The sequence below is a fragment of the Rufibacter ruber genome (genome assembly GCF_014138425.1).
GTDB lineage: Bacteria > Bacteroidota > Bacteroidia > Cytophagales > Hymenobacteraceae > Nibribacter > Nibribacter ruber_C.
The window spans coordinates 1-57,671 of the sequence record NZ_JACJIQ010000020.1; the positions used below are offsets into that span (position 1 = coordinate 1).

Here is a 57,671-nt window from a genome sequence, read left to right on the forward strand (position 1 = left end):
GGCTGGAGGCCGACAGAATGGGCTTCCTGCTCGACGCCGTCACCCAGAAGAAGTTTGAGGTGCAGCGCGAGACCGTGAAAAACGAGCGCGGGCAGAGCGTAGACAACCAACCCTACGGCAAAGCCCGCGAAACCATCTACCGCACCCTCTATCCCTATGGCCACCCCTATTCCTGGGATGTGATCGGTTACCTGGAAGACCTGAACCGCGTAGACGTGAACGACCTGAAGAACTTCTTCCTGCGCTGGTACGGCCCCAACAACGCCACCCTCACCGTGGGCGGCGACGTGACGCCTGCCCAGGTGGTGAAGCTGGCCGAGAAGTACTTCGGCCCCATCCCGAAGGGGCCGGAGGTGAAGAACATGAAGCTGCCCGCCCCGGTGCTGACCCAGGACAGATACGTGTCTTACGAAGACAACATCCGGTTCCCGCTGCTGCAGATGGTGTTCCCTACCGTGCCCAATTATCACCCAGATGAAGTGCCGTTAGACCTGCTGTCAGAGATTATTGGCGGCGGCAAAACGTCTATCCTGTACCAGAACCTGACCAAAGCGCAGAAAGCGGTACAAGCCAGCGCCGGTCACCCATGTACAGAACTGGCCGGTGAGTTTACCTTGACGGTGTTGCCATTGCCAGGCCACACGTTGGCAGACATGGAGAAGGAGCTGCGTAACGCATTGCTGGAGTTTGAGAAAAAAGGCGTGTCTGATGATGACCTGGAGAAGTTCAAGTCTTCTTATGAGGCCAGCATCATCAACAGCTTGTCCAGTGTTTCTGGCAAGACATCAACCCTGGCCTCTTACCAGACTTTTACCGGCAACCCCAATTACCTGGCTAAACAGCTGCAGGCGCACCGTGCGGTGACCAAGCAGGACGTGATGCGGGTCTACAACCAGTACATCAAAGGCAAGAAAGCCGTAATCCTGAGCGTGGTGCCTACCGGAAAACCAGAGATGGTGGCCAAGGCCGACAACTACAAAGTGGACAAGGCAGGTTACAAGGCCCCGGCAGACCAGTACGCTGGCCTGAAGTATGTAAAAGCCAAAGACACCTTTGACCGCAGCAAGAAACCAGCCGCCGGCGCCAACCCCACCATCACCGTTCCGCCGTTCTGGAAGCAGAACCTGGCCAACGGCATCAAGGTGATTGGTACCAAAAACGATGAAGTGCCTACCGTGACCTTGCTGTTTTCTTTACAAGGTGGTCACAAGCTGGAGGCGCACGACCCGTCTAAAGCCGGTATCGCGTCACTCATGGCTTCTATGCTGAATGAAGATTCTGAGAAATTCACCGCAGAAGAAATTAGCACCAAACTGGAGAAACTGGGTTCCTCCATCTCCTTCGGCAGTGGCTCAGACAACATGACCGTGCAGGTGCAGTCACAGGTGAAGAACCTGGATGCTACGCTAGCCCTGCTGGAGGAGCGCATGATGCACCCGCGCTTCTCCCAGGATGACTTTGACCGCCTGAAAAAGCAGCGCCTGGAGGCCATCAAAAACCAGAGCACCCAGCCTACCGTGATTGCCAACAACGTGTACAACAAAATGCTGTACGGCGAAGGCCACATCCAAGCCATTCCGGTCATTGGAACTGCTAAAACCGTTGAAAGCATCACGCTTGATGATGTGAAGCAATTCTACAAAAACTACTTCTCGCCAAGCGTGACCAACCTGGTGATTGTGGGCGACGTGGAGCAGAACCAGATCATGCCCAAGCTGGCGTTCCTGAACAACTGGCAGCCAAAGGCGGTCACCATGCCAACCGAGGCCAAGATGGCTACCATTGACAAGACCAAACTGTTCATTGTAGACAAGGAGAAAGCCGCCCAGTCTGAAATCAGAATAGGGTATATGGCCATGCCGTATGACGCCACCGGCGAATACTACAAGGCCAACCTCATGAACTACGTGCTGGGCGGGGCCTTCAACAGCCGCATCAACCTAAACCTGCGCGAAGAGAAAGGCTACACGTATGGCGCCGGGTCTTACTTCGCCGGCAATGAGAGCGCAGGCCCATACACCGCTTACGCCGGAGTACGCTCTAACGTCTCTGACAGTGCCGTAGTAGAGTTCATGAAGGAGATCAAGCGCTTCCGCGAGGAAGGCATCACCGACGAGGAGCTGGCCTTCATGAAGAGCGCCATTGGCCAGTCAGACGCCCGTAAATATGAGACGTCATTCCAGAAAGCCATGTTCCTGAACAACATGCTGCGTTATAACCTGGAGCCAGACTACGTAGCCAAGCAGAACGAAATCCTCAAAAACATCACCAAGGAGGAGATCAACGCCCTGGCCAAAAAACACCTGCAGGTGGAGAAAATGAGCATCATGCTGGTGGGCGACAAAGCCTCTATCAAGCCGGGCCTGGAGAAACTGGGCTACGAGGTGGTGGAGCTGGACCCGGACGGTGCCCCAATCGTGGCCAAGGTGGAGGCCCCGGCCATCACCGCCGAGCCGAAGAAGGAGGACCCCAAGAAAGGCAAGAAGGCCAAGAAAGAGGGACGCATCTTCTAGTTCTTCTGCAATACCAGACACTGCTCCGGCAGTGACCTGCTTTGGAGGCGTTTCCGGGAAAAGAGCCCGGAAACGCCTCTTTTTTTTCGTGCTCCCCAGGTCTTCCAAGTGCCTTTATGCCTCAGGTCAGCTTGTGGTCAGGGGAAGTGCTCCGCAGATTCTTCTGTCTGCTGCTGCCCTGGCTGTGGCGAGGTATGTTTGCTGTTCCCCTGGCGGTGACGGTTAACGACGGAGTGCGTAGTCTGTAGTTACTGTTGGCTAGCTGCTGCAGGGGCAATGCGTAGTCTGCTGTTCCCCTAGCTGCGGCAGGAATGTGAAGTTCGCTGTTCCCCTGGCTTTGGCGTTTGATGCGTTGGTTTAGTAGCTGCGTTGTTTCACCTCTTCTGCTAAGCGCTCACGGCCGCGGGGCCCCGTCCTGGGGGTGAGCACTGCTGTTAAAACTAGGCCCTCCGGCCTTGCCGCCGGAGCGGCACCGTAGTAACAGAGGCGCTCACCGCCAGGACTGGTTTGGGTTCCTCTCCTGCTACTTCCTTACTTGCTCTCTGTTTCAGTAGGTAACCACTGCTGATCCGCTAGCCTGTGGCGAGCCCGTGCTGCGCACATCAGCCAGGGGCAGAAGTGTTGATTAACCTAGGTGCCACTAGCAGAAGTGTTGATTGTTCATTGTTCATTGTTGTTTGTTTACTTATTGCTGCTTGTTTGTCACAATCTCTGGTTCAAGTTTCCAACTTGGACCTATAATGGCGGAAGCTTTCAGCTTCCATGGGGCGGCAGCCTCACATTACTTCTGCCTTCTATAGCTCCCTCTTCTGCCCCTCTATGGCGCGGAAGTTACTTCCGTGCCTTCTAAACTCCAGCTGATACTCACGCGCTGGCGCGGGCCTCCAAACGCGTGCCTACAGCTGACGGGCGGTCTCTGGCTGCCCTCGCGGCGCGGCAGCGAAACCAGACATTGCTGCTTCTTTCGTGTTGAATTGCCTAAAGAAAAGAGGAAGAACTCAAGACTCAGGACTCAGAACTCTCTCCCCTACTCCCCCTTTTGAAGGGGGTGAAGGGGGATGTTTACTCAGGAGGACACGCATGCCTGATACTCCCCTCCCGGGAGGGGCAGGGGTGGGTTCCATACGCCTGCCACCGCTGTACCGCCTGCCCCGAGACCCTAAACGCGGTCCAAGGGCCTGCGGGCGTCTGTGCCAAAAGCCGTTTCCGGCCTGTTTTTCTTAAAACAACCCCAAACCAGCAACGGGTTTGCCAGAGCATGGAGTAAAAGAATACGGTGTCTGAACATAAACCAATCTGATATTCTTTCGTTCTAAGGCATATTAAAACATACCAAAACACCTATATAGTCACCTAACCCCTACTGCTATGAAAGCACTTCCGTTCCTTAAGAAAACGGCCGTGGCCATTACCCTGGCCGCCGCCTTTGCCGCCTGCGACAAAGCCCCCAAGGGAGACCAGGCCACCATTACAGACCAGCAGGACGCAGCCACGGCGGCGGGGCAGTCTTTTATGGTAGACACCGCTGACTCAAAAATCAGGTTCACGGGAAATGGCGTGGGCAAAAACCACCCGGGTACCTTTAAGCTGTCATCAGGCACGGTGGCGGTGGCGAACAACCAGATCACGGGCGGGCAATTCACCATCAACATTCAATCAATGGACATGGAGGAAGAAGGGGAAATGATTGATACCAAGCTGCGCCCGCACCTGATGAGCGGCGACTTCTTTGACGCTGAAAAGTTTGGGACCGCTAAATTCGAGATCACCAAAGTGGAGCCCTACCAACCCACCAGCGGCGACACCTCTTTGGTGGAAGGCGCCAACTTTAATGTAAGCGGCAACCTTACCCTCAAAGGCGAAACCAAGAACATCACGTTCCCGGCCCGCATTGAGCTCAATGAGAATTCTATGGAGGCCGAAGCCAACTTTGACATTGACCGCCGCCAGTGGAAAATGAACTACGGCAATGATAAAACCTTGGGAGACAAGTTCATCTCTGAGACCGTAAACATTGAACTGGACCTGAAGGCCACCAAACCCAACGGCACCGGAGCAGCCCAGTAACACAACTCCTGCACTAACTACATAGCCCGAAGACACGTGTGTTTTCGGGCTATTTTTCTAAAAACAGGGCAAAAACAGGAACGGCGTCCCTCGCTCTCACTACCGGCTCAGCTAGTTTCTGGCTGCAGCCTGCCCTACCTCCCGTACCGCCTTTTCTACCGTCAGCCACGCAGGCGAAGTGGGGGCCACCAGATCAAAATGACCGGCAAAAGGCAAAAGCACGGTTTGCACCCTATAGTTTTTGTTAGACGAGTAAGCGGCCAATTGCTCTGCCTGCTGTACCGGCACAATAGGGTCTAAAGCGCCTTGCAGTAACCGCACCGGCACCTTCACCGGGATACGCCCCAAAGGTGAGCCGTCTGCGTACCGTTCTGGCACCGCTGATGGCAAACCACCCATCAATTTCTCCACGGCGGCGTTACAGCTGCCTTTCTCCTGGCTATACCCCACTAAATCAGTAATTCCCGCCAAAGAGACAACTCCTGTAATCTTCAAAGGGTTCTGGGCGTACAGCGGGCTGCTCTTGGGTAGTTTCTGCCGGGTGGCTGCCCAGAGCGCCAAATGCCCGCCGGCAGAATGCCCCAGCACCACCACCTGCTTCTTATTCAAAGGATAGTTTTTTGCCAGCGCAGGTACATAGTCTATGGCTTTGCCCACGTCAAGAAACGTTCCGGGCCAACCGCCGCCCAGATTACCCACCCGCCTGAACTCCACGTTCCAGGTGGCATACCCTGCCTTGGTCAGAGCTGCGCTCAGGTGGTTCATGTACGCGTAGTTGTATTGTGACAGCCAGCACCCGCCATGAATGACCACCACTACCGGAAAAGGTCCTTGGCCCGTAGCAGGCACCCGCAGCTCCCCAAACTGAAGGGAGTCTGGCCCATACTGGATTTTAACCCCTGTTGTTGGTGCAGGCAGTTGCATAAGGTCTTGCCAGGACACCAGGGGCGGTGGGCTCTGGGCATGCACGGGAAGAATCTTTAGGCACAGAACCAGCAGCAGCACGTAAAAACAGTTTTTCATAGAAGACGAAGGTACACATTCTTCCTGGCAAGATGATCTGTCTGGCACCAGGCACCACAATGGTTCGCCTCCCTCCTGCATAGCCAAAATACCAGGATTCCGGTATTTGCCTCACCCCCCATTTGTCTGACCTTTACACCAGCAGGCACCGCCACCTGCTGCTACTTCTCCGGCCCGGGAACCAGAAAATAGCCACAGGTTTTTTTCTTTTTACCCACACTGCTGCCGGCTTTTTTGACCTTAGAGCATGTTTGAATTTTTCTTTTGCGCTGCAAACGGGTATCAAAAGAACCTGACGTTGCTTTTTTCTCGCACCATAGTGGGGCGTATGCTGCTCAAAAAACGCTATAGAAGAACCTTTCGCTCCCCGTTTTCGCTTGCAAAATCAAAATGCAAACAAGCTTTTAAACTGTTTATACAATATACTATTCCACCTTTGATTTCTTCATTCACCTGGGGCCCGGGAAAGACGTTCCCGGGCCTTCTTTTTAGAGATGGCTTTAACAGCATGCTGTATCCTCACGCCCCACCAGTCCACAGCGAATGCCAGGCCTTCTCACCAAAGCCCTGACCAGAACACTCTTGGTATTCAACCCCTTGCCAACTGCACTCTATTAGAATACTCAGATATAGGTATTTCCCTTTTTACACCATTGCTGTTCCTTTACGGCAAAACTAAACAGAACTGACATGAAAAAATTCAACTCCCTCTTCCTGATGCTGGTGATGGCTTTCTCCAGTGTAACTTTAACGGCTTGCTTTGATGATGATGACGATAAAAAGGACTGTGCTGAAGACCTTAGAGCAGCCTTAGAATTTGCAACAACCAAAGCCCAGGCTATGGCCACAAACCCAAGTAGAGCAACCTGTGATGCCTATAAGAAATCACTAAATGACTATAAAAAGTTAGCCGAGGAATGTGGGAATTCACAACATAAACAAAGTGCTGATGCCCTTATCAACCAGGCTAATGTTACCTGTGATGGCTTGTAGTGAAAATATTCCACCCCAATAATGTAAGTAAGTGAGCAGTAAACTTATCAGTAACTCCTAACCCAAAAGAGCCCGGAAACTGCGTTTCCGGGCTCTTTTTCTGAAATCAGGACAAAACCAGGCGCTAGTCCATCAGCTTTTTGTATCTGATTCTTTTCGGCTCCACGTCACCCAGGCGTTTCTTCTTGGCTTCTTCATAGTCTGAGAAGTTCCCTTCAAACCAAACCACTTGGGAGTCGCCTTCAAAGGCCAGGATGTGCGTGGCGATGCGGTCCAGGAACCAGCGATCATGGCTGATGACCACGGCGCAACCGGCAAAGTTTTCCAGCGCGTCTTCCAGGGCTCTGATCGCGTTTACGTCCAGGTCGTTGGTAGGCTCATCCAGCAGCAGGAGGTTGGCGCCTTGCTTCAGGGTCATGGCCAGGTGCACGCGGTTGCGCTCCCCGCCAGACAGCACGCCCACTTTCTTCTCCTGGTCACCACCCGTGAAGTTGAACTTGCTCACGTACGCGCGGGAGTTTATCTGCCTACCGGCCAACAGCATGGTTTCAGTACCGCCGGAGATGGTTTCAAACACAGACTTGTTGGGGTCCAGGCTTTCATGCTGCTGGTCAACGTAGGCCGTTTCTACGGTTGGGCCCACCGTGATGGTGCCCGTGTCTGGTGTTTCACGGCCGGTGATCAATCTGAACAAGGTAGATTTACCGGCCCCGTTCGGGCCAATGATCCCCACAATACCGGCGGGTGGCAGGTTGAAGCTCAGGTTCTCAAACAACAGCTTATCACCAAAGGCTTTGCTCAGGTTTTCGGCCTCAATGACCACGTTCCCCAACCGCGGACCGTCTGGGATGAAGAGCTCCAGTTTCTGCTCTTTCTCTTTGGCCTCCTCAGAAGCCATTTTCTCGTAATTGCCTAAACGGGCTTTAGACTTGGCCTGGCGGGCTTTGGGGCTCATGCGAGCCCACTCCAACTCACGCTGCAGGGTTTTCTGGCGCTTGCTCTCGGTTTTCTCTTCTTTGGCCAGACGCTCAGCCTTCTGCTCCAGCCAGCTGGAGTAATTGCCTTTCCAGGGAATGCCTTCGCCGCGGTCCAGCTCCAGAATCCAGCCGGCCACGTTGTCCAGGAAGTAACGGTCGTGGGTGACGGCAATCACGGTGCCTTTGTACTGCTGCAGGTGTTGCTCCAGCCACAAAACAGACTCAGCGTCTAAGTGGTTGGTAGGCTCATCTAGCAGCAGCACGTCTGGCTCCTGCAACAAGAGCCGGCAGAGGGCCACGCGGCGTTTCTCACCGCCAGACAGGTTGCCAATCACGGCATCGGCGGGCGGGGTGCGCAGGGCGTCCATGGCGCGTTCCAGCTTGCTGTCCAGGTCCCAGGCACCCAGGTGGTCCAGTTTCTCCTGCACTTCGCCCTGGCGGGCCATGAGTTTGTCAAAGTCGGCGTTCTCATCTGCGAAGGCCTCGTTGATTTCCTCAAACTCCTTTAAAAGGGCTACGGTTTCGGCGGCGCCCTCCTGCACAATCTCCATTACGGTTTTGGCTGGGTCCAGCTGCGGCTCCTGCTCCAGGTAGCCTACGCTGTAACCCGGTGAGAACGCCACATCGCCCTGGTATTGCTTGTCAACACCGGCAATTACTTTTAACAGAGATGATTTACCGGAGCCGTTGAGCCCCAGCACCCCAATCTTGGCGCCGTAGAAGAAAGAGAGGTAAATATTCTTGAGTACTTGTTTCTGCGGCGGGTAAATCTTGCTTACCCCCGCCATGGAGAAAATGATGGTTTCGTTGCTCATGTAGGTGCAGTATGATTAGTTCAGGTTCAACAGTACTGGCTTGGGAACGTTTTGGAGCTGTTTTGGGAAAAACAGCCCGGAAACAGGCACATAACTTTGCAATGTAAAATTGAGTAATAAGCACGGGGGGAGTTGTTGCCCGGTGCAGCACCCGTGGGTACTGCACTTGCCTCAGCCGCCCAAAAGGCCGCGCCCTGCTTCAAAACAAATGTTTGCTTTTGCCGCCTGTTTGCCAAGCTCTGCAAATATCGTAAAATTTGGCGGCCGTGAGTTATGAAAATTGGCGGCAATTCATAAACTTGTACCAAAATAGACTTTAATTTTTTTCAGTAAATATCCAGTAGATGGAAACCAAAGATTTGTCTGAGGAGGCTCATAAGTACGGCTACATTGAGGGGAACCAGGTGTGGTTGAAGCCCTTTATGCACTTTCCTGCACGTCAGGTAGGCGAAGTGAAAGAGGTGCCAGAAGAGAGTTTGCAGTACTTTGCCCACCGTTTTGAGAACTTCCGCCAAAAGGTAAATACCCTACTGGAAAAGATAGAAACCTCAGAAAACAAAGGTTCTTTCCTGATGAAGGTGCTGCACCTCAAGGAGCAGATTGAGAAATATGACGCCATTGGCGATTTTGAGTCGCTGCACCACCGCCTTTCTGCCGCTGAGGCTGACATAAAGGAAGCCATTGCCAAGAACCGTGACAAGAACCTGGCCACCAAGATCACCCTCATTCAGCAGGCCGAGACCCTGAAGGAAAGCATTGACTGGCCAGAGACCACTGAGAAGCTGAAAGAACTGCGCCAGACCTGGATCAAAACCGGCCCCGTTGACAAGTCACTGACAGATGAGCTGGAAGAGCGTTTCAAAACGGCGGTAGAGGAATTCTTCACCCGTAAGAAGGCCTTCTTCCAGGACAAAAAGGACATGCTCACCCGCACCATTGACAAATACCGGGCCCTTATTCAGCAGTCTGAGTCTTTGAAGAACTCTGAGGAGTGGGAAGAGACCAGCAAGAAGCTCAAAGACCTGCAGAACCAGTGGAAGGAAATTGGCGGCACCCTGCCCCGCAAGCTGTCCAATGACCTCTGGAACAGTTTCAGGGCGGCCAACAACCATTTCTTTGAGCGCCTCAAAAAACACATCAACAGCCAGAAAACCGAGTCAAAGGAAAAGTACCTGGAGGAAAACCTGGAGAAGAAACGCTCGCTGGTGGCCCAGGCCAACGCCCTGTTAGATGAACCGGTGCAGCAGGCGGTTACCCAGGCCAAAGAACTGCAGGCCGCCTGGAAGAAAGTGGGTCCGGTACGCCAGGAGGAATCTGACGCCGTGTGGGAAAGCTTTCTGGTAGCCTGTGACAAGATCTTTGAACTGAGCAGCCTGGAACACTACATGCGCAAACGCCCCCTGCCAGAAGGCAAAGACACGGCCAATGACCAGCTGCACGCCCGCATTAACGCCCTGCGTGATTTCATGAAGCATGACAAGCAGGAACTGGAGGTGCTGGAGACCAACCTGGGCCGCCTGAACCCCAACCCGGGCAATGAGGCGTTCCGGAGCATGCTGGAAGGCAAAATCAAGAACTTCAACCGTAAACTCAAAACCAAACAGGAGTTGATTGAGCTGCTGCGCAAAAAGTACGGCGTAGAGAGCAACAAAACAGCCTAAGTCATTCGTAAGCCGTTAGTGTCAACGCACTACACTAACGGCTTACGCTATGAAAAAATACTTTCTACCATTTGTTTTCCTCCTTCCCCTCCTGGCTCAGTCCCAGAACGTGAAAGGCCCCTACCTGGGGGTCACCACTCAGTTCCAGAACACCTGGATCATCAATGACGAGCAGTATGATGATGTGAACTACAAACACAAGTTCACCACCAAATGGGCCCCCTTTGGCATTACCGCCGGCTACAAGTTCAATGAAAACCACAACCTGCAGATAGAGCTCATGAGGTCTAAGCAGGGCGAGAACTTTGATTTGGTAGACAAAGACGGCAACAAGACGGGTGAGAAGGAAATTGACCTGGTGTACTGGAACATCCCGCTGCTGTTCAAATACACCACCGCCGGCAAGCTGCGGTTTAATTTTCAGGTGGGCCCCCAGCTGGGCATTCTCCAGAAGGGAACAGAAACCAACCGCCTGGAGAAAGCCGGCACCTACACCCGTAAAGGCGTAGAGTACACCATTCCGGCCAGCCGGGTGGGCACGCACCTGCTGGCCAGCACCCAGGAGTCTGACCGGCAGAAAAATGCAGAGGTGGGCGAATTCAATAAATATGACGCGGGTATTCTCTTGGGCGCGGGCCTGGAGTATGACCTGACACCCCACCTTTTCCTCACCACCAACCTCAGGTACAGTTACAACTTTGTCAACATCAGAAAAGAAGAGCACCTGGAGAGCAGCTATGACCCAGACACCTACACCCTGCGCCAAAACATGGTGGTAGGCCTACAGGTGGGGCTCAATTTCCTGTTCAACACCGGCGACGGCCGCTCCTCTGCCCGCCACCAATAAAAAATACGCGGTCTGCGCAAACATTTTACCTTTGTCTTCGTTGTGTTGAAACAATGCAAAAGGGCACGCCTGAAATACCCGTTTGATTTGTCAAACAATATTTTATTTTTGCAGACCATTACACCTTTTGCAACCTATTGTAACGCTATATTTTTTTAAGGAGAATTACTATGTATTGGACACTAGAACTTGCCTCTTACCTGGAAGATGCCCCTTGGCCAGCAACCAAGGATGAGCTTATTGACTACTCTATCCGTTCTGGCGCCCCTATGGAGGTAGTAGAAAACCTGCAGGACCTGGAGGATGATGGCCAACCATATGAGAACATTGAAGAAGTTTGGCCGGACTATCCTACCAAAGAAGACTTCATGTTCAATGAAGACGAATACTAGCCTTAAGTAAGAATTGGGAATTAGGAATTAAGAATGGCCTCATTGATAATTCTTAATTTTGAATTCATCATTCTCAATTAAGAACGTTGGCTGTTTTAGAAATAAAAGATTTGGTTGCGGGGTACGGTGAACGCCTACTGCTCCGCAACCTTTCTTTTTTTGTACCAGCGCCCACCTTTATTGCCATCATTGGGCATAACGGCAGCGGCAAGTCTACCTTTCTGAAAGCTTTGACAGGGCAAATCCCCTCACAGGGGCAGGTGCTCGTGCAAGGCCAGCCCCTGCCCCATCGCCCTGGCGCCCTGGCGCGCGCCTTCTCCTACCTTCCGCAGAAGAACAATGTGGCCTTTCCGGTCACGGTGCTGGAACTGGTGGTGATGGGGCTCTTCAGATCAAAACGGCTTCTGGACCACTACACCGCCCAGGACTACAGCCGCGCCGAGGACGTGTTAAGCCGCCTGGGAGTGCACCACCTGCGCCACCGCACGTTCACAGATCTTTCTGGCGGGGAGCAGCAACTGGTGTGGCTGGCCCAGCTCATGCTGCAGGACAGCCCTGTCGCCCTGCTGGATGAACCTACCCAGCAGTTGGATGTGTACCACAAGAAACGGGTATTTGATTTAATGGCCTCCTGGGTGCAGCAAGAGCAGAAGACGGTGCTGTGCATTACGCATGACCTCCTGAACCTACTGCCGCTGCAAGGCTGCCTGCTCAACCTTTCACAGCCCCACCCCCAACTGGAGGCGCTTTCCCCTGAAACGGTTCTCAGTCACCAGAAATTCCTGGAGGAGAAGCCTCAGCACTAGCAGCCATGCCTGGCTTTGCGTTTCTGGCCTGTTTTTCTGAAAACAGCCCTAAAACAACCATAGCCTGGGGGCCGAAATGCTATTTCCCTTTTTCCTGTACCAGAAACGCCTCTGCCAGCACCAGGTCTTCTGGGGTGGTGAGCTTGATGTTTCTGTAGCTGCCTTGTACCAGCTGCACCTTATGCCCAAACCGCTCCACCACTGAGGCGTCATCTGTGAACTGCGCCACCTCAGGCTGGGCATACGCCCGCCTAAGCAACGGCAACCTGAAACACTGCGGCGTCTGCACCAGCCGGTATGCGGTACGGTCTACAGCTTTGGAGCTGCCCCCGCGCACCCTTCTAATAGAGTCTTTCAGCTCAACCGCCACCACAGACGCCCCCTGCCTGGAAGCCGTCTCATACGCCGTCTCCAGCATGGCCTTGTCAACAAAGGGCCTCACACCGTCATGCACGGCCACCACCCCTTCTTCGGCGTGCGCCAGCGCCGCCAACCCGTTCCTCACTGACTGGAATCTGGTCTGCCCTCCTGCCACTACCTGGTGCGGCACCTGAAAACCATGCTGCGCGCACAGCTGTTGCCAGGTACCCATCTCCTGCTCCGGCAGTACCACTACCAGCACCAGGGCGGGGTCATAGTTGAAAAACCGTCTAATGGTATGCAGCAGCACCGGCTCACCGCCCATGGGAAGAAACTGCTTGGGTTGGGAGGTTTGCATTCGGCTCCCGGAGCCCCCGGCAACAATGATGGCGTATTTCTGAAACATGGGCATAGGCGGTACAAGTTGGCAGCCCTAAGTTACGTTTTTGACCTGTTTTTGGAAAAATAAGCCAAAAACACATGTAGAGTGAAATTCCTGGGCTCTACACTTCACTAAACCTAGAACCTGTCTTCAAGTTTGTTTTTCATACGGCAAAGGCCCCTGGTAACAACGCGTGGTGCCTTTACACTTTTTGCCTTCACAGCGCTGCCATTAGGGTCTAAAAGAACCTCGCTCTCCCTGAATGAGCTGACCACCCCTTAACAGGCGGTAACTGGCACAAGAGCAGCATGACGCCAACCGCAGTTCATGGCCCTATTTCTCTTTTGAACTGCCGCAGGATAAGCTGAACCTGCGCGTACCTGAGAGGCTGCTTGCATTTGTCTTTTACGCGGCTAAAGGCTATAAAACGCACCTGCGTTCACATCTCACCCGCCCTGCTACCGGCTCAAAAAAATGCTTCTACAGAATCTTTCAGAGGCACTTTTTGCCAGTAAAACCAAAATGTAAACAGGCTGCCCAGAAGCAAACGAGGTAGTTGTTTAGAGTTTTCTCCTTTTGTTCCTGGCGCAAAGCGCCTGCCATGCCGTTTAATAAGATAGCAAGGTTCTGTTTCTGGGCTGTTTTTGTGAAAGCAGGCCCAAAACGTGGGCACAAACGGTCGCTTGCGCCATCCAAAAGCCTCTAAATGCTGAAAACTCTAACCAGCAGGGAGGCTTCCTCTCTCAGTGGCTTCCTCTTTACAGGGTTATGTAGGCACCTGCAGGGTAAAAGTGGTTCCCTGCCCCACCTGGCTGGCAACCGACAGGTTTCCGCCCATGGCTTTGGCCTGAGAGTGGGCAATGTACAGCCCCAGCCCTTTGCTGTCTTTGTGCTGGTGAAACCGCTGGTACAGGCCAAAGATGCGGTCACCGTAGCGCTCCAGGTTGATTCCCTGCCCGTTGTCTGAGAAATGCAGCAGAATCTTGTCTGGCCGGGCCTCTGTCTTTACTTCTATCTCTAATCTTCTGCCTGGGGCCCGGTACCGCAAGGCATTGGTAAGCAGGTTAAGCAGAATACTGTGCAGGTAGCCCGGGTTGAAGGAAAGCTCCTGCGCCTGGGAGAAGTCTACGGTAATGTGCGGGTTTGCCTCCTGCAGCTGCCCGTCTACAGAACCCACCACTTCCTGGAACGCCTCTTCCAGCCGCACCACCTCTTTCTTTACCTGCCGGTTCTCTTTCATCATCAGCACCTCCATGAGGTCATTGACAATGGTGTTCATCTGGCGGGTTGACTCCCCTAACTTCTGGATCAGGAGTCTGTTTCTGCCTTCAGGCACAGAGTTCAGGTCAATCAGGTCAGCAATGCCTGTGAGGTTGGCAAGCGGCGCCCGCAGGTTATGGGAGATAATGTAAGAGAACTGCTTTAAACCGGCGTTGCTGCTGGTCAGCTCTGAGATAAGCTGCTCCCGCTCTGCTTCCAGGTTCTTTTGGGCGGTGATGTCCCGCTGAATAGAGATCCAGTGGGTAAGCGTTTGTTTCTTATCAAAGATAGGAATGACTGCCAGGTGGGTCCAGAACTTCTCCCCGCCCTGCCGGTAGTTGATCATCTCCACCTCACCGGCGCACTGCCGCTGCAGAATCTGTTCCAGCTCTGCCAAGGCGGCCGTACTTGTCTCTGGCCCGCTCAGCACCAGGACATCTCTGCCGAGCACCTCCATAGCGCCATAACCGGTCATTTGCAGAAAAGCCTCATTGCAGAAAATAGTCTGCAACTGCTGTGGCTGGCGGGGGGTTACTTCACTGATGGCAATGGCGTCATGGGCGTTGATGATCACAGACTCCAGCAACCGCAACTGCTGCTCTTCCTGCTTTTGCCGGGTGATGTCTGTGAGGAGGGCAAACACATGCTCCACCTTGCCAGTCTCATCTACCTGGGGTTGCACCTGCAGCCGCAGCCAGTATTTCTGCCCGCTTTTGGAGTATTGCACCAGCTCACACTCCAGCGGCTCCAGCCTGGCCAACTGTTCATCTATGTAGGAGATGGTCTCCTGATCAGTTTCTGCGCCGTTCATGAAAGAGCCCGGGGTGCGCCCCTCCACCTCCTGCAGGGTATATCCCATCAGTCTGGTAAACGCATCATTCACCCACTGCACTTGTATGGCCGGGCACATGATGAGCACACCATTAATGGTCTCTTTGGCAATGACAGATAACTTCTTCAGCTCTTCCTCTGCCTGTTTGCTCACTGTTACATCCTGAATGGCACCTACCATGCGAATGGCCTTTTTCTGCTCATCCCGCACAATGTAACCCCGCTCACTTACGTACAGGCAATTGCCGTCTTCCCTTACCAGCCGGTACTCTGCCTGCCAGGAACTCCTGGATTCGTCCTGCAGCGCCTGGTTCAGGGAAGCGATCAGTTCGGCCTGGTCTTCCTGATGCAGCATCTGCGTCCAGTAGGCCAGGGCAGAATTCTGCCGGTTTCGCGTCACCCCAAACACTTTCTCAAACCCGGTTCCCCAATACAGGGTGTCAGAGGCCAGGTCCCAATCATAAATGGCATCATGGGTGGCTGAGGTGGCCAGCCGGTAGCGTTCATTGACTAGCTTCAGGGCAGATTCGGCCAGCTTGTTTTCTACAATGAGCTGCAGCACGTGTTTGATGCTCTCCAGCGTTTGCTCCTCTTGCGGCGTTGGCTTTTTTGCTTCCTGGTAGAAGACCGCCACGGCACCCAACACTTTCTGGCTGGCCCCCACCAATGGGAAGAACCAGCAGGCGTGCAGGTTGTAAGAAAGCAGCAGAGGGAAGTATTTCTTCCAACGGGGATCTGTTTTTACCTCTGTGCTGACCACTTTCTGCCCCAGATAGGCTATTGAGCCGCATGCCTCGGCATTCAGCTCAATAGAAATACCGTTGATGCGGGCCATAAAGCCCGCGGGCAGGCTGGGGGCGGCCACAGGGTACAGTTTCTGCCCTTCCCGCCGAAGGCAGGCACAGAACATACCCGGGTGCAGGCGTTCAATCCCCGCCAGATAAAAGGAAACGGTAGACTCCAGCGTGCTGCCCGGCAAGGCATTCTGCTCCAGAACCTGCTTTCCCAGCTGTTCCAGTTCTACCTTGTGGCTACAGGGCGCCGCCTGTTTTCTGGCCTCTTGCAAGGCCGTCTGGGCTTTCTGCAGCTCCTCCTGCAATGCCTTCACCTGTTCTTCCAGCTGCCGTATCTTCTGACCGGCCGACTGGGAGCCTTCCGGCGGAGAAACCATGCCGGCAACCGGGGTTGCTGGGGCGGACAAATTCTCTTTCATGCCTCAGTTGCAATTCAAACCAATGCGTTTTGCCATCATTCTTTCACTACGTCACCTCACGTCTCCAACCAGCTACTGGCACCATTGACAGATGCCTCACATAATTGATTTTTCAGGAGCAGATGAGAGCCTTCCACTTTTCTACGCCCCGGTTTTCAAAAGCTAAATATACTGCAATTCTTTAAACCAACTCCCTCTTAGACAAGCATTTCAACCTGACCCTGCACATTCTGTTACAGCTAGCAGATTTTACTCCCCCTGGCAGTCACCGCCCAACAGGGAACAAAGGTGCGGTTCACCTACCCCTGGCATGGGGCTTCTGTTTTTGGCCTGTTTTGGTGAAAACAGGCCAAAAACAGAAGCCCCTCCGGCATAGACCGGCGGGGCTTCTACAACGGCCTTTTCAGGCTTAGATTAGAGAATCAACATCACGTCACCGTAGCTGAAGAACTTGTATTTCTCTTTAATGGCGGTCTGGTAGGCCTCCATGATCAGGTCATAGCCTCCAAACGCCGCCGCCATCATCAACAAGGTTGACTCCGGCATGTGGAAGTTGGTCAGCAGGCTGTTGGCAATTTTGAAGTCATACGGCGGAAAGATAAACCGGTCTGTCCAGCCTTCATTGGGCTTTAAGCGGCTGTTGGCAGAAACAGAAGACTCCAGGGCACGCATGGTGGTGGTGCCAATAGAGCAAACCCGCTTCTTGTTGTCCAGGGCCTTGTTCACATACCTAGTGGTTTCTTCAGGCACAAAGAACTGCTCAGAGTCCATTTTGTGCTTGGTCAGGTCTTCTACGTCTACCGGTCTGAACGTACCCAGGCCTACGTGCAGGGTGATAGGCGCCACATCTACGCCTTTCAGCTCCAGACGCTTTAAAACTTCCCTGGTGAAGTGCAGGCCCGCGGTGGGTGCCGCTACGGCCCCCGTCACCTCAGCATACACGGTCTGGTACCGTTCCTGGTCATCTGGCTCAGGCTCACGCTTGATGTATTTGGGCAGCGGGGTCTCCCCCAGGTCATGAATGGTCTTGTAGAAATCTTCATCAGACCCGTCAAACAGGAACTTGATAGTACGGCCGCGCGAAGTGGTGTTGTCAATCACCTCTGCCACCAGGTCACTTTCACCAAAGTACAGCTTGTTGCCAACGCGTATCTTCCGGGCCGGGTCTACCAGCACGTCCCACAGGTGAATGCGCTTGTCCAGCTCACGCAGCAGGAACACCTCAATCTTGGCACCGGTTTTCTCTTTGTTGCCGTACAGACGGGCCGGAAAAACTTTGGTGTTGTTGGTCACCATCACATCGCCCTCGTCAAAATAGGTGATGATGTCTTTGAAGACTTTGTGCTCTATCTTGCCGCTGTCACGGTGAATCACCATTAAACGGGCTTCATCACGGTTTGGGGCCGGGTGTGAGGCCACTAACTCAGTAGGCAGGTCAAACTTGAACTCTGATAATTTCATTTTTAATATTACGGTATTAAAATAGTAGCAAAAAAAATAGAGGGCAAAGGTAGGCACTTTGCGCTAAATTCTTTTACATTTAGCCTAAATAAGTCTCCCTTCGCGCCCCGGCTTTACAGAAAACCCGCGGCGCGGCGGGGCTTCTGTGCGCTTACCCGCTCACTACAAATAACTTAGAAGTAACAATTTAATAAACGGGAAATTGCCCCGTTTCACTATAAATAGCTTTATCTTTCTTACATGATCTACCTTCGGCTGGTTTTTGAAAGTTTCCGTTTTGCGTGGCAGGCCCTGCGGTCTAACCTCCTGCGCACGATTCTTTCTTTGCTGGGGGTGACCATTGGCATCTTTGCCATCATCTCGGTGTTTACCATTGTAGACTCTCTGGAGAAGAGCATCAGGCAGAGCATGAGCTTTGTGGGCGAACGCATTGTGTACATCCAGAAGTGGCCCTGGATCTTTGAGGGGGGCAATGATATTCCCTGGTGGAAATACATGCAACGCCCCTCTGCCACGGTGCGGGAATACAACTTCCTGAACCAGAACCTGGAGAATGATGAAGGGGTGGCCCTGGTGGCCCGCCGCGGCAGCAACACCTTCAAGCACGGCAGCAACAGCATGAGTGGCATTATGCTGCAGGGGGTGACCCAGGATTTCAACAAAGTGGCCGAGGTCCCCATTGAAGAAGGCCGTTACTTTACCCAGCAGGAGACAGACGGCTCCCGCAACGTGATCATCATTGGCGCTGAAGTTGCCCAGAACCTTTTCCCCAACGGCAGCGCCCTGGGGGGCGACATCAGAATCCAGGGGCAGAAGTTCACCGTGATTGGGATTATGGAGAAACAGGGGGCCGGTCTTTTTGAAGGCATGCCCACCAATGACAAGAACGCCTACACCACGTTTGGGGCCTTCGGCAAGATGTTCGCCAGCGGGCAGCGGGGCATTGAGCCTAACATCATGATCAAAGGCCGGGCAGACGATGAGGGGCTCCAGAACCTGGAGTACGAGGTACGCGGCAAGATGCGCACCATTAGGGGCCTCAAACCGTATGAGGAGGACAACTTTGCCGTAAACCGTTCAGAGATGATGGCAGACGCCATTGGCAAAATGTTCTCTATCATTGGGCTGGCCGGCTGGGTGATTGGCGGCTTCTCTATTCTGGTGGGGGGCTTTGGCATTGCCAACATCATGTTCGTCTCTGTGAAGGAACGCACCAATATCATAGGTATTCAGAAATCTTTGGGTGCCAAAAACTTTTTCATCCTGTTCCAGTTCCTCTTTGAGTCTGTGTTCCTGAGCCTGATAGGCGGCGGGGTAGGCATCTTGCTCGTTTCCCTCATCACCCTCATTCCCATGGGTACCCTGGAGATTTTTCTCTCTGCCGGTAACATTCTCCTGGGCTTGGGCGTATCGGTGGTGATTGGCGTGCTCTCAGGGATCATCCCGGCGGTAATTGCTTCCCATTTAGACCCCGTGATTGCCATCAGGTCAAAATAACCAAGCCTGTTCTTATTTACCCTAACTCTTTTCCAGCGCTACCTCTTGAAACGCCCCCTTAGGGTCTGTTTCCCAGAGGTAGGCTTACTACATGACTGATATATGACGAAGTTGAGAAAAACCAGCAAGACCCAGCTACAAGACGAGTCTAGCAACGCCGGCAGCGGCACCATTATTACACAGCCTGAGGCCAACGAACACAAAGCGCAATCACTGGCCGAGGCCAAGCAAATAGCCAAACAGGAGGCCCCCGTACTCAGTGACGATGACAAACGCATTCGCGAAGCCTTCACAGACAAAGACTGGAATGAAATCAAGATAGCCGACTCCTGGCAGATCTTTAAAGTGATGGCAGAATTTGTGGAGGGCTTTGAGAAAATGGCTAAAATTGGCCCCTGCGTGTCTATCTTCGGGTCTGCCCGCACCAAAGAAGACAACCCTTACTATAAAATGGCCGAGGAGATAGCCGCCAAACTGGTACGCCACGGGTACGGAGTGATCACGGGCGGTGGCCCGGGTATCATGGAAGCCGGTAACAAAGGCGCGCACTCAGAAGGCGGGCGCTCTGTGGGCCTGAACATTCACCTGCCGTTTGAGCAGTTCAACAACATCTACATTGACCCAGACAAACTCATCAACTTTGACTACTTCTTTGTGCGCAAAGTGATGTTTGTGAAATACGCCCAGGGCTTTATTGGCATGCCCGGCGGCTTTGGTACGCTTGATGAGCTGTTTGAGGCCATTACGCTTATCCAGACCAAGAAAATTGGCCAGTTCCCCATTGTGCTGGTAGGCAAGTCTTACTGGGGCGGGCTGTTTGAGTGGATCAAAGATGTGATGCTCACGCAGGAAAGCAACATCAGTCCGGAAGACCTGGATCTGGTGCACATTGTTGATAACGCCACAGACGCCGTAAAAATCATTGATGATTTCTACAGCAAGTACATGCTGTCTCCCAACTTCTAAGAGACCCCGCGTTGGCCGTTTTGGCCTGTTTTCAGAAAAAGAGCCCGGAAACGCAATTTCCGGGCTCTTTTGGTTTCTGCGGCCTGCAGCCGAACAGAAGAGAGTTGGCAGATTTGCCTTCTGTCTCCTTTCCTGATTTACGGGTTGCAATTGCCCCACAGCAAGCCCCTTCTGCTACTTCTACCCATGACCAGAAACGGCAGTTCCCTGCGCCCATACTCTGTTTCCGGCCTGTTTTTGGGAAAACAGGCCGCAAACAGGAAATGGCTGGCACTGCTGTTTTTGTATCTTTGGAGACCAGTCACACCACTGCCAATGTCCTTCCTTGCACAAATCTCAGAACCCACCCTCCTGCTCAATGAGCAGATTGCCCGCGCCAACATCCGCCGCATGGCCGAAAAAGCCAAAAGGCAGAATGTGCGCCTGCGCCCTCACTTCAAGACCCACCAAAGCAGACAGGTAGGCGAATGGTTTAAGGAGGAAGGCGTTACGGCTATCACGGTTTCCTCCGTAAAAATGGCCCAGTACTTTGCCCGCCACGGCTGGGAAGACATCACCATTGCGTTCCCCCTGAACCGCCGGCAATTGCCCCAACTAGCCGAACTGGCGCAGCAGATTAACCTTGGAGTTACGGTTGCGTCAGCGGATGATGTGGTATTTCTGCGGGAGCAGCTTTCTGTACCCGTAAACATCTGGGTGAAAGCAGACACCGGCTATGGCCGCACCGGCATTAAAACCGAAGATACCGCCGTGCTGGATGCCGTTTTGCAAGAGCTGGCGCAAACACCGCAGCATACGTTCTTAGGCTTTCTGGCCCACGCCGGCCACACGTACAAAGCCCGGGGCAAAAATGCTATTGCGGACATACATGCGCAAACGCTGGCTAAAATGCAGGCGCTGAAAGAACGTTATGCTGCGGCTTGGCCTGGCCTGCAACTTTCCGTGGGCGACACGCCCAGTTGCAGCGTCATGGAAGATTTCTCGGGCATAGAGGAAATCCGGCCCGGCAACTTTGTCTTCTATGATTTGATGCAATACAAGATTGGTTCCTGCCGTCTGGAAGACATTGCCGTAGCCATGGCCTGCCCCGTGGTAGCCCTACACCCAGACCGACATGAGGTGATTCTCTACGGCGGCGCGGTACATCTCTCCAAAGACGCGCTTCGGGAGCCAGACCGGGTACCTCTTTTCGGATTGGTGGTGCCGCTCACGGAAACTGGTTGGGGAGCGCCTTTGCCAGACACCACTTTGGTTTCGCTTTCACAAGAGCACGGCGTGGTACGGACTTCGCCGGAGTTATTCTCTCAGTTTAAGGTGGGGGATTTGGTAGGCGTGCTTCCGGTGCATTCCTGTCTGACCGCTGATTTAATGAAAGGTTACACCACATTGCAAGGGGAAATGCTGGAGCATTTGAGTGGGGTATAACCTCACCCCCAGCCCCTCTCCCACGGAGAGGGGAGCCTGCTTACTGCGTTTTGGGGCTGTTTTTGGAAAAACAGGCTGGAAACGGAACTGACACAGACACTCGCAGGAGCCACGCACGCTACGAGGTCTTTGGAGCAGCGGCTTTCCCCTTTCTGCACAATCGCTCTATATCTTTCTGTTCTTTCTATATCTTTCTGTTCTTTCTATAGCCAAACAGCAATTTGGAGTAAGTCACGGAAGTAACTTCCGCGCCATGGAAATAAAAAAGACTCAAATCAGCCCCAAAACGCAATATGCAGGCTCCCCTCTCCGTGGGAGAGGGGCTGGGGGTGAGGTTAAACTATTCCGCTCCAAAGACCTCGTAGCGTGCGCAGCTCCTACGAGTGTCTCTGCCAACAGCCTTGCCCACCGCAAAATCCAGCAATCCTGAAAATTCCATAGATCTAGGTGCAGACAATCCCGTTTCCCGCCTGTTTTTCCAAAAACAGCCCCAAAACGCAGTAGCCAAAAATCTCCCCTCTCCGTGGGAGAGGGGCCGGGGGTGAGGTTAAACTATTCCGCTGTAAATTCGGTTAAGAAGAGATGGGTTTGCCGCTGCTTTTCTAGCGGGTAAATACCTACCTTTGCTCTTTAAACCGAACCAAATCGGATGACGCCAAAAGATTCTGCGGCTACCCCTGTAGCCAAACAAAATAGCTCTACCGTAGACGTACCCTTCATTGAAGTATACGGCGCGCGGGAACACAACCTCAAGAACATCAGCCTCAAAATACCGCGCAATGAATTGGTGGTCTTCACGGGCATCTCGGGCAGCGGGAAATCTTCGCTCGCGTTTGACACCATCTACGCCGAGGGCCAGCGCCGCTACATGGAGACCTTCTCGGCCTACGCCCGCTCCTTCCTGGGCGGACTGGAGCGCCCCAACGTAGACAAGATTGAGGGGCTTTCGCCGGTGATTTCCATTGAGCAGAAAACCACCTCGCGCAACCCGCGCTCCACGGTGGGCACCATCACCGAGATTTACGACTTCCTGCGTCTGCTTTACGCCCGCACCGCCGAGGCCTTCAGCTACGTGACCGGTGAGAAGATGATAAAACAGTCTGATGACCAGATTGTGCAGCACGTGCTGGAGCATTTCTCAGGCAAGAAAACCATTGTGCTAGCGCCTGTGGTGAAAGGCCGCAAAGGTCATTACCGCGAGCTGTTCGAGCAGATACGCAAGATGGGCTTCATACGCGCGCGTATTGATGGCGAACTGGTGGAGCTCACGCCCAAAATGCAGGTAGACCGCTACAAGATCCATGACATCGAGATTGTGATTGACAAGCTGGTGCCCTCTGTTGAGGACCGCTACCGTCTGTCTACCTCCATCCAGAACGCGCTGCAACACGGCAAAGGCACCGTGTTGGTGCTGGACGCTGACACCAACGCCACGCAGTTCTACTCCCGCCACCTCATGGACCCGGCTACCGGTATTGCCTATGATGACCCGGCCCCCAATACCTTCTCGTTCAACTCGCCGTACGGGGCCTGCCCGGTGTGCAACGGCCTGGGCGAAATTGAGGAACTCACCGAAGATTCCATTGCGCCAGACAAGAGCGTGAGCATCAGCCGTGGCGGCATCGCGCCCTTGGGCGAATACCGTGATATCTGGATTTTCAGCCAGATTACCGCCCTGCTCAAGCGCCACAAAACCAGCTTGACGGTTCCTATTTCTGAGATTCCCGCCCAGGCCTGGCATGACCTACTGTACGGGTTTGAGGAGGAAGACCCCAAAGGCAAGCGTGAGCCGTTCATCTTTGAGGGGGTGATGAGCTTCCTGAAAAAGCAGCTGGAGTCAGATTCTGAGAACGTGCGCGCGTGGGTGCAGGAATACACCACCCAAAGCACCTGCCCCGAGTGTAACGGCTACCGCCTGAAAAAGGAGTCTTTGCACTTCAAGCTAGATGATAAACACATCGGCCAGCTGGCCGAAATGGACATTGCCGAACTGGCCGCCTGGGTGGCCAACCTGGAAGAGCGACTGAACGAACGCCAGAACCTCATCGCCCGTGAACTGCTCAAGGAAATCCGGAAGCGGATTGGCTTCCTGGTAGACGTGGGATTGGAATACCTGCACCTGCACCGCTCCGTGAGAACTTTATCAGGGGGCGAAAGTCAACGGATAAGATTGGCCACGCAAATTGGGACGCAGCTGGTGGGTGTGCTCTACATCATGGATGAACCCAGCATTGGCCTGCACCAGCGCGACAACGAGAAGCTCATCAAGGCCCTGCAAGACCTGCGGGATTTGGGCAACTCAGTGGTAGTGGTGGAGCACGACAAAGACATGATTCTGGCCGCCGACTACGTGGTGGACATTGGCCCGGGCGCAGGTGTGCATGGTGGCCAGATAGTGACGGCGGGTACCCCGAAGGAGATGATGGAAAGCAACACCACCACCTCAGATTACCTAAGCTACCGCCGCGGCATTCCGGTGCGCAAGCAAAAGCGCGAAGGCAATGGCAAGAGCCTCATTCTGCGCGGTGCCACGGGTCATAACCTGAAGAACGTGACGCTGGAGCTGCCATTGGGCAAGTTCCTGTGCGTGACGGGTGTCTCGGGCAGCGGTAAATCGTCACTGATTCATGATACGCTGTTCCCTATCCTGAACAAGTACTTCTTCAACGCCAAGCGCGAGCCGCTCCCGTACCAGGAGATTGAAGGCCTGAACAACATTGACAAGGTGATTGAGGTAGACCAAAGTCCCATCGGGCGCACGCCTCGCTCCAACCCGGCTACCTACACGGGCGTGTTCACCGAAATCAGAAGCCTTTACGCCTCCCTGCCCGAAGCCAAAATCAGAGGCTATTCGGCGGGACGGTTCTCGTTCAACGTGAAGGGCGGAAGATGTGAAACCTGTGAGGGTGCGGGCATGCGCACCATTGAGATGAACTTCATGCCAGACGTGTACGTGCCCTGCGAAACCTGCAAAGGCAAACGCTACAACCGTGAAACGCTGGAAGTGCGCTTCAAAGGCAAGTCCATCACCGATGTGCTGGACATGACCGTGGAGCACGCCGTGGAGTTCTTTGAGAACCAGCCGCGTATTCTGCGCAAAATCCAGACGCTGAACCAGGTAGGCTTGGGCTACATCACCTTGGGCCAGCAGGCCACAACGTTATCTGGCGGGGAGGCGCAGCGCGTGAAACTGGCCACCGAGCTTTCCAAGAAAGACACGGGCCGCACGCTCTACATCTTAGATGAGCCTACCACCGGTCTGCACTTCCAGGACATTCAGCACCTCTCAGACGTGTTGAACCGCCTGGTGGACAAAGGCAACAGCGTACTCATCATTGAGCACAACATGGACCTGATCAAGGTAGCCGACCACATCATTGACATTGGCCCAGAGGGCGGCGCCAAAGGCGGCACCATTGTAGCCCAGGGCACGCCCGAAGAAGTGGCCCAATGCACCGCCGGCCACACCGCCCGCTTCCTGAAAGAGGAACTGGCCACCAGCCACTATGTAGACGCCCCCGTGTTGGCAGAAGACGAGCCCGAAGCCGATGAGGAGGCTGCAGACGCTCCGGCCCCTGAGAAGAAAACCCGCGGCCGCAAGAAGAAAGAAGCCGCTACGGCAGAAACTGCTCCTGCTACAGAGAAGAAGAAACCAGGCAGAAAGAAGAAAGCCGACTAGCGTTTTCGGCCTGTTTTTCTGAAAACAGGCCGAAAACATAATTAAAAGCAAAGCCCTCTCTGGTACCAGAGAGGGCTTTGCTTTTAAAAAAAACCATGTTCTTAGTGCGCTCCTGCGGCAGGGGCAGTGGTTGCAGGAGCCGCAGCGCTGTCTTTGGCGGCAGGGGCCGCAGCCGAGTCTTTGGTAGATTGGGTTTCAGGGTGGTCCAGGGTAGCGTTGTTGTTCGCCTCTGCTACCTCGTGGCTGCTGGTATGGCCAGTGGCTGCTTTGTCATCTGTCAAGGCATAGCCGGTGCCTTTATCATCTGGATCAGTACTGGCAGTATAAGTATTGCAGGAAGCACCCACTAACAACGCTCCAGCAACAATGAATGGCATCAGTTTTTTCATAACGTATGGATAAACTTTAAATCTTAGTTAGTTCTGCTTTATACCGGTTCTCCCCTAAGAGGTTACCGCCGCAAAAGTAAGCAGACTCTACCACACTGCCACACCCCCTGCTGTTTTTTTACGGGCTGGCAGCTTTCATCCCTCTCACTGCGTTGAATCTCTGGCTATAGTATCTGTGGCCAGGGCATGCGTAGAGGTGGCCCCCCCCATTCCGGCCCCGCCGGCGCTGCTGGTGGCAGAGGTAGGGCGCACCGCTGTTGAATCTCCGGTAGTGCCGGGCCCTTGGTCAGTGGTAGAGGTACCTGTTCCTGCTCCGCCACACGCGGCAACAGCAAAGAGCAGGCCTGTCAGTATCCCGTTGGCCTTGCGTGTTCTTCTTCACATGCAAGTACCTGGTAGATGGAGCAAAAGCAAAGAGCCAGTCAACCTCTGCTGACTGGCTCTTATCCTGCAGTGCAAGAATTACTAGTCTACGGTGTCTTCCAGCTTGGTAGCCATCTCTAAGTGAGAGCGTAGTTGCGGAAGCATTTTAGTGGCCAGCGCCTTCACCTGTGCATTCTGAGCGTTGTTGCTCTTGGCCTCAAACATGGCAATGGTCATTTTGTGGCTGGTTTCCATGATGTCCATGAAATCCTCATCAAAGTCTTTACCGGTTTTGCCTTTCAGTTTGTCTACCATGGCCTGGTGCATAGGCATTAAGGTGGTAGGCAGCTGAATGTTCAATTGCTTGGCCAGCGCCATGGCTTCCTGGTTGGCTTTGGAGTGGTGGTCTACCATCATCTGGCCATATTTTTTCACATCGGCGTTAGCCGCGTTCTGTACCGCCATTCTGCCCAGCTCAATCTCCAGCATGTTGGCGCTGGCGGCGTTCATCATAAAGGCAGGATCATCTAAATCAGTGACTGTGGTGACATCAGCGTCTGTACCCATAGTACCGGTGGTTCCGGCAGAAGCCGTGGTTCCGGTGGTACCAGCCGTGGCATCTGCGGTACCGGTGGTACCCATGGCCGCATCTGTGGCAGTGGCCGTTTCAGCGGTAGAGGCTGTGTCTGTACTAGTATCTGTGCTAGTACAAGCAGCGGTGAACATCATGGCACCGGCCGCAATCATAAGCATTGGTTTTTTCATAGTTCCTTTTGTTATTTATTCAGGTTCACCTTACATACGGGAAGGTTTGACTGAGGTTGAGCCGGACAAGAACAATACGCTTGCATTGCCCAACCAGAGACAGGCCACGCCCTCAGGCGGTTAGTCAATTTTTGACTCCAGTTTGTCTGCTGAGTCAAGGTGCACGCGCAGAATGGGCAGTGTTCTCACCGCAAATGCTTTGACAGAGACGGTTGGGGCTTTGTTACTGGCTACCTCAAACTTGGCTATGTCATATTCATGCAGGTCTTCCATAAACTCCATATACTCCTCATCCAGCTCTTTGCCGGTGAGTTTTGAGAGTTTGTCAACCGCTTTCTGGTGGGCGGGCATAAGCACCGCCGGCGGAGTCATGTTCATACCGGAGGCAATGGAATGCACTTCTAACGCGGCCTTGGTATGGTGGTCCATCATCATTTCGGCAAACTGCCTCACCTCAGGTTTGGCACTTCTCTGTTGCACCAGTTTTGCCAGCTGTATCTGCATCATGCTGGAACTGGCGGCCTCGTTCAGGAATTCCCCCTCTGTCATGAGCTGGTTCTGGAACATGAAGCCCCCAGAAGCCGCCGCATGGGTGTTGGTGCTGGCATTGGCCTCACGTATGGCCTCATCTGTGCCCCTGGTGGAGCCAGCGGCCATGTTATTGTCCCTAATGCTGGCCTCATAGGCGTTGGTGGCAGGAATCTGATTAGAGGTAGACGTTTCTATTCTACTACAGGCGGCACCGGCGGCCAGGGCCCCGGCAATGCACATATACATTAGCTTTTTCATAGGTATTTTTTCAACATCAAACAATCAACTGCACTTACTGGTAGGCGCGGTTACGGCACTACCTTCTTGAGCTGCGTGGCCAACCGTAGGTAGCCTTGCAGAACGGGGGTGTTTTTCAGGGCGAAGCCACGCAGCGCCAGGTTGCTGGAGCTGGAGACGGCATTCTGATACAGGGCTATGTCTTGTTGCAGCGCCGTCTCCATTTCACGGGCATACGTTTGTTCAAACACAGGCGAAGACAGCTTTGCCGTTCTGTCATAAATCACCTTGTCATTACCAGATAGGGCGCCGGGATATGTGACCCGCATCTGCTGGGCCACCCCCTTCAGCTCTGTGTTGATCCTGGTGTGCTGCTGGGCCATCAGTTTGGCAAACTCCCTAACCTCCAGATTGGCACTTTTCTGCATAGCCAGTTCACTGAGCTGTACCTGCAGCAGACCGTTACTGCCCGCAATGGCGACAAACGAGGCGTCTGCCTTAGAGGCTGAAGGAGTACCCGTACCAGACCCGGTGCCAGCGCCGGTACCTGATCCTACGTCAGCGCCGGCGCAGCCCGTCAGTAAAATCAGAGAAAAAACTACTGCCCACCCGGCTAGAACCCACTGTTTCATCTTCTGCATTTTCATTCTTCTACTTCTGCACCTGGCTTTCCAGCTGCTCAGCCTGTTCTACATGGGCTCTGAGGGTAGGCAGTGCTTTGGCGGCATAGCTTTTCAACTCAGGGTCTTTGCCCTCATTGGCCATTTCCTCATACTTTTTAATAATCTCCTCATGGTTTTCCACCACCGCCTCCAGGTAAGCCTGGTCAAAACCCGCTCCCGTTTTGCTCAGAATGTCATTGTACAGATCCTGGTGATCATTGCCTAACTTGGTAGGGGTGATGAGGTTCTTTAAATCTGCAATCTGCTTGAGCTGGGCGTTGGTCTGGGTGTGGTGATCCAGCAGAAGCTGACCAAACTGCTTCAGGCCAGGATTTACGGCTTTGCTGCTCGCCAGCCGCCCCAGCTCTGCTGAAAGCATGTTGTGGCTGGCGGCCTCGGCCACAAACCAGCCGGCGGCTTCATCTTTCCCGGTGCTTTCCAACAGCTCCTCATTGTGCTTAGCGGCCGCGTCTACTGAGGTAGAGTCAGAAGAACCGCCGCAGCCGGAAACCCAGAAGAGCAGCGCGCCCCCGCAGATCAAGTGAAACAGATTTTTTTTCATAGTTAGATTTTGTACGCATGGCTTTACAGGTGGCACCTGTCCGTGTTTTTACGGGCGAAGCGGGCTAGGGTTGAAAATGCGCCCGGCCTTGTTTTGTATATAAAATTTACTATATTTAATTCCCCCTTGGTTAAACCCACTCTTCCCTTTGCTGTCAAAGGGAAAAAACAGACAAATGATTACTGGCATGAAACTACTTAAGAAGGGGGCTGCGGCATGGTTGCTGCTGTTTCCGGTCTTGTTTCTGGGCTGCAAGAAAGACCAGGAACAGGAAGAAGCCCTGGAGAACATCCAATCTGTAGAAGACAACGCGGTGGCAGAAGCGGAGTTTGCCTCTGTCTTTGACTGGGTAGACACTGAAGCCCCTGAAGATTATCAGTCTGGTGTCAGGGTTACCGGTTTTATCACCCCCTTGCCAGACTGCGCCCAGCGCTCCTGGAACGCCGCCACCCAAACCCTGACCCTTGACTTTGGCACCGCCAACTGCCTGTGCCCGGACGGGATCTACCGCCGCGGAAAAATCATAGCCGTCTTCAACGGCCCCAGACGCACCGTGGGGGCTACCGTTACGGTTTCCCTGCAGGAGTACTACGTGAATGACCGCCAGCACACCGGCACCAAGGTCATCACCAACCTGGCAGCTGAGACCGGCAAGCGGAAATACCAGGTGGTGGTCACCGGGGCGGGCATCATCACCCCAGACGGCACCATCTCCTGGGCAGCCAACCGGGTTCTGGAACGAACCGCCGGGGCCGGAACAGTACAGCTAACAGATGATGAATATGTCATTACCGGCTCAGCCACCGGCACAAACCGCAAAGGCGTTGCGTTTACCTGCACCATCACCACACCCCTCAAAAAGGTGTTCAGGGTGGGCTGTCTCAAGAACTTTGTAGCCGGCCAGGTTAGCGTGACCAACAAGAATGGCGGCACCCTCACCTTGAATTATGACCCCGTGGGCGGCGAACCCTGTGACAAGGTGGCGGCCATCACGGTGAACGGAAGAACCAAACAAATTACCCTGCGCTAAGGCGTTTGGTAACGAACATAAGTACTTGGGCAGAAATAACTAGCTATTTCTTTCCTCTCTGGAATTCTGGAAGGATCTTGGTGGCGAACGGCAGTATCGGTCAGTAAGAGCTTATCTCGTTCGCTCACAAGATCCTTTCAGGATGACAAAATGTATAATTTGATTTGTCTTGCTACTGAAAACAGAAAAGGGAGCCTAAAGCAGGCTCCCTTTTCTGTTTTCAGGCTACTTTTTCAAAAACAGGCCTAAACCGTATCTCAACTACAGACTTACGCCCTTCTTTCTTCCGGCTTGCCGAATGGTGTCCCGCACCAGCTCCTCATGCTCCTCGGGCAGGTCGTCAAAGCTTATCTCCCCGGCTTGGCCGCTGGTCAGGCGGTAGAGCATCTTGTCTGGCTGCACCCGCAGCAGACTAATGTTGCTCCACAGCAGGGTGAGGGCAGACTGGTTGGGCAACAGCTTCAGTTCCAGGTATTGGTCTGTCACCTCTACATAGCGGGTGCCAGATGGTTTGCGGCGGCGCCAGGCAATGAACAGGTACGAGATGGCCAGTGCCAGCTGGATCAGGGGTAAAATGTACTCCCCCACCGTGGTGGCGCCTTCTTCTACGTAGCGGTGGTACACCCCGTACCCGCCAATGAGCAGGAACACCACGGCCAGAAAAAAATACACGCGCATAAGCGTAGTGCCGTTCTGAGCAGCGGGGGCTAAATTCAGGAAGAAAGGCTCCATAGGCAGTCTTATTTTGGTGAATTGTTTTTGCGTTGACGCAGCACAAAGAAGATTTTCAGCAGCACAAACATCAGAAAACCAGCAAATGACAGCACGGGCACCAGAATATTGGGGTGCTCCAGATTGCGCCACAGAATAAGAAAGGAAACCACCAGCATTCCGTTTAGCAGCATGTTCCCGTTTCGGGTTTGGTTACTCATAGAAATAGGAAAGAAATAAAGATACAAAAAACCAGCCACTCCCCAACCCGTCTGTTTTTGGCCTGTTTTCTGAAAAACAGGCCAAAAACAGAAAAAGAGGTTCTACTGGTTGGCCATGGTCCACTTCTCAAAATCCTTGAAATAGCCGCTTCCCCAGAACTGGTACCTCGGGATCATGTTCTGCTGCAGCCGTTTCTTGAAATCAGTGAGGTTTTTCTGCTTCTCTTCTGTCCAGAGCACCTCGCTCAGAGCAGTCATACGCGGGAACACCATGTACTCCACCTTAGACGGATAGCCCATATACTCGGTCCAGACGTTGCCTTGGGCGCCCATGATGTAGCGGCCCAGGTTCTGCTGCTTCAGCTCTGCCGGCACGGGCTCAAAGTTATACACGGCATCCAGCGGGTTGTACCCATGAATGGCGAGGCTGTCTTTGGGGTCTTTTGACTGATACGCGTCAAAGTAGAGCGGCTTTCCGGGGCTCATGATCACCGGGTGTTTCAGCTGCGCGGCCGCAATGCCTTCTTTGGCCCCGCCCCAGTTCATGACAATGGCCGTGGTGTCCAGTTTCCCCTCCAGAATCTCATGCCAGCCAATGATCTTTTTGTTCTTCTTGGCCAGGTAGCCCGCCACCTGCGTGATGAAATACGTCTGCAGTTCCTTCTCGTCTTTGAGGCCGTTGGCCTTCATAAACGCCTGGGTCTTGGGGTCTGCTTTCCACCACATCTTGCTGCACTCATCGCCGCCAATGTGCACGTACGGCGACGGGAACAGATCAGCCACCTCGCCAAACACGGTCTCCAGAAACTTAAACGTTTGGGAGTTGGGCGCCAGCACGTTGTTCTGCCGGTTGTACATGCCCCAGGTGTTGGCTACCTGCCAGGTGGTATCAGGGCGGGTGCTGAACTCAGGGTAGGCCGCAATAATGGCCCGGCTGTGGCCCGGAATGTCAATCTCAGGCACTACGTTGATGCCGCGCACAGCGGCGTATTTCACAATGTCGCGCACCTGGTCTTTGGTGTAGAAACCGCCGTAGCGGGTAGAGTCATAGCGGGCGGGCTGGTCTTTGAAGTGGCCAATGAGGGTAGAATTCCGCCACGCGCCCACGCTGGTCAGTTTGGGGTACGCGTCTATCTGCAGGCGCCAGCCCTGGTCATCTGTGAGGTGCCAGTGAAAGGTGTTGAACTTATGGAACGCCAGGTAGTCAATGTATTTCTTGATGAACTCCACCGGAAAGATATGGCGGCTTACATCCAGGTGCATGCCGCGGTACGCGAACCGGGGGTAATCTTTGATTTCTACCGCCGCTACCTCAGCGGTTTTCACTTTCTGCAAGGGCAGCAACTGCAGCAGCGTCTGGAGACCATGCACCACCCCCGGCACATCTTTGGCCTTCACGGTAATTTGGTTCCCCTGCGCCTGAAGCACGTACATTTCTGGTTTCGGCGCCGCCGAAGGGTCATTTTTTAAATAAATCTGGGCAGCGTTGCCCGCCGCTTTTGCGCCTTGCACCACTTTCAGGGTCAGCCCCAGCTGTTTTTGCAGCAACCCCTGCAAATAGGTGGCCTGCTCCTGAAAAGGGGCATCTGCCACAATCACCGTCTGCGCCGTTACGGGCACCGGCTTCTTGCCCAGTGCGTTTACCCACACCGGTTTGGGAATGATGTTGTTCACAGACGGGGGTTGGGCGTGGCCGCCAAGCGACAGCACTAAAAGCAGAAGCGCCACCAGGGGAAGTCTAAGATTTAGCATTTTTTCTGATTAGATTCTCGTCATTGCCGCATTGCGGCTGTGTAAAGGTAAACACCTGCACAGGATCACGGCAAAAAGAAAACGGCCTTTGCCCCATAAAATTGGGCAAAGGCCGTGAAATCACTGCTTAGAAGTAGTGTTTGTCAAGATCACATTGTCTTGCTACCTGAACTTATGACTGCTTGGGCTGCGGTTTTGGCTTGCGCGGCAACTTGTCTTTGCGGTTGGCGGTCTGGTACACAAACGAGGCCACTATCACCGATGCCTGCTTCAGGTCTTCGGGCTGCAGGCGGTCATAGGTGTCCATGTTGGTGTGGTGGGTGCGGGTGTCATACTCCAGCTCATCCTGTATGAACTGGAAGCCCGGGATGCCCAGCGCATCAAACGCCAAGTGGTCAGTACCACCGGTGTTGCGGTTGGTCACAGTAGTGGCCCCCAGATCATGGAACGGCTTGAACCACTCTTTGAACAGCGGCGCTACCGCCTCATTGCCCTGTGTGTAGATTCCTCTGATTTTACCGGTTCCGTTGTCCAGGTTGAAATAAGCTGAAACCTTATCATACTCAGGCAAAGTCTGCATGGTCTGCGCATCACCTAAATGCTTTTTAGCATAGCCTCTGGAGCCGTGCAAGCCTTGCTCCTCGCCACCCCACAGGGCAATGCGAATGGTACGCTTCGGTTGCAGGTTCAGGGCTTTGATGATACGTACAGCTTCCATCATCACGGCTACCCCGGCGGCGTTGTCTGTGGCGCCGGTGGCGGCATGCCAGGAGTCAATATGACCGCCCAGCATCACCAGCTCAGACTTCAGTTTCTTGTCAGTACCCGGTATCTCAGCAATCACGTTGTAGCCCTGCGGGTCATCTGTCACAAAGCGGGTCTTGCTTTCCAGCTCCACCTCTACCGGAATACCGGCGCTCAGCAGGCGGCTCATGCGCGCAAGGTCTTCCAGGGCAATCTCAAACTCAGGCAGCACCGGCTTGGCATCCTGGGCATAAGAGGCGCCGTTGCTGGTGAAGAACGTACCGTGGGAGCCGCTGCGCGAACTCAGAACGGCGGCAGCCCCTTCTTGCAGGAACATCTCAGACATTTTGGTAGCCAAAGCTCTGCGGGCTCTGAACGCGGCCATCTGCTCTTCGCTCATGGGTGCCCGTCCCGCCGAAGGCTGTACCGGCTCAGCCATTTTCTGCAGCTGCTCGTCTGTGTATCTGAAAGCCGAGGGCTCAAAAGACGTTTTAATGGGGTTGTTCACCTGCATCATCACAATCTTGCCTTTCAGCTTGCCCGCGTACTGCGCCAGGTCTTCTTCTTTGGTGGCTTTCACCAGCACCACCTGGCCTTTCACCGTGCCATTGGTGCTGGGGGTCCAGGCTTTGGGCGAACCAATCATGGGCTGGTAATACGGTTTGGTCAGCGCCAGGTAAGACTTCTCTACCTCCCAGCCTTTGCCAAACGTGCCCCAAGGTTCAATGGTGGCATTCTTCAATCCCCAGGAAGTCAGCTTATCCTTGGTCCACTGGTTGGCTCTGGCCAGACCCGGGGAGCCGGAAAGACGCGGACCGTTCACATCTGTCAGGTAAAACGCAATGTCCATGACCTGTGAGTTTTTCAGGCCCTCCTGGCGGATTTTCTCCACCACGGCCGCGTCTAGCGGTTCGGCTTGCTGGGCAAAGGCAGGAACCGCCAGGAACGCGGTGCCCAACAAAAAGGCGTAAGCTTTGTTCATTTGTTTGTAGGAATTAATAATGAGTGTGTTGGAAGCGGTAAAGATAGAAAGTTGCTGCAAATTAGCCACTCTTTAATAGCAGCATCACCTCAGGGTCTCGCTAAAAGCATGCGTTTACAATTGTCTTATGCGCTGCAACCGGGCCTCAATTGAACCTGGCCTGGCGGTTGCCCCGCCCCATGGCGCTGCTATGCTGCTGAAAAAACGGGCTAGAAGCACCTTTTCCTCCCCGTTTTCGTCGGCAAAAATTAAAATGTAAACAAGCGCTTACCTCTGCCCCAGCTGACAATTTTTCTCTGTTTCTTCCCCCACTTTTGAAATAAGGCCATACAGCCCTACGCAGAAAGTGATGAGGGTAATTCCGTAGCCTAACGGCAGAAACACGACCGCGCCAGTCACACAACCTGCGCCTTGCCCTTTGGCAGTCACTCCCTCTAATAAAGCACTGGCTGCCAAAAACGTGGCTTGCCAGGGAAGGAACACCCCTAGGGCGCAGGCTGTCAAAAAAATAGAAACCCTGATGGGCAGGTTTGTTTTCACCACCAAAAAGCCCGCCTGCTGTACAACCAGCGGAAGAAATAGGAGTAGAAAAGCAAAAAGCATAGAAAATCCTGTAGAACGGTAAAAAGAAACCAAACCTCTTTTCCCTTTATGCGGCTTTCCACCCTGGGTAACCCATACCCCTTGCCACTCCCGCCGCAAACCCTTACTTTTGAATGAGCGCATGCCGGCAGTTTTCTTTCACTCCCCAAATATGCCCCAACCTTAGCGTTTTTGACCTGTTTTTGAAAAAACACCCCTAAAACCGATGTCTGAAGAAAAACTTATCTATAGCGTCACCAACGGTGTGGCCACCATTACCCTCAACCGTCCAGACGTATTCAATGCATTCAATGATCAGCAGAGCTATGAACTGCAAGATGCGTTAAAACAAGTCACCCGTGACGCCAGCGTGCGCGTGGTCATTCTCACCGGCGCGGGCAAAGCCTTCTGCTCGGGCCAAGACCTGAAAGCCATTGCCGGGGCCGAGAAACGCTCGTTGGCTGAAAGCCTGCACAAGCGCTACAACCCCATTATCAAGGCCATGCGCGAACTGCCCAAACCCATCATCTGCCGCCTGAACGGTGTAGCGGCGGGCGCCGGATGTTCCCTCGCTCTGGCGTGCGATTACATTGTCGCCAGTTCTGCGGCTAGTCTCATTGAAGTATTCGTGAACGTAGGGTTGGTGCTGGACTCGGGTTCGTCCTATTTTCTGCCGCGGCTGGTGGGCATGCGCAAAGCCTTTGAACTGAGCACACTGGGCACCAAAGTCCCCGCCGAGGAAGCCTTGCGCTTAGGCCTGGTCAACCAGGTAGTGGCGCCTGAGGAACTGGACGCCGCCGTGCAGCAGATCACTGACCGCTACGCCAGCGCCCCTACCAAAGCCATTGGGCTCATGAAGAAGATGCTGAACAAATCGTTTGAGTCCAGCCTGGACGAGATGCTGGAATATGAGGCGTACTGCCAGGAGATTGCCGGTTCCTCGGCTGACTACCGCGAAGGCGTAACCGCGTTCAACGAGAAGCGCAAACCTGTTTTTACAGGAGAATAAGCAAATTCTGTTTTCGGCCTGTTTTCTCAAAAACAGGCCGAAAACAGGAAAGCGGTGTTTCCTCTCCGCCGGGGAGAGGGTTAGCAAAGGCCATTGGCGCAGACGCTCGCAGGTCCTCCGGACGCTACGAGGCCTTTTCAAAATTGCTGATGGTTTATTGCTACTTGTTGAAAATGAACTGGCGCGCAATTAATGTCTCGTGACAAACCATGGCGCCAGGCTCCAGACGCGCCGGATGCAGATGCCCACGGGAGTCTGGAGACTCCACTCACTCATCGGCACGAGTCTGGAGATTCGCGCCAGATTAAGGTTTCAACCAGCTTTTTACGAGGACACGGGAATAACCTAGTTGGCTTATTGCCATCAGCGGTACTGCCCCTTGGCTGACCGTTCCGCTAGCCTTTGTCCCGGGGAGAGGGAATGCTGGCTTGGGCGTTTTGGGGCTGTTTTCCCAAAAACAGCCCGAAAACAGAAACTTACGCTACAGCAGCCACAGCAGCAGCCAACCCAAAGCACCGGCCAGAAAGCCCGCCACCAGCGCCGGGAGCAAGTTCAACCGAAGTACTTCTTTGTAGTCTTTCAGGTTGGCGATAGAGGCGGCGGCCACAATATTGAACAGGCAGATGGCATTTCCCAGCCCCGCCCCCACCAGTTGCAGCGCCAGGATTACCGTAGCATTCACCTTCAGCAGCTGGGCCGTTTCCAGCTGAGACGGCGCAAAGACCACATTAGAGACGGTGGTGCTGCCGGTGATAAAAGCGCCCAGGATGCCCAGGAACGGCGAAAACAGAACATAGCCGCCTTGCAGGCGGCCCATCATGCCAGAGATATAGTTGACCATAGACGGCTGCACCCCGCCCGAGTGGATCATGAGCTGCGCAATCATGATAGACGGAAACAGCACCAGCGAGACCATAGCCGTTTTCTTCCCGGCTTCGGCCAGATAAAACGTGCGGCTCTTTTGGTAGAGCGCCACCACCCCACCCACCAGCAGAAACGGAAAGAGCGGCGAGAGCAAAGGGCGCAGACCAGTAGAAATCCCCGTCCCGAAGAGGTGGTGAAAACGCAACTCCCAGCCCAGCACCTGCTGCAAGCCGCCCCAGAGCTTAGGCAGCAGCAGCAAACCGGCCAGCAGCACATACGGCACCCAGGGGCCCACCTGCAGCCGGGTGCCTTTGCTCCTCAGATACAGCACAGACAGCACCAGCATGGCCAAGGCCGCCAAGACGGTAGCCAGATCAGTCACCCACCAGGCAAACCCGCAGAACGGCACCGCAAAGAACGAGAACAGCACCCATACCTGGGCTTTGTGCCGCACCGGGGTTTGGGCGTTCCGGAGAAACCTGAACACAAAGAAAAGCAGCGCCCCCTGCACCAGCACCCCTATCACGGCCGCCCACAGGCCAATCTGCCGCACCTGATCTGGCGGCAGCCGCAGCGGGTGCTGCATGCCCGTGAGCAAGGGCGTGCCCACCGCCCCAAAAATGGCAAAGAGCCCGTCAAACAGCAGCACCACCGCCACTGACACCAACGCGTCATAGCCCATGGCCATGAGCAGCAGCGGCACAATGGCCCCCGGCGTGCCAAAACCCGCCACACCCTCAAAAAAGGCGGTCAGGCCAAGGGCCAGCAGGAAAAACCGGATTTCCTTAGACGGGTGAATCTGCTCCAGCGACTGCCCAATCTGCTCCACCAGCCCCGTGCCCTGCATCACGTTGTACAGAAACAGCGCCCCAAACACAATCATGAGAATATTGAGGGTAGACACCACAGACACACCCATCACCGCCAGGTACTGGGCAACCGGGGCGCCCCAGTAAAAGAACAGGCCGCTGGTCACCACCAGGCCCAGCAACGCCGCCTCACGCACACTCCTCAGCAGGGAGAAGAGAATGAGTACGGCAATGGGCAGCAGGGCTAAGAGAAACATACACGGTTTCGTTTGGGAAGAACGCTCTATTTTACGGCTGTTTTCAGAAAAACAGGCCAGAAACAGCTTTTAAAACGCAAAGCCCCAGAGACTGATGCCCACCAGCAACCCTAGCACAAACCCTGTGTAAATCTGCTTGGTAGTATGGGCCCCCAATGACAAGCGGGCCGTCATCACCGCGCCGCAGATGACAATACCCGCCACAATGGGGTACACCAGCACCGGTTCAGGGAGCCAGCCGTGCAGCAGCACCAAAATCCCCAGGCCGCCGCCTAAGCCCATGGAGTGGGCACTTATCTTCCAGAACTGGTTAATGAACAGGGTGGCGTAGACCGTGGCGGTAATCAGCCCCATGACCACAAAGAAGATGCGGTCAAAGTACGGCTGGCGGTACAGCAGCACGGTGGTAATGGTGTAGCAGACAGCCGCCATGAGCAGCGGCCAGCGCCGGTCAATGCGCGCATCTAGGGTAAACGTGGTCACCACCCCCGCCTTCTGCATCAGGAACGTGCCAAAGCTGGGCAGCAGAAACGTAGTGATGAACACCAGCAACAGCACAAACCGGCGCGCCTCCATGGGCAGGGAAACCGCCTCCTGCGGAAGAAAATATAACAGTAAGGCAAACAGGTACGTGGGCAGCAGCAGCGGATGAAACACCACCGAAAGAACCATTGCCAGACGGGAATTCACTTTATAAGGAGGAATTAAAAAGTAAGAATTGTAATTGGGCAAGCACTCTTAAACAGCTAACAAAGATGGACCTAGAAAAGGTTATTTGAAAATTTCTACACAAAACTTTGTGTAGAATCTTGTTCTCTCATAAGCGACAGATGATTATCTTTTGAGATTACGTTTCGTTTATGATGGTAACGCCAGGAACAAGACTATTTTTAAGAACCTCTTTAATAGCCGGAGCCAATTTGCTCAATGTAAAATACGTATTGTCAGGAGCATTGAGCACGAGCACTGGAATGGAGTACTTTTTAAAATTCTGCTGATACTGCAGATTCTTGTCAAAGGTAAGCAACGCATCAAAACGCTCAGCCATCAGCAACTGCATTAACTCTCCATTCTTCTTCCCGTTCCAGCCTTTATCGCTTACGGTATACACGTCATGCTCTGCAAAATCCAGCTTAAGCCGCTTTGGCAAGTTTTCATCAAGCAGCAGCTTCATAGAGTTTCTCTATGTTTTTTGAGGTCATTATCTTTTCGGCAATACCCAACACATTCACCGCTTGCTCTTTGCTTACCGTTGGGAAATCTTCTAAGAACTCTGCTAAAGAAACACCCTTTTCTAAATGCAGGAACAGCGTTTCAATAGGAACACGGGTACCGTTGAAGACCGGCTGTCCGCCTAAAATTTCCGGATCAATGGAGATATAGTCTTTGATATTATTCGCCATAACCTTTAATATATTTTGCACCTCTCAAGTAATACACCCTTCCCAATTGAATAGCAAGATCTGCTTACAGTTCTTTCCTCAACCTGGCCACCGGAATGTTCAGCTGCTCGCGGTATTTGGCCACGGTGCGGCGGGCAATGTTGTAGCCTTTCTCGTTGAGCATCTTCTCAATCTTGTCATCTGAGAGAGGCTTGCGCTTGTTCTCCTTGTCAATGATGTCTTTGAGAATGGCTTTCACCTCACGGCTGCTGGCGTCTTCGCCGGCGTCGGTGGCAATGCCCTCTGAGAAGAAGAACTTGAGCGGGATAATCCCGAACTCGGTCTGCACGCTCTTGCTGTTGGCCACGCGGCTCACGGTAGAAATGTCCATGCCAATGTCCTCGGCAATGTCTTTCAGAATCATGGGCTTGAGCTTGCTCTCATCACCCTCCAGAAAATAGTCATACTGGCGGCGCATGATGGCTTCCATGGTGCGCAGCAGGGTGTTCTGGCGCTGTTTGATGGCGTCAATGAACCATTTGGCGGCGTCCAGCTTCTGCTTCACAAACGTCACCGTCTCCTTCAGCTTCTTGTCGGTTTTGGCGCTTTTGTCATAGGCGTCAAACATGTCTGCGTACGAGCGCGAGATGCGCAGGTCTGGGGCGTTGCGGGCGTTCAGAGACAGCTGCAGCTGGCCTTCCTCATTGGTGATGATAAAGTCCGGGATCACGTACTGCACGCGGGTGGCGCTGCCGGTGCCGCCGGGCTTGGGGTTCAGCTTCAGGATTAAGTCAATCGCGGCTTTCAGCTCGTAGTCTTCCAGCTCCAGTTTCTGCTGAATGCGGCTGTAGTGCTTTTTAGTGAACTCGTCAAAAGTGTCATGAATGATTTGCTCGGCCACCTCGGTGATCTCATCAGGCTCACGGCGCTCCAGCTGCAGCAGCAGACACTCCTGCAGGTCACGGGCGGCAATGCCGGGCGGGTCAAACGCCTGGATTCGGCGCAGCACGTCTTCAATCTCCTCTACGCTGGCGTCAATGTTCTGCGAGAAGGCCAGGTCATTGGAGATGGCCTCCAGTTCCCGCCTGATGTAGCCGTCCTGGTCAATGGAGCCAATAAGCTGCTCGCCAATGGCCAGTTGCTTCTCGTTCAGGTTCAGGAAACCCAGCTGGTCCATGAGCGCATCTACCAATGAGCCCGTAGAGGCAATGGGCATTTCGCGGTCTTCCTCCTCGCCGGGGCCGTCGCCCTGCATTTTGTAGCCGGCTATCTCGTCATCGTTGATGTAATCTTCCAGGTTCACGTCGTCATCGTCACGGCGCAGTTCCTCCTCCCCGAAGTCGTCTTCGGAGTTGTCAAATTCATCATCGGCCTCGCCGGAGTCTTCGTTGCTGTCCTGGGCGGGCTCGTCGGCGGCATCGCCTTCCTCCAAGGCAGGGTTCATCTCCATCTCCTCTTTAATGCGCGCCTCCAGCTCAGCGGTAGGCACCTGCAGCAGCTTAATGAACTGTATCTGCTGCGGCGATAGCTTCTGGGATAAAAGTTGTTTTAGGTCGAGTCTCTGCATACGTCAAAACACCGGTCTAATCAGCGTAGACTAGGCCAAAGTTATAGTTTTTTACTAGCGGTTTGCAAAAAAGGTTAGTCGCCCGTAGGGCGAAGTAGCACGTATGGCATATCACGTAGCAAGACGTTGGGGGTTGGCCGCTTATCCTCAGTTCTCCCTTGTGAAAAGCCACTAGTGCTAACAAGAAGTCCTTGAGGCGTTTCTGGCCTGTTTTCGGGAAAGTAGGCCAGAAACGGAAACCAAGCCATCAGCTGATGAGCGCAACTTACCAAGCAATTCCTTTCCCTACCTTTTGTCATCCTGAAAGGACCTTGTGGGCGAACGGCAATGCCGCTTGAGCAAAGCGCAAATCTGCTAACATCACTTACAAATAGAACCGTGAACACAATTTCCGTTTCTGGCCTACTTTCGGGAAAACAGCCCGAAAACAGCAACCAAGCATCAGCAGATAAGCACTAACCTTGCCAAGCGACTCCCCCTTTTGTCATTCTGGAAGAATCTCGGTAGCGAACGGCAGAAACACTTGAGCAACGATTTCCTATTTCGCCCACAAGTTCCTTTCAGGATGACAAATAAATAAATGGGTTCCGTTTTAGGCCTACTTTCCAGAAAACAGGCCGGAAACAGAAATGCGCTTTGGCTGCAAATATTCCCATCGGCCGTGGCCGAAAACAAGTCCTGTGGATTAAATGCGAATTTTTGCCGCCAGCTACTTACTTTTGCACCAGCAGAATACGTGCTACTTGATACTTGCTACTCGATACGAGATTAGAACATGAAACGAACCAAAGTAAAAGCATTGCTCCAGACACCGGCCAGCGGGCAGGAGGTGTTGGTGAAAGGTTGGGTGCGCACCAAGCGCGGCAACAAGTATGTCACCTTTATTGCCGTGAACGACGGCTCTACCATTAATAACATACAGGTGGTGGCAGACATGAATGTGTTTACCGAGGAAGCGTTGAAAGAGGTGGCCACCGGCGCCAGCGTGTCAGTAGTAGGGACGCTGGTAGAAAGCCAGGGCAAAGGCCAGACCGTAGAGATCCAGGCCAAAACGGTAGAGGTATTAGGCACCGCCGACCCGGAAACGTACCCGCTGCAGAAGAAAGGCCACTCGCTGGAGTTTTTGCGCGAGATTGCCCATTTGCGCCCGCGCACCAACACGTTTGGCGCCGTGTTCCGGTTGCGGCACGCCATGGCGTTTGCCGTGCACCAGTTCTTCAATGACAAAGGCTTCTTCTACGTGCATACGCCGGTGATTACGGCGTCAGACGCCGAAGGGGCCGGTGAAATGTTTAGAGTAACCACACTGGATCCCATCAATCCGCCTAAAACCGAGACCGGCGAGGTGGATTTCTCTGAAGACTTCTTCGGAAGGTCTGCGAACCTGACCGTTTCCGGGCAGCTGGAGGGCGAGGTGCTGGCCATGGCGCTGTCTGAGATTTACACGTTCGGGCCTACGTTTAGGGCCGAGAACTCCAACACCAGCCGTCACCTGGCTGAGTTCTGGATGATTGAGCCCGAGATGGCCTTCTATGAGCTGGAAGACAACATGGACCTGGCTGAGGAATTCCTGAAGTACCTGGTGCAGTACGCCCTGGACAACTGCATGGAAGACCTCCAGTTCCTCAACGACCTATATGACAAGGAACTCCTGAGCCGCCTGCAGTTTGTGGTGAGCAATGATTTCCAGCGCCTGACCTACACCGAGGCCGTGGAGATTCTGAAAACCGCCAAGCAGAAGTTTGAATACAAAGTGGACTGGGGCACCGATTTGCAGAGCGAGCACGAGCGCTACCTGGTGGAGAAACACTTCAAAAAACCGGTTATTCTCACCAACTATCCCAAAGAAATCAAGAGTTTCTACATGAAACTGAACGAAGACGGCAAAACCGTGCGCGCCATGGACGTGCTGTTCCCCGGCATTGGCGAAATCATCGGCGGTAGCCAGCGTGAGGAAAGCTATGAGAAGCTGGTGACCCGCATGCAGGAAATGGGCGTGCCCGAAAAAGAAATGTGGTGGTTCCTGGATACGCGTCGGTTTGGGACCGTTCCGCACAGCGGCTTTGGCCTGGGCTTTGAGCGGCTGCTGCTGTTTGTGACCGGCATGAGCAACATCAGAGACGTGATTCCGTTCCCCCGCTTCCCCAAGAGCGCCGAGTTTTAAGGAGTGAAGGAATGAGTGGGTGAAGGAGTGAATAAAAGTTTCTTCCTCTTTCTCTACCAGTCCATTTGAGTATACCTCCTTCGGCTTGCGCCGATGCAAAAGAGAGGGGCTGCCCTGCTACCATTTGGTGGCGGGGCAGTTCTGTTTTGGGGCTGTTTTCCCAAAAACAGCTCCAAACCGCTTTTCTATTGACCAAGAGTCTGTTGCGGGTCAGGCTGAAAAATTATTTCTGGCAGCCCCGCCGCAAACATTCTTTAAATATTCCTACATTTATAACCTAAACAGACCTTACAACCCTTTATTATCATGTTAAGACATTTTACTCTGTTAGTATTGGCGCTGGCGCTGGCCGTAGGCGGTGCCCAGGCCCAAACGGCCAAAGAGAAAGAACAGGCCAAAAAAGAGGCCGCCAAGCAAAAGGCCGACGAGAAAAAAGCCGCTGAAAAGGCCAAAGCGCAAGCAGCCAAAGAAAAGGCCGCCGCCAAGAAAGCCGCCGACAAAGAAAAAGAAGCCGCTAAAAAGTTAGCCGCCAAAGAGAAAGCTGCCGCGGCCAAGGCCAAGGAGCAGGAGAAAAAAGAAGCCGCCAAAGCCAAGGCACTCGCCGCCAAAGAAAAGGAAAAAGCCAAAGCCGCCGCCGCCAAAGAGAAAGCGGCTGCCCAGAAGCTAGCCGCCAAAGAGAAAGCCGAGGCCGCCAAAGCCAAAGCCGCCGAGAAAAAAGCGGCCGCTAAAGAGAAGAAAAGCTAAGACTAATTTACAGCTTTGTTTACACCAAAAGAGCCCGCACGTTGCGGGCTCTTTTGATGTAAGGACTAACTTTTTAATTGTTTCTTGTATGTCCGTTTAACTTCTTTCATAAATTTTTTAGTGAACAGGCTTTTGTATTCTAAGAGATCAAATTCATAACCGTAGTCTATGTGATATGTGTCATTATTCTGCATATTAAGCACATACAACGGAAAATTAACTCTCAACTTAGAAGTAGATTCTACCTTACCATTTTTAAATTGGTGGATTGGGTCAAAAAGTAGCAGGTACTTGTACCCTTCTTCTTTATATTTTGCCACTTCATGCAGATGCGCTATGGCATATTCAAAAGGATATTCCTTGACGCTTTCCATCAATTCTTTATTTGATTTCTGGAAATTTGTATTGTAGTGAGACAGGCTGTTATAGGTATTATGCGCCGCCGTGAAAAAGATGCCCTTTGGCTTTTCTGGCAGATCAACTGAATCTAATTGCAGGAAGATTATTTTTGAGGTGTTTAAATCTGTGGGCACACCTTTGTATTCTTTCCCTTTTTTAGAAGAACTTTTTGGTACCTGTGCAAAGACCTGTAGTGAGCAAATGAGTAATAAAGAGAAAAGTAAAAATTTTGCTTTCATGATTAAATAGTAAAGGGTTGATTAATACGCGTAAAAATTTTTGATAAATGTTATGCTAGTCTGCCTAAATGAGACCTGCGCCGGAAGTTCATCTGTATTAGTAAACTCATAAGATTTACTAGACACTAGGTTAGATTGGAACCTAATTCTATATAAATTCTTCTTTGACAAAACAAAGCTGATTTCGGCCATTGCCGTAGGCAACAAGTAAGAAAAGCCCGCCATGTCTGTTTCAAACGGCCCATTGGTTACGCCGCCTACAAATTCGTAGCCTATTCCTAAGCCAAAACCCAATTTAGACTCATAGGCCATACTCTTGCTCCATACAGCGTCTGTCCCAAACTTAAAGGTGGCAAACACCGGAATAGCACCATAGATGGTAGTCCCGTTCGTCCAGCTCAAGCCCATACCCAAATTTGGGCTAACCCCAAAGGAAGCATGGTCAGCCACTTTCACCAGTGGGAAATTATACCCCACAATCAGGGTAGACAAAGCATAGGCGCTTTTTTGTTTTAGATCAGTCGTGGCGGTTGCCCCATCATCATCTTTGGCAGTATCAAAACCTTTAAACTGCAGGTAAGTAACCCCCAGCCCACGGTCTTTCTGCTTCATATAATCTTTCAAACCTTGGGCAAATGAGATCTCTTGTATTGTAACCAGAGCAATGGATAATAGAAATATTGGGTAAAGTTTTCTCATAAAGGGTTAAGTAAGGATTAGATTTTCTAAATATATCTACATTAACTATAGTAAATCATAGATAGGGAATAAAAAAACTTATCCCGCACTCCCTACACTTCATCTACCTCCCTCTACAGTTCATCTTCTTTTAATTTCTATCCTTTCTGCGGCGGTGCACCTTTGTTCAGAAACTAAGGCCAACCGCTATGAAAACCGCTTCGCTTCTCTCCTTTCTGCTGCTACTCTCCGCTTTCACCGGGTATGCCCAAACGCAGCTGCACGGTACTGTACAAGACGCCGCCGGGCAACCCATCACTGGTGCGAATATCTTTTTGAAAGGGCTCTATGACGGCGCTTCTACTGATGAAAAAGGCGGGTTCCAGTTCAGCACCAAAGAGACGGGCGCGCAAACGCTGGTGGTGAGTTTTCTGGGGTACACCACCGTTGAAAAACAAGTGAACCTGAGCCAGCCTGTTCCTGCTTTACACATCACACTCAAGGCCGACCAGCGGCAGTTGCAGGCAGTGGTGATTTCGGCGGGGGCGTTTGAGGCCAGTGACGAGAAACGCAGCGCTTTGCTCAACTCCCGTGACATTGTGACCACCGCCGGGGCCTCTGCCGACATCATGGGCGCCATCAACACGCTGCCCGGCACCCAAAAAGTGGGCGAAGAAGGCAAGCTCTTTGTGCGGGGCGGCGACAGCTATGAAACTAAGACCTTCATTGACGGCCTGCAGGTAGCTACTCCATATAACTCAACCGTGCCAGATGTACCGTCCAGAGGCCGCTTCTCGCCGTTTCTGTTCAGCGGCATGGCGTTCAGTTCGGGCGGCTATTCAGCAGAGTACGGGCAGGCGCTTTCCTCGGCGTTGTTGTTGCAAAGCCAGGATCTACCGGAAGAATCACAGACGGGCATTTCGCTCATGACCATAGGCGGAAGCCTCTCCCGCACCAAGCGCTGGGAAAACACTTCCCTGGCCGTTTCAGCGGAATATATGAACCTGCGGCCGTACATGAGCCTGGTACGCCAGCGCCAGGACTGGAAGCACATGCCCGAGACCAAATCAGGTAGCGTGGTGTTCCGGCACAAGACATCGCCCACGGGCATGCTCAAATTCTACGGCACCTACGCCAACAGCCAACTGGCCCTCAACCAGCAAGACGTGAACCACCCCGAAGGCCCCATTGCCGTGGCCCTTCGCAACCAGAACGTCTTTTTCAACAGCACTTATGAGGAAACTTATAAAGAGCACTGGACCCTGCAAACCGGCATGACCTTCACCCATAACCAAGACCACCTCGCCGCCGGCGAAACCAAAGTGTACGCGGGCTCCAACACCTGGAACGGCAAAGCGGTGCTTATCGGCGACATCGGCCACGCCGTTACCTTGCGCACTGGACTTGAATCTCAACTGCGCGGCTACCGCCAGAATTATGCAGAAAACCCAACTTCCGCGGTGCGGAAAGGCGTAGTAGATGAGCAGAACGTGGCTGCCTTTGCCGAAGCGGACGTGTACCTGGGGGATAAACTGGTGGCCCGCCCAGGGTTGCGTTGGGAGCGTTCATACTTCCTGCAGAAAAATGCGCTGTCGCCCAGATTGGCGGTGGCCTACCAGGTGAGCGCAGAAGGTCAGGTTTCCTTCGCCTATGGGCAGTTTTACCAGACCCCGGAAAATGATTACCTCAAGTACCACGCGCCGCTCACGTTTGAGCAAGCCCAGCATTACATCCTGAACTACCAGCGCACCTTTGGCAAGCGCACCCTGCGGGTGGAAGGCTACTACAAAAGCTACCAGCACCTGATCAGGTACAACGCCCCAGAGCTGAAAGACGCCACCGACCTGAACAACGGCGGCCACGGCTACGCCCGGGGCGTAGAGTTCTTCTTCCGGGACCAGCAAACCGTGAAAATGGGCGACTACTGGATCTCCTATTCTTACCTGGACAGCAAGCGTCTTTACAAAGGCTATCCAGTGGCCGCCACGCCCGGTTTTGCCTCGGCGCACAACCTGAGTTTGGTGTACAAGCAGATGATCAACCCTATTAAGACCTACGTGGGCACCACCTTCAGCTACACCAGCGGAAGACCGTTCCACAACCCCAACCTGGAGGGTTTTCAGCAGAGCCGCACCAAAAGCCTGTTTGACCTGAGCCTCAGCGCCAGCTACCTCACCACGCTCAAAGGACACGCCACCATCTTGCACGTGGCCTGCAACAATCTGCTGGGCATAGACAATGTGTACGGCTACCGCTTCGCCGCCAACCCCGGCCCAGATGGTCAATACGCGTCCCTGCCCGTGGTGCCCGGCGCCAAACGCTTCGCCCTGGTGGCCTTGCTGGTGTCTATTAATGACGCGAAAAAATGAGCCAAGGAGTAAAGGCCTCAATGAGTGAATGCGTGAATGGAATGTGCCACTACTTCAATAGACAATCAGCAATGAACAATCAACCATTTCCTGTTTTTGACCTCTTTTCTGGAAATCAGCCTAAAAACGAATCTCTAATAACTAACAACTACTAACCATTAACAAAATGAAAAAGTTACTCCTGCTTCCGCTTCTGTTTATCGCTTTGTTCGCCAATGCCCAAGCCAAATACCAGGCTGCCTTAACTGATGCCCTTGCCAAAATGGAGGCTTCTAAAAACGCTGAGGAGATGCAGAATTCAGCCAACCAGCTCACCCGCATCGCCAACGCCGAGCCCAAAGAATGGCTGCCCAACTACTACGCCGCCTACGCCCACATCAACCTCACGTTCCTGCTCAAAGACGAAGACCAGCGGGATCAGACCTTAGACAAAGCACAGGTCTTTCTGGACCGCGCCCTAAAACTGCAGCCCAAAGAATCTGAACTGTACGTGCTGCAAGGCTACCTGCACCAGGCCCGTTTGGTCATTTCACCCATGATGCGCGGCATGAAGTATTCCGGTTTGGCCACCACTGCCCTGGAGAAAGCCACCCAGTTGAACCCCAACAACCCGCGCGCCTATTTCCTGCTGGGGCAGAACGCCTTCAACACGCCAAAAATGTTCGGCGGCGGGGCCGAAGCCGCTAAACCCATCCTGGCCAAAGCCAAAGAGAAATATGCGGCCTACAAACCAGCCAGCTCCCTCCTGCCCAACTGGGGCGAAAGCAGAGCCCTAGCCCTCTTGGCCAAGTGCCAGTAACTGCCAAAGCTGTTTTGGGGCTGTTTTTCAAAAACTAGCCCCAAAACAGCAAGTCATTATGCCCGAGCGGCAAAAGGGGGCTCTACGCTTTTCCTGAAAATCCTTAACTTCCAGCCATGGCAACCTACGGCTTACCACAGAACCGCTTCCTCTCTATCCTGAAATGGCTTTTGCTGTTTGCCCTGTTAGCAGGCACCCAGGTCATGCTGGTCTGCTCCAGCTGCTACACAGACATGGGGAAGGCGTGGCAGAATTTCCTGTACTCGTTCTCGCTCTTCAGTATGCTTTGGCTGGGCAACGGGTATGTGAGCAACAACCTCAATATTTTTGTCTCCTGGACAGAAAGCCCCTGGAAACGCTTTCTTCTCACCTTGCTCACCGTTCTGGTGTACTCGGCAATAGTGGTGTTTTTCATCAACTGGTTCTGGTACGTGCTCCTGCCCAAGCGGGATTTCAGCTACATGGGAACGCCCAAGGTGCGGTACACCATGCTCACCCAGATGCTCGTCACGTACATTATCACTATGACGGTGCACGCCATTGCCTTTCTGCGCGGCTGGCGCGAAGCGGCGGTGAATGCCGAGCGGCTACAGAAGGAGCATGCCCTCTCCAAATATGAGGCGCTTAAAAACCAGGTGAACCCGCACTTTCTGTTCAACAGCCTCAACGCCCTCACCAGCCTGGTGCACCCCGAGCCCGATTTGGCGGTAAAGTTCATCAAACAGCTTTCTGAGGTGTACCGCTACGTGCTGGACTCGCAGCGCAAAGAAGTAGTGCCCCTGGAAGAGGAACTCAACTTTACCCAACGCTACGCCTTTCTGCAGCAAATCAGGCTGGCCGAGGGCCTGCAGGTAAAGCTGCCCACAGATGTGCCAGAAGAGCTCCAGATTCCGCCGCTGGCGCTGCAGATGCTGCTGGAGAATGCCGTAAAACACAACCGCGCCTGGGCGAAAGAGCCGTTGAAAGTAACTGTCTCTATTGAAGACGATTATTTGGTGGTGCAGAACAACTACCAGCCCAAACCCCAACACGAGCCACCCAGCGGCCTGGGCCTAGCCAACATTGAAGCCCGCTATGAGATGCTGACCAATAAGAAAATGCAGGTACTCCCCAGTGAAGGCACCTTTACCGTGCGGCTGCCGCTGCTCACGTTCCAATAGCCGTTTTCGGCCTGTTTTCAGAAAAACAGGCCGAAAACGCAAACTCCTATTTCCGCAGAGCGGAAGGCAGGGAAACGTTGGCAGAATCAACGCAGCTGGCTAAACTGCTCTCTTGTTTCACAGATTTCTAGGTGGCAAACGCCTGCCTCTACCTGCGTTTCTGGCCTACTTTCCAGAAAACAGACCAAAAACGAACAACGAATAACTAACAACAAACAACCAATTTCCATGCTCCGCGCCCTCATTGTTGAAGATGAACCTCTGGCCGCCAGCCGTCTGACCCGCCTGTTGCAAGACCAGCAGGAAGTCCCCATGCAGGTGGTGGCGCAGCTGCCCTCTGTGCAAGATGCCGTGGCCTTTTTCAGAGAAGAACCCAATCCAGACATCGCGTTCTTTGATATTCAGCTGGGCGATGGGCTGAGTTTCCAGATCTTTGAGCAGGTGGCCGTCACGTGCCCCATCATCTTCACCACCGCCTATGACGCCTACGCCCTGCGCGCGTTCAAAGCCAACAGCATTGACTACCTGCTCAAACCCATTGACAACGAAGACCTGGCCCAAGCTCTGCAGAAATTCAAGCGGCTCACCGCCACGGCGCTCCCCGGCCAAAATACCACTTCGGCCCCGGCCGATGCTTCTTTACAACTCCTGCAGCAGGCGCTCCAGCAACTGCAGCACCCCACCGCCCCCGCCTACAAAAACCGGTTTTTGATCAAAGTAGGTGAACACTTGCGGGCGGTGCCGGTAGAGGAGATTGATTTCTTCTACAGCTTTGAGAAGGCCACGTTTCTGCAGACCGAAGACAACCGCCGCTTCGCCATTGATTACACTGTAGAGCAGCTGGAGCAGCTGGTGGACCCAAAGCATTTTTTCAGGGCCAACCGCGGGTATCTGGTGCAGATGCACGCCATTCAGGACATCATTCACTACACCAACAGCCGCCTCAAACTGGTGCTCAGAAACCACACCCAGGAAGAGGTGCTGGTGAGCCGGGAGCGGGTGGCGGCGTTCCGGACGTGGCTGGACGGATAGCCTAAAATACGTTTTTGACCTGTTTTCTGAAAAACAGGCCGAAAACGGGAAATTGCAGATTGTTCAATTGCATAAACTCAGGAATCTAAACGCATTCCGCCCCCCTTTGAAGGGGGTAGGGGCATGACTACTCGTGCTGATTAGGCATTCCCTCCATTCCCGAGAATCACATTTCTTTGAAATTGATTTACGCTTATATTCTTCTGCCGGCCTTGTCATCCCCCAGCCTCCTTTGAAGGGGGAACGAAATGCGTGCCTAAGAAAGCAGTGGGCAGCAAATATTGCAGAATGATTTTTATTCCCGAGTTTGCGTGCATTGTTGCTTTTTGTTCTGAACATTCACCCCACGCCCATGCTGGATTTCCGTTGGATTGTCTTTAGAAGCGTTGCCAAACACCTGAGCTTTACCAAAGCCGCGGGCGAGCTTTTTATCACGCAACCGGCGGCCACTAAACGCATTCAGGAGCTGGAGGCCGAGGTGGGGCTGCGGCTCTTCCTACGCAAAGGCAACCGCATCCAGCTCACGCCTGCCGGCGAAACCCTGCTCTCCTTTGCTGATAGGTCGCATGCCCTGCAGGAGGAGATGCAGTTTGCGCTGGGCAAACTTAAAAACCAGGTGGGCGGGCATTTGCGCCTGGGCGCCAGCACCACCATTGCGCAGTACGTGCTGGCCCCTGTGCTGTCTAAATTCTACCAGCGGCACCCGCAGGTGCAGCTCTCGCTGGCAAACGGCAACACTGAAGCCATTGAACAGGCACTCCTGCTCCAGCACATAGATTTGGGCATAGTGGAAGGCTCCAGCCACCGCCGCGAACTGCAGTACACGCCGTTTTTGCCAGATGAGCTGCTGCCCGTGGTGCGGGCGGGCCATCCGCTGGCGCGGAAGGGGACTATTACGTTTCAGGAACTGGTACAGCAGCCTCTGGTGCTGCGGGAGCGCGGCTCAGGCACGCTGGAAGTCATTGAAGAGGCCCTGCGCCCCCACTACCTGCGCCTACCCGACCTGAACGTGGTCCTGTACCTGGGCTCTTCTGAGACCATCAAATCGTTTCTGCAGCACTCAGACTGTGTGGCCTTGCTTTCGGCGCACGCCATTCAACTGGAGGTGGAGGCGGGCAAGCTGGCCGTGCTCCCGCCGCAGGATTTCCACCTGGCGCGCACGTTCTGGTTTGTGCAGCTGCTGGGGCAGCAGGAGGGGCTGGCGCAGCTTTTCCAGCGCTTTGCGCAGCGGCAGTATAACCTACCGGAATAGCCTATCACCATTTGTCATTTGACTGGGGAATAACCTCCCGCTACCTTGCAGGCATTAGCCAAAATGTTGTTGCATGTCTGCCCGCCTTTTCTCTGTTGCCCAACCTGCTTTCATTCTGGCCGGTGCCTGTTGCCTTACGCCGTGGGTGAGTCCGCCGGTGGCGCTGGGGCTGGGGGTGCTGTTGGCCAACACCACGGGCAATCCCTTCCGGCAGGCCACCCCTGCGCTCACCAAGAAGCTGCTGCAGCTGAGTATTGTGGGGCTGGGCTTCGGGATGAACGCGCAGGCGGCGGTGCAGGCCAGCAGCACCGGCTTTACGTTGACCGTTGCCTCCATCTGCTTCACGCTTTTGGTTGGTTTTCTGCTGGGCAAATGGCTCAAGGTAGAGAACACCACCGCTTACCTGGTGGCGGTAGGCACCGCTATCTGCGGCGGAAGCGCCATTGCCGCCGTCTCGCCGCTGGTGCAGGCCCAGGAAAAGCAGATGAGTCTTTCGCTGGGCATTGTGTTTCTGCTGAACTCGGTGGCGCTGGTTGTATTCCCGTGGCTGGGGCACCGGCTGCACCTGAGCCAGGCGCAGTTTGGCGTGTGGGCGGCGCTGGCCATTCATGACACCAGCTCTGTGGTTGGCGCCGGCCAGAGTTACGGCGAGGCCGCCCTGCAGCTGGCCACCACGGTGAAAATGGCGCGGGCGCTCTGGATTATTCCGGTGGCGGTGCTCACGGCGTGGCGCTTTCAATCCGCCGACGGCGGAAAATTCACCGTTCCATACTTCATTGGGGCCTTTGTTTTGGCCATGCTGCTCAACACCTACGCCCCCGCCTCTTTCACCCCGGCGTTTACATTCATAGCCGCGTTGGCCAAACGCACCCTTACGCTCACCCTTTTCTTAGCAGGCTCCGGCTTGGTGTGGAGTGCCCTCAAAACGCTGGGAATACGGCCGCTTTTGATGGGCCTGTTGCTGTGGCTGTTGCTGGGCACCGGCAGTTTATTCGCCATTCTTCAGTAGATTACCGCGTTTTGGAGCCGTTTTGCGTAAAACAGGGTAAAACCAGTTCGAAACTTTTTCTGCCATGTCACTTCTCACCCCCGCCCCCATAGCCAACGAACAAAGCTACCTCCTGAGCTTTGACAAAGAGCTGCTGCAACTAGAGGTCATCCACGGGTTCCTGTCCCAGACCTACTGGTCGCCCGGCATCCCCAAAGAAACCGTGGCCCGCGCCGTTGAGCACTCGCTGTGCGTGGGCGTGTACTTTGAAGGCAGGCAAGCGGGCTTCGCCCGATTGGTCACCGACTACACCACCTTCGCCTACCTCTGCGATGTGTTTGTGCTGGAGGAACACCAGCGGAAAGGCCTGGCCAAGTGGATGGTACAGGCGCTGCAGGCGCACCCGGAGCTGCAGGGCCTGCGCCGCTGGATGCTCGCCACCGCCGATGCCCACGCCCTCTACGCCCAATGCGGCTTCACCCCGCTTACCCAGCCAGAGCGGTTCATGCAGGTGCACCAGCCTACTATGTATGCGGCACCGGCAAATGACCAGCATTAGCCAAAGGCGTTTTTGACCTGTTTTTCTGAAAACAGCCCGAAAACAGAAAAAGCATTCCCTTCCGCCCACGGCGGAAAACGGTTACTGCACCAGCAGCTCCATCATCTTTTCGGCGGCTATTCTTCCTTTCAGTTTGATTTGGTCACGGGGCGTGTCATCGCCTACCTCATAGGTCACGGCGTCTGCGTTGTAGGTGCGGTAGAACCAGCTCTTAGACACGTTTCCGCCGTTGCCCGAGGGTCTGATGTTGGCTTTGTAATTGGGCAGCGCCGCCTCTACGGCCTTGAGCCAGCGGTTGGTGAAGCCGGGTACGTGGGTAGGCGTGGTTTCAGTGTTGGTATAGAACACGTCGCGGTGGGTAGAGTGGAAGTCCAGCATGAAATACACCTTGGCACCCTGCGCCCCGGTTTTTTGGGCAATGAAATCGCGCACCGCCGCCGTCTCGGGCTGCTTGAAGGTTTCCCAGTCGCGGTTCAGGTCAACGCCCCCCGCCGAGTGGCGCCAATGGCCCAAATCCACGCCGTCTGGGTTAAGCATGGGCATGATGAGCACCTCAAATTTCTCCCTAAACCGCTTCGCCAGCGGCGAGTCTCCGGTCACCACGCGCACAAACTCTTGCATGGCCATAAAGCCCGTTACCTCCGGCGGGTGCTGGCGGCTTAACACCACTATCAGTTTCTTGCCGTCTGACCCGCTGGTGCTGAACGCTTCAATGGGTTGCCCCAGATAACTTTGCCCAATGGTCTGCCGCTTGAGGAAAGGTTTCTGGGCAAGGCTGTCCATCCAGCGGTAGGTCATGGCAGCGGTCATCATCTCCTGTCCGGCCACAATCAAGGTGTCCTGACTGACGGGCACCTTGAAAAACGCCCCTGTCTTATCTATGAAATGACTTTGGGGTACGTCTTGCCACGCGCGCATATCTGTGCTGGTCTTGGGCGAATACCGGTGCTCATTGGTGCCGTACGTCAACTTCACATAGGTGGGTTTTTGGCTTTTCGACCACACCTTGAAGGCGTACCACGGGCTGGGGTTGATGGGTTGGTTCTCCGGCTTTATCTCCAGTTTGAACGTGCTGTCGTTCTCCTGCGTCACGCCGTTGAGCCGCGCTCCGGCAAACTGGTTATGGAACACCACGCTGCCACCATTGAAGGCCCAGGCCTGCTTCTCCTGATAGGCTATGTGCGGACTTTTGATAGCTGCCTTAGTCTGCGCCTGCGTGGTTGTGACCGGCGCGGGCGAAGTTGAGTTAGTGGCAGTTTTAGAGGTGCCGCACCCGTGCAGAAGCCACGCGGCGGCGGCGATGAATAAAGTAAATTTGTTTGTTCCTTTTCTTGCGTACATGCTACTCGTTGCTTTCGGCTTGCGCCGATGTTTTTCTTTTTCTGTTTTCGGCCTGTTTTGGCCAAAACAGGCCGAAAACAGGTTTTGATCTTTTGGCGTGGAACCCACTCCTCCGGGGAGGGGAATAAACGGCTGGAGTACTGTTCCTCAATGCTTGCTGCTTCTGCTTACTTGTGTTTCATCTGCTTTACATTGATCAGCTCCGCTGTTCGGGATTTCCAATCCCGAACTTGAATACCCCGCGGATTTGCAATCTGCGCCGCGGGCGTGCTTGAAAACTCAATGCGGGGATTACAAATCCCCTGATTACCAACTTCCGGATTGCAAATCCGGAAGAGCCGCAGACACGCACCTATCTATTCTCATTCAGCGGTAGTTTTTTGTTTTTGGCCTAATTTTCTAAAAACAGGCCAAAAACAGAAACCCAAGTCCCTCCGCTGTTCGGGATTTGTAATCCCGAACACACCTACCTGCGGATTTGTAATCCGCGGCGCGGCTACGTTAAAAAGCGCCGGGACGGGGATTATAAATCCCCTGAGTACTTGCTTCCGAATTGCAAATCCGGAAGAGCGTGAGCGCGCAAAGGAGCGTAGTTACAAATCCGGAAGAGACGGAGACGCGTGCCTAGCTATTCTCATTCAGCCGTTGTTTCCCGTTTTTGGCCTGTTTTCAGGAAAATAGGCCAAAAACGGGAAACCAAGTCCCTCCACGCGACCAGCATTCCCGCCAATCACTTCTTATGCTTCAGCGCTTTGCCTGCCAAGGCCCCGGTGGCTTTGCCGTTTTCCACCGCCACCACGCCGTTCACAAACACGTAGTCCATGCCGCTGGCCAGGTTGGACGGTTCCTCATAAGTGGCGAAGTCTTTCAGGTTTTGTGGCTGGAACAGAATCAGGTCTGCGTAGTAGCCTTTCTTCACCAACCCTCGCCCCTGAATGCCCAGGGTTTGGGCGGTGAGGCCGGTGGAACTGTGAATGGCGTTGGCCATGGAAATATGGTGGTGATCAATGGCGTATTCTTTGAGCTTGCGGGTGAAGGAACCGTATTTTCTGGGGTGGCCGGGCGTGCCGTCTGAACCAGTCATAACCCAAGGCTGCTTCATGAACCGGAGCAAATCTTCTTCGGTCATGTTGAAGGACACCACCCGCACTTTCTGATCGGTGCGTAGCACTTTGAAGACCGCCTCTACCGGATCCAGCTGCCATTCCTGCGCTACTTTCTCTAAGGATTTCCCGTTCAACGTGGTATTGTCGGTGGATAAAACCAAAGAAGCCGGGCCGCCGCGTCGACGGATGTTGTCTCTGATGCCGTTGCGCAGGCTGTCCGCTAAAGAGGCATCATCAAAGCGGGCGAACATGGCTTTCACGCCGCCGTCTTCGGCCCAGCGGGGCACCACGGCGGCAATCAGGTTGGTGCGTGACGCCAAATATGGGTACTGGTTCGCGGTCACGCGCAGGCCTCTTTGTTGGGCAGCTTCAATCATCTGAATGACTTCGGGGCTCTTGCCCCAGACATCGGCGCCCAGGGCTTTGATGTGCGAAATGTGCACCGGAATGCCTGCGGCCTCGCCAATCTCCAGCGTCTCTTTAATGGAGTTCATCAACCCGATGTTGTAAGTGCTTTCGTCGCGCAGGTGGGTGTCATAGATTCCGCCGTAAGCGGCAGCCACTTTTGACAGTTCTACCACCTCGCTCTGCCGCGCGAAACTGCCGGGGGCGTAGAACAGGCCGGTGGAAATGCCGTACGCGCCCTGCTCCATGGCCTCAGCGACCAGTTTTTTCATTTTGTCCAGCTGCGCGGGCGTGGGCTGCACGTCTTTTTCGCCCAGCACTTCTTTGCGCACCGAGCCGTGGCCCACAAACAGCCCCGCGTTGGTGCCAATGCCTTTTTGCTCCCATTCGGCCAGCGTGGAGCCGATGGGCATGGGCCCGGAGCCGTCGTTGCCCTCAAACACGGTGGTTACGCCCTGCATGAGGTACGCCAAATTGCTCTTGCGCTCCGGGTGCGACAGGTCAGCGGCCACGTGCGTGTGCGGGTCAATGAAACCGGGAGCCAGGTAATAGCCGTTGGCGGCAATGGTTTTCTTGGCTTTGGGCACTTTCTTGCCGGCGGGCTCCAGATAGGTGATGCGGTCGCCGGTAATGCCCACGTCCAGGCGCACCGAGTCTTTGCCCGAGCCGTCAAACACCCACGCGCCTTTGATGAGCGTGTCTACTTTTTTGACGTTCTGGCTGTACGCCTGAGTCTGGAACAAACACAGCAAGCCCGCCAGCAGCACCAAACAGGTGCCGCTGGCCGGGACCTTTATTAAAGGGGATATGCAAACAGAATACGTCATGTCTATTTCTCTTTTCCTGGAGATGGAGCGTTAGCGGGCGCGTGCCGAAGGGCTTTCCCGGCCAGCGCGCCCGTGTATTTGCCTTCGCTGATGCTGACGGCGCCGTTCACCAGCACGTAGTGCACGCCGCTGGCTAGTTGGGTAGACTGGTCAAAGGTGGCGTTGTCTCTGAACCGGGCGGGGTCAAACAGAACGATGTCTGCAAAACAGCCTTCTTTGATGAACCCGCGGTCTTTGATGTGGAAGGTGGTGGCGGTGAGGCCGGTGGCGCTGTGAAGGGCTTGGCTCAGAGGCATGACTTTCTTCTCCAGCGCGTACAGGCCCATTTTGCGGGCGAAGGTGCCGTACGTGCGCGGGTGCGCCCCACCGCCGTCTGACCCGGTCATGACCCACGGCTGCTGCATGAACCGCACCACGTCTTCTTCAGACATGCTGAAGGAAATCACACTGGTAGCCGGATTCTCCTTGAGGATTCTGATGACCGCGTCCTCGGGCTTGACGCCCCATTCCTGCGAGATTTTGAGAATAGACTTGCCGTTCAGTTCGGGGTTCTTGGGGGTGGCCAGGGTAATGCGTTCGGCACGGCCGGTACTATCCAGTTTAGAGGCCAGGCTCTTCTTGATTCTTTCCAGCGTTTTGGGGTCTTCCAGGCGTTGCAGCATCTCTTTGCTGCCCCCGTCTTCGGCCCAGCGGGGCATAAGCGTGGCCTTGAGGCTGGTAGACGAGGCGACGTACGGATAATGGTTGGCGGTTACTTTCTGGCCTTTGCGCTGGGCGTTTTCTACCATTCTAATCACTTCCTGGCTGCGGCCCCAGTTGGTCTCGCCGCTCACTTTAATGTGCGAAATATGCACCGGAATACCCGAGCCAGTGCCAATGTCCAGGGTTTCCTGAATGGCGTCCAGCACGCCGGTGCCTTCGCTGCGCATGTGGGTGTCATACACGCCCTGGTAGTTGGCGGCCACTTTGGCCAGTTCGGTGACTTCCTGGGTTTTGGCGTAGCTGGCGGGTGCATAGAACAA

General features: G+C 53.9%; 46 protein-coding genes (1 of these 46 running past the window's edge). 22 read left to right on the top strand and 24 right to left on the bottom strand.

The window, feature by feature from the left end:
* Together FHS90_RS18950 and FHS90_RS18955 are read left to right on the top strand one after the other, a co-directional pair.
* Positions 1 to 2,513 (top strand): M16 family metallopeptidase (locus FHS90_RS18950; protein ID WP_182514195.1); only part of this gene is annotated, 2,513 nt, incomplete at its 5' end.
* Between the two features lie 1,368 nt (positions 2,514 to 3,881).
* Positions 3,882 to 4,580, top strand: a complete 699-nt coding sequence (locus tag FHS90_RS18955) for a YceI family protein (protein WP_066829203.1) — start codon at positions 3,882 to 3,884, stop codon at positions 4,578 to 4,580.
* 111 nt (positions 4,581 to 4,691) lie between these two features.
* Here the strand turns inward: FHS90_RS18955 and FHS90_RS18960 are convergent, their stop codons facing one another.
* Entirely contained in the window at positions 4,692 to 5,603 is a 912-nt protein-coding gene (locus FHS90_RS18960) for an alpha/beta hydrolase family protein (protein WP_206598630.1), read from the bottom strand.
* A 690-nt stretch (positions 5,604 to 6,293) separates the two neighbouring features.
* Here FHS90_RS18960 and FHS90_RS18965 point away from each other — a divergent pair.
* The gene (locus tag FHS90_RS18965) at positions 6,294 to 6,596 is read left to right on the top strand and encodes a hypothetical protein (protein WP_066829200.1); all 303 of its coding nucleotides are present in this window, start codon (positions 6,294 to 6,296) and stop codon (positions 6,594 to 6,596) included.
* A gap of 124 nt (positions 6,597 to 6,720) precedes the next feature.
* Here FHS90_RS18965 and ettA read toward each other — a convergent pair whose 3' ends face one another.
* Positions 6,721 to 8,388, bottom strand: coding sequence for an energy-dependent translational throttle protein EttA (ettA, locus tag FHS90_RS18970; protein WP_066829197.1), 1,668 nt, complete (start codon positions 8,386 to 8,388; stop codon positions 6,721 to 6,723).
* A gap of 344 nt (positions 8,389 to 8,732) precedes the next feature.
* Here ettA and FHS90_RS18975 point away from each other — a divergent pair, with 344 nt between their 5' ends.
* The 4 genes from FHS90_RS18975 (at position 8,733) to FHS90_RS18990 (ending at position 12,094) form a co-directional block, all read left to right on the top strand.
* Positions 8,733 to 10,049, top strand: coding sequence for a DUF349 domain-containing protein (locus FHS90_RS18975; protein ID WP_182514196.1), 1,317 nt, complete (start codon positions 8,733 to 8,735; stop codon positions 10,047 to 10,049).
* Between the two features lie 49 nt (positions 10,050 to 10,098).
* Positions 10,099 to 10,896, top strand: coding sequence for a porin family protein (locus FHS90_RS18980; protein WP_182514197.1), 798 nt, complete (start codon positions 10,099 to 10,101; stop codon positions 10,894 to 10,896).
* Between the two features lie 170 nt (positions 10,897 to 11,066).
* On the top strand, positions 11,067 to 11,288 hold the full coding sequence (locus FHS90_RS18985; RefSeq protein ID WP_066829188.1) for a DUF2795 domain-containing protein: 222 nt from the start codon (positions 11,067 to 11,069) through the stop codon (positions 11,286 to 11,288).
* 86 nt (positions 11,289 to 11,374) lie between these two features.
* On the top strand, positions 11,375 to 12,094 hold the full coding sequence (locus FHS90_RS18990; protein ID WP_182514198.1) for an ABC transporter ATP-binding protein: 720 nt from the start codon (positions 11,375 to 11,377) through the stop codon (positions 12,092 to 12,094).
* 79 nt (positions 12,095 to 12,173) lie between these two features.
* Here FHS90_RS18990 and FHS90_RS18995 read toward each other — a convergent pair whose 3' ends face one another.
* The 3 genes from FHS90_RS18995 to queA form a co-directional block, all read right to left on the bottom strand.
* Positions 12,174 to 12,860 (bottom strand): 2-C-methyl-D-erythritol 4-phosphate cytidylyltransferase, encoded by a 687-nt coding sequence (locus FHS90_RS18995; RefSeq protein ID WP_182514199.1) that lies wholly within the window; start codon positions 12,858 to 12,860, stop codon positions 12,174 to 12,176.
* Between the two features lie 742 nt (positions 12,861 to 13,602).
* Positions 13,603 to 16,140, bottom strand: a complete 2,538-nt coding sequence (locus FHS90_RS19000; RefSeq protein WP_182514200.1) for a PAS domain S-box protein — start codon at positions 16,138 to 16,140, stop codon at positions 13,603 to 13,605.
* 414 nt (positions 16,141 to 16,554) lie between these two features.
* A complete protein-coding gene (gene queA / locus FHS90_RS19005) occupies positions 16,555 to 17,601 on the bottom strand; it encodes a tRNA preQ1(34) S-adenosylmethionine ribosyltransferase-isomerase QueA (RefSeq protein ID WP_066829552.1) in 1,047 nt (348 codons plus the stop codon).
* 240 nt (positions 17,602 to 17,841) lie between these two features.
* On the opposite strand from queA, the gene FHS90_RS19010 reads away from it, so the two are divergent.
* From FHS90_RS19010 to uvrA, 4 genes are all read left to right on the top strand, one after another.
* Entirely contained in the window at positions 17,842 to 19,098 is a 1,257-nt protein-coding gene (locus FHS90_RS19010) for an ABC transporter permease (RefSeq protein ID WP_182514201.1), read from the top strand.
* Positions 19,099 to 19,200: 102 nt separating this feature from the next.
* Positions 19,201 to 20,064, top strand: coding sequence for an LOG family protein (locus FHS90_RS19015; RefSeq protein ID WP_182514202.1), 864 nt, complete (start codon positions 19,201 to 19,203; stop codon positions 20,062 to 20,064).
* Between the two features lie 315 nt (positions 20,065 to 20,379).
* Positions 20,380 to 21,489: an alanine racemase gene (locus FHS90_RS19020; protein ID WP_182514203.1), complete on the top strand. Its 1,110-nt coding sequence runs from the start codon at positions 20,380 to 20,382 to the stop codon at positions 21,487 to 21,489.
* A gap of 649 nt (positions 21,490 to 22,138) precedes the next feature.
* On the top strand, positions 22,139 to 25,168 hold the full coding sequence (uvrA, locus tag FHS90_RS19025; RefSeq protein ID WP_182514204.1) for an excinuclease ABC subunit UvrA: 3,030 nt from the start codon (positions 22,139 to 22,141) through the stop codon (positions 25,166 to 25,168).
* 101 nt (positions 25,169 to 25,269) lie between these two features.
* Here uvrA and FHS90_RS19030 read toward each other — a convergent pair whose 3' ends face one another.
* From FHS90_RS19030 to FHS90_RS19050, 5 genes are all read right to left on the bottom strand, one after another.
* Positions 25,270 to 25,545, bottom strand: a complete 276-nt coding sequence (locus FHS90_RS19030; protein ID WP_153042530.1) for a hypothetical protein — start codon at positions 25,543 to 25,545, stop codon at positions 25,270 to 25,272.
* A gap of 477 nt (positions 25,546 to 26,022) precedes the next feature.
* Complete coding sequence (locus tag FHS90_RS19035; RefSeq protein WP_182514205.1) at positions 26,023 to 26,685, bottom strand: DUF4142 domain-containing protein; 663 nt, start codon at positions 26,683 to 26,685, stop codon at positions 26,023 to 26,025.
* Between the two features lie 120 nt (positions 26,686 to 26,805).
* Entirely contained in the window at positions 26,806 to 27,474 is a 669-nt protein-coding gene (locus FHS90_RS19040; protein WP_182514206.1) for a DUF4142 domain-containing protein, read from the bottom strand.
* 50 nt (positions 27,475 to 27,524) lie between these two features.
* Positions 27,525 to 28,100, bottom strand: coding sequence for a DUF4142 domain-containing protein (locus tag FHS90_RS19045; protein WP_182514207.1), 576 nt, complete (start codon positions 28,098 to 28,100; stop codon positions 27,525 to 27,527).
* Between the two features lie 4 nt (positions 28,101 to 28,104).
* On the bottom strand, positions 28,105 to 28,677 hold the full coding sequence (locus FHS90_RS19050; protein ID WP_066829163.1) for a DUF4142 domain-containing protein: 573 nt from the start codon (positions 28,675 to 28,677) through the stop codon (positions 28,105 to 28,107).
* Between the two features lie 187 nt (positions 28,678 to 28,864).
* Between FHS90_RS19050 and FHS90_RS19055 the strand changes: the two genes are divergently transcribed.
* Positions 28,865 to 29,707 carry a hypothetical protein gene (locus tag FHS90_RS19055; protein ID WP_182514208.1) on the top strand — a complete coding sequence of 281 codons (843 nt, stop codon included), beginning with the start codon at positions 28,865 to 28,867 and terminating at the stop codon, positions 29,705 to 29,707.
* Between the two features lie 261 nt (positions 29,708 to 29,968).
* Here FHS90_RS19055 and FHS90_RS19060 read toward each other — a convergent pair whose 3' ends face one another.
* From FHS90_RS19060 to FHS90_RS19075, 4 genes are all read right to left on the bottom strand, one after another.
* Entirely contained in the window at positions 29,969 to 30,439 is a 471-nt protein-coding gene (locus tag FHS90_RS19060) for a hypothetical protein (RefSeq protein WP_066829155.1), read from the bottom strand.
* A gap of 8 nt (positions 30,440 to 30,447) precedes the next feature.
* Entirely contained in the window at positions 30,448 to 30,639 is a 192-nt protein-coding gene (locus FHS90_RS19065; RefSeq protein WP_153042528.1) for a hypothetical protein, read from the bottom strand.
* Between the two features lie 102 nt (positions 30,640 to 30,741).
* Complete coding sequence (locus FHS90_RS19070) at positions 30,742 to 32,391, bottom strand: beta-N-acetylhexosaminidase (protein ID WP_182514209.1); 1,650 nt, start codon at positions 32,389 to 32,391, stop codon at positions 30,742 to 30,744.
* 172 nt (positions 32,392 to 32,563) lie between these two features.
* Positions 32,564 to 34,117 carry a M28 family metallopeptidase gene (locus FHS90_RS19075; protein WP_182514210.1) on the bottom strand — a complete coding sequence of 518 codons (1,554 nt, stop codon included), beginning with the start codon at positions 34,115 to 34,117 and terminating at the stop codon, positions 32,564 to 32,566.
* Positions 34,118 to 34,925: 808 nt separating this feature from the next.
* Between FHS90_RS19075 and FHS90_RS19080 the strand changes: the two genes are divergently transcribed.
* Positions 34,926 to 35,708 carry an enoyl-CoA hydratase-related protein gene (locus tag FHS90_RS19080; protein ID WP_182514211.1) on the top strand — a complete coding sequence of 261 codons (783 nt, stop codon included), beginning with the start codon at positions 34,926 to 34,928 and terminating at the stop codon, positions 35,706 to 35,708.
* A 481-nt stretch (positions 35,709 to 36,189) separates the two neighbouring features.
* Here the strand turns inward: FHS90_RS19080 and FHS90_RS19085 are convergent, their stop codons facing one another.
* The 5 genes from FHS90_RS19085 to rpoN all read right to left on the bottom strand — a co-directional run bounded on the left by FHS90_RS19085 (position 36,190) and on the right by rpoN (position 40,587).
* Positions 36,190 to 37,638 (bottom strand): L-lactate permease, encoded by a 1,449-nt coding sequence (locus FHS90_RS19085; RefSeq protein ID WP_182514212.1) that lies wholly within the window; start codon positions 37,636 to 37,638, stop codon positions 36,190 to 36,192.
* Positions 37,639 to 37,707: 69 nt separating this feature from the next.
* On the bottom strand, positions 37,708 to 38,328 hold the full coding sequence (locus FHS90_RS19090) for a hypothetical protein (protein ID WP_182514213.1): 621 nt from the start codon (positions 38,326 to 38,328) through the stop codon (positions 37,708 to 37,710).
* Between the two features lie 157 nt (positions 38,329 to 38,485).
* Positions 38,486 to 38,812, bottom strand: coding sequence for a DUF5615 family PIN-like protein (locus tag FHS90_RS19095; RefSeq protein ID WP_182514214.1), 327 nt, complete (start codon positions 38,810 to 38,812; stop codon positions 38,486 to 38,488).
* Positions 38,796 to 39,041 (bottom strand): DUF433 domain-containing protein, encoded by a 246-nt coding sequence (locus FHS90_RS19100; RefSeq protein ID WP_182514215.1) that lies wholly within the window; start codon positions 39,039 to 39,041, stop codon positions 38,796 to 38,798. The genes FHS90_RS19095 and FHS90_RS19100 overlap by 17 nt, the downstream gene beginning before the upstream one ends.
* Before the next feature lie 64 nt (positions 39,042 to 39,105).
* On the bottom strand, positions 39,106 to 40,587 hold the full coding sequence (gene rpoN, locus FHS90_RS19105) for an RNA polymerase factor sigma-54 (protein WP_182514216.1): 1,482 nt from the start codon (positions 40,585 to 40,587) through the stop codon (positions 39,106 to 39,108).
* Positions 40,588 to 41,362: 775 nt separating this feature from the next.
* Between rpoN and asnS the strand changes: the two genes are divergently transcribed.
* Together asnS and FHS90_RS19115 are read left to right on the top strand one after the other, a co-directional pair.
* Complete coding sequence (asnS, locus tag FHS90_RS19110) at positions 41,363 to 42,751, top strand: asparagine--tRNA ligase (RefSeq protein WP_182514217.1); 1,389 nt, start codon at positions 41,363 to 41,365, stop codon at positions 42,749 to 42,751.
* Positions 42,752 to 43,057: 306 nt separating this feature from the next.
* A complete protein-coding gene (locus FHS90_RS19115; RefSeq protein WP_153042526.1) occupies positions 43,058 to 43,495 on the top strand; it encodes a hypothetical protein in 438 nt (145 codons plus the stop codon).
* Between the two features lie 65 nt (positions 43,496 to 43,560).
* On the opposite strand, the gene FHS90_RS19120 is transcribed toward FHS90_RS19115, so the two are convergent.
* Positions 43,561 to 44,133: a hypothetical protein gene (locus tag FHS90_RS19120; RefSeq protein ID WP_182514218.1), complete on the bottom strand. Its 573-nt coding sequence runs from the start codon at positions 44,131 to 44,133 to the stop codon at positions 43,561 to 43,563.
* Positions 44,134 to 44,154: 21 nt separating this feature from the next.
* On the bottom strand, positions 44,155 to 44,832 hold the full coding sequence (locus FHS90_RS19125) for a hypothetical protein (protein ID WP_182514219.1): 678 nt from the start codon (positions 44,830 to 44,832) through the stop codon (positions 44,155 to 44,157).
* 188 nt (positions 44,833 to 45,020) lie between these two features.
* Here FHS90_RS19125 and FHS90_RS19130 point away from each other — a divergent pair, with 188 nt between their 5' ends.
* The 7 genes from FHS90_RS19130 (at position 45,021) to FHS90_RS19160 (ending at position 52,970) form a co-directional block, all read left to right on the top strand.
* Positions 45,021 to 47,180, top strand: coding sequence for a TonB-dependent receptor (locus FHS90_RS19130; RefSeq protein ID WP_182514220.1), 2,160 nt, complete (start codon positions 45,021 to 45,023; stop codon positions 47,178 to 47,180).
* A 166-nt stretch (positions 47,181 to 47,346) separates the two neighbouring features.
* Complete coding sequence (locus tag FHS90_RS19135) at positions 47,347 to 47,979, top strand: hypothetical protein (RefSeq protein ID WP_182514221.1); 633 nt, start codon at positions 47,347 to 47,349, stop codon at positions 47,977 to 47,979.
* Positions 47,980 to 48,095: 116 nt separating this feature from the next.
* A complete protein-coding gene (locus FHS90_RS19140) occupies positions 48,096 to 49,139 on the top strand; it encodes a sensor histidine kinase (protein ID WP_066829125.1) in 1,044 nt (347 codons plus the stop codon).
* Between the two features lie 228 nt (positions 49,140 to 49,367).
* Positions 49,368 to 50,171, top strand: a complete 804-nt coding sequence (locus FHS90_RS19145) for a LytR/AlgR family response regulator transcription factor (protein ID WP_182514222.1) — start codon at positions 49,368 to 49,370, stop codon at positions 50,169 to 50,171.
* A 352-nt stretch (positions 50,172 to 50,523) separates the two neighbouring features.
* Positions 50,524 to 51,423 (top strand): LysR family transcriptional regulator, encoded by a 900-nt coding sequence (locus FHS90_RS19150; protein WP_182514223.1) that lies wholly within the window; start codon positions 50,524 to 50,526, stop codon positions 51,421 to 51,423.
* A gap of 73 nt (positions 51,424 to 51,496) precedes the next feature.
* Positions 51,497 to 52,432, top strand: coding sequence for a YeiH family protein (locus FHS90_RS19155; RefSeq protein ID WP_182514224.1), 936 nt, complete (start codon positions 51,497 to 51,499; stop codon positions 52,430 to 52,432).
* A gap of 64 nt (positions 52,433 to 52,496) precedes the next feature.
* Positions 52,497 to 52,970 carry a GNAT family N-acetyltransferase gene (locus tag FHS90_RS19160; protein ID WP_182514225.1) on the top strand — a complete coding sequence of 158 codons (474 nt, stop codon included), beginning with the start codon at positions 52,497 to 52,499 and terminating at the stop codon, positions 52,968 to 52,970.
* 81 nt (positions 52,971 to 53,051) lie between these two features.
* Here the strand turns inward: FHS90_RS19160 and FHS90_RS19165 are convergent, their stop codons facing one another.
* From FHS90_RS19165 to FHS90_RS19175, 3 genes are all read right to left on the bottom strand, one after another.
* Positions 53,052 to 54,311: a M14 family metallopeptidase gene (locus FHS90_RS19165; protein WP_182514226.1), complete on the bottom strand. Its 1,260-nt coding sequence runs from the start codon at positions 54,309 to 54,311 to the stop codon at positions 53,052 to 53,054.
* A gap of 730 nt (positions 54,312 to 55,041) precedes the next feature.
* A complete protein-coding gene (locus FHS90_RS19170) occupies positions 55,042 to 56,649 on the bottom strand; it encodes an N-acyl-D-amino-acid deacylase family protein (RefSeq protein ID WP_182514227.1) in 1,608 nt (535 codons plus the stop codon).
* Positions 56,650 to 56,651: 2 nt separating this feature from the next.
* Positions 56,652 to 57,671: the 3' portion of an N-acyl-D-amino-acid deacylase family protein gene (locus FHS90_RS19175; RefSeq protein WP_182514228.1), read on the bottom strand. 591 nt of this gene lie beyond the right edge of the window; 1,020 of the gene's 1,611 nt are visible here — the last part of the coding sequence; the start codon falls outside the window, past its right edge; its stop codon occupies positions 56,652 to 56,654.

Bases quoted from the DNA above. Each gene is read 5' to 3' on its own strand.
- FHS90_RS18955 (WP_066829203.1), top strand. From the start codon at position 3,882: ATGAAAGCACTTCCGTTCCTTAAGAAAACGGCCGTGGCCATTACCCTG.
- FHS90_RS18960 (WP_206598630.1), bottom strand. From the start codon at position 5,603: ATGAAAAACTGTTTTTACGTGCTGCTGCTGGTTCTGTGCCTAAAGATT.
- FHS90_RS18965 (WP_066829200.1), top strand. From the start codon at position 6,294: ATGAAAAAATTCAACTCCCTCTTCCTGATGCTGGTGATGGCTTTCTCC.
- ettA (WP_066829197.1), bottom strand. From the start codon at position 8,388: ATGAGCAACGAAACCATCATTTTCTCCATGGCGGGGGTAAGCAAGATT.
- FHS90_RS18975 (WP_182514196.1), top strand. From the start codon at position 8,733: ATGGAAACCAAAGATTTGTCTGAGGAGGCTCATAAGTACGGCTACATT.
- FHS90_RS18980 (WP_182514197.1), top strand. From the start codon at position 10,099: ATGAAAAAATACTTTCTACCATTTGTTTTCCTCCTTCCCCTCCTGGCT.
- FHS90_RS18985 (WP_066829188.1), top strand. From the start codon at position 11,067: ATGTATTGGACACTAGAACTTGCCTCTTACCTGGAAGATGCCCCTTGG.
- FHS90_RS18995 (WP_182514199.1), bottom strand. From the start codon at position 12,860: ATGTTTCAGAAATACGCCATCATTGTTGCCGGGGGCTCCGGGAGCCGA.
- FHS90_RS19000 (WP_182514200.1), bottom strand. From the start codon at position 16,140: ATGAAAGAGAATTTGTCCGCCCCAGCAACCCCGGTTGCCGGCATGGTT.
- queA (WP_066829552.1), bottom strand. From the start codon at position 17,601: ATGAAATTATCAGAGTTCAAGTTTGACCTGCCTACTGAGTTAGTGGCC.
- FHS90_RS19010 (WP_182514201.1), top strand. From the start codon at position 17,842: ATGATCTACCTTCGGCTGGTTTTTGAAAGTTTCCGTTTTGCGTGGCAG.
- FHS90_RS19015 (WP_182514202.1), top strand. From the start codon at position 19,201: ATGACGAAGTTGAGAAAAACCAGCAAGACCCAGCTACAAGACGAGTCT.
- FHS90_RS19020 (WP_182514203.1), top strand. From the start codon at position 20,380: ATGTCCTTCCTTGCACAAATCTCAGAACCCACCCTCCTGCTCAATGAG.
- uvrA (WP_182514204.1), top strand. From the start codon at position 22,139: ATGACGCCAAAAGATTCTGCGGCTACCCCTGTAGCCAAACAAAATAGC.
- FHS90_RS19030 (WP_153042530.1), bottom strand. From the start codon at position 25,545: ATGCCATTCATTGTTGCTGGAGCGTTGTTAGTGGGTGCTTCCTGCAAT.
- FHS90_RS19035 (WP_182514205.1), bottom strand. From the start codon at position 26,685: ATGAAAAAACCAATGCTTATGATTGCGGCCGGTGCCATGATGTTCACC.
- FHS90_RS19040 (WP_182514206.1), bottom strand. From the start codon at position 27,474: ATGAAAAAGCTAATGTATATGTGCATTGCCGGGGCCCTGGCCGCCGGT.
- FHS90_RS19045 (WP_182514207.1), bottom strand. From the start codon at position 28,100: ATGAAAATGCAGAAGATGAAACAGTGGGTTCTAGCCGGGTGGGCAGTA.
- FHS90_RS19050 (WP_066829163.1), bottom strand. From the start codon at position 28,677: ATGAAAAAAAATCTGTTTCACTTGATCTGCGGGGGCGCGCTGCTCTTC.
- FHS90_RS19055 (WP_182514208.1), top strand. From the start codon at position 28,865: ATGAAACTACTTAAGAAGGGGGCTGCGGCATGGTTGCTGCTGTTTCCG.
- FHS90_RS19060 (WP_066829155.1), bottom strand. From the start codon at position 30,439: ATGGAGCCTTTCTTCCTGAATTTAGCCCCCGCTGCTCAGAACGGCACT.
- FHS90_RS19065 (WP_153042528.1), bottom strand. From the start codon at position 30,639: ATGAGTAACCAAACCCGAAACGGGAACATGCTGCTAAACGGAATGCTG.
- FHS90_RS19070 (WP_182514209.1), bottom strand. From the start codon at position 32,391: ATGCTAAATCTTAGACTTCCCCTGGTGGCGCTTCTGCTTTTAGTGCTG.
- FHS90_RS19075 (WP_182514210.1), bottom strand. From the start codon at position 34,117: ATGAACAAAGCTTACGCCTTTTTGTTGGGCACCGCGTTCCTGGCGGTT.
- FHS90_RS19080 (WP_182514211.1), top strand. From the start codon at position 34,926: ATGTCTGAAGAAAAACTTATCTATAGCGTCACCAACGGTGTGGCCACC.
- FHS90_RS19085 (WP_182514212.1), bottom strand. From the start codon at position 37,638: ATGTTTCTCTTAGCCCTGCTGCCCATTGCCGTACTCATTCTCTTCTCC.
- FHS90_RS19095 (WP_182514214.1), bottom strand. From the start codon at position 38,812: ATGAAGCTGCTGCTTGATGAAAACTTGCCAAAGCGGCTTAAGCTGGAT.
- FHS90_RS19100 (WP_182514215.1), bottom strand. From the start codon at position 39,041: ATGGCGAATAATATCAAAGACTATATCTCCATTGATCCGGAAATTTTA.
- rpoN (WP_182514216.1), bottom strand. From the start codon at position 40,587: ATGCAGAGACTCGACCTAAAACAACTTTTATCCCAGAAGCTATCGCCG.
- asnS (WP_182514217.1), top strand. From the start codon at position 41,363: ATGAAACGAACCAAAGTAAAAGCATTGCTCCAGACACCGGCCAGCGGG.
- FHS90_RS19115 (WP_153042526.1), top strand. From the start codon at position 43,058: ATGTTAAGACATTTTACTCTGTTAGTATTGGCGCTGGCGCTGGCCGTA.
- FHS90_RS19120 (WP_182514218.1), bottom strand. From the start codon at position 44,133: ATGAAAGCAAAATTTTTACTTTTCTCTTTATTACTCATTTGCTCACTA.
- FHS90_RS19125 (WP_182514219.1), bottom strand. From the start codon at position 44,832: ATGAGAAAACTTTACCCAATATTTCTATTATCCATTGCTCTGGTTACA.
- FHS90_RS19130 (WP_182514220.1), top strand. From the start codon at position 45,021: ATGAAAACCGCTTCGCTTCTCTCCTTTCTGCTGCTACTCTCCGCTTTC.
- FHS90_RS19135 (WP_182514221.1), top strand. From the start codon at position 47,347: ATGAAAAAGTTACTCCTGCTTCCGCTTCTGTTTATCGCTTTGTTCGCC.
- FHS90_RS19140 (WP_066829125.1), top strand. From the start codon at position 48,096: ATGGCAACCTACGGCTTACCACAGAACCGCTTCCTCTCTATCCTGAAA.
- FHS90_RS19145 (WP_182514222.1), top strand. From the start codon at position 49,368: ATGCTCCGCGCCCTCATTGTTGAAGATGAACCTCTGGCCGCCAGCCGT.
- FHS90_RS19150 (WP_182514223.1), top strand. From the start codon at position 50,524: ATGCTGGATTTCCGTTGGATTGTCTTTAGAAGCGTTGCCAAACACCTG.
- FHS90_RS19155 (WP_182514224.1), top strand. From the start codon at position 51,497: ATGTCTGCCCGCCTTTTCTCTGTTGCCCAACCTGCTTTCATTCTGGCC.
- FHS90_RS19160 (WP_182514225.1), top strand. From the start codon at position 52,497: ATGTCACTTCTCACCCCCGCCCCCATAGCCAACGAACAAAGCTACCTC.
- FHS90_RS19165 (WP_182514226.1), bottom strand. From the start codon at position 54,311: ATGTACGCAAGAAAAGGAACAAACAAATTTACTTTATTCATCGCCGCC.
- FHS90_RS19170 (WP_182514227.1), bottom strand. From the start codon at position 56,649: ATGACGTATTCTGTTTGCATATCCCCTTTAATAAAGGTCCCGGCCAGC.